At 48.6% G+C, this 54,603-nt stretch carries 67 protein-coding genes and 5 pseudogenes (2 of these 72 running past the window's edge); 36 read left to right on the plus strand and 36 right to left on the minus strand.

Annotation, left to right across the window (positions count from 1 at the left end; genetic code table 11):
• Window positions 1-663: the 3' portion of a glucuronide uptake porin UidC gene (gene uidC / locus KXD89_RS10515; RefSeq protein ID WP_001227023.1), read on the plus strand. The gene continues 603 nt to the left of window position 1, outside the view; only the last 663 of its 1,266 coding nucleotides appear in the window; its start codon lies beyond the left edge, outside the window; it ends in the stop codon at window positions 661-663.
• 225 nt (window positions 664-888) lie between these two features.
• On the opposite strand, the gene KXD89_RS10520 is transcribed toward uidC, so the two are convergent.
• Complete coding sequence (locus tag KXD89_RS10520) at window positions 889-2,397, minus strand: YdgA family protein (RefSeq protein WP_001043339.1); 1,509 nt, start codon at window positions 2,395-2,397, stop codon at window positions 889-891.
• Window positions 2,398-2,497: 100 nt separating this feature from the next.
• Window positions 2,498-3,673 carry a mannose-6-phosphate isomerase gene (gene manA, locus KXD89_RS10525; RefSeq protein ID WP_001170664.1) on the minus strand — a complete coding sequence of 392 codons (1,176 nt, stop codon included), beginning with the start codon at window positions 3,671-3,673 and terminating at the stop codon, window positions 2,498-2,500.
• 198 nt (window positions 3,674-3,871) lie between these two features.
• Between manA and fumB the strand changes: the two genes are divergently transcribed.
• Window positions 3,872-5,518, plus strand: coding sequence for a class I fumarate hydratase (gene fumB, locus KXD89_RS10530; RefSeq protein WP_000066639.1), 1,647 nt, complete (start codon window positions 3,872-3,874; stop codon window positions 5,516-5,518).
• Window positions 5,519-5,660: 142 nt separating this feature from the next.
• Complete coding sequence (gene fumC / locus KXD89_RS10535) at window positions 5,661-7,064, plus strand: class II fumarate hydratase (RefSeq protein ID WP_001099085.1); 1,404 nt, start codon at window positions 5,661-5,663, stop codon at window positions 7,062-7,064.
• Here fumC and tus read toward each other — a convergent pair.
• The 3 genes from tus to rstA all read right to left on the minus strand — a co-directional run bounded on the left by tus (window position 7,061) and on the right by rstA (window position 10,090).
• A complete protein-coding gene (tus, locus tag KXD89_RS10540; RefSeq protein WP_000135181.1) occupies window positions 7,061-7,990 on the minus strand; it encodes a DNA replication terminus site-binding protein in 930 nt (309 codons plus the stop codon). The two genes, fumC and tus, sit on opposite strands and share 4 nt — an antisense overlap.
• Window positions 7,991-8,065: 75 nt before the next feature.
• Entirely contained in the window at window positions 8,066-9,367 is a 1,302-nt protein-coding gene (gene rstB / locus KXD89_RS10545) for a two-component system sensor histidine kinase RstB (protein WP_000732512.1), read from the minus strand.
• Window positions 9,368-9,370: 3 nt separating this feature from the next.
• The gene (gene rstA / locus KXD89_RS10550; RefSeq protein WP_001092508.1) at window positions 9,371-10,090 is read right to left on the minus strand and encodes a two-component system response regulator RstA; all 720 of its coding nucleotides are present in this window, start codon (window positions 10,088-10,090) and stop codon (window positions 9,371-9,373) included.
• 128 nt (window positions 10,091-10,218) lie between these two features.
• On the opposite strand from rstA, the gene KXD89_RS10555 reads away from it, so the two are divergent.
• Window positions 10,219-10,554 carry a GlpM family protein gene (locus KXD89_RS10555; RefSeq protein ID WP_000524868.1) on the plus strand — a complete coding sequence of 112 codons (336 nt, stop codon included), beginning with the start codon at window positions 10,219-10,221 and terminating at the stop codon, window positions 10,552-10,554.
• Here the strand turns inward: KXD89_RS10555 and folM are convergent.
• The 3 genes from folM to ydgH all read right to left on the minus strand — a co-directional run bounded on the left by folM (window position 10,551) and on the right by ydgH (window position 13,822).
• On the minus strand, window positions 10,551-11,273 hold the full coding sequence (gene folM / locus KXD89_RS10560) for a dihydromonapterin reductase (protein ID WP_000520804.1): 723 nt from the start codon (window positions 11,271-11,273) through the stop codon (window positions 10,551-10,553). The genes KXD89_RS10555 and folM overlap by 4 nt on opposite strands.
• Window positions 11,274-11,309: 36 nt before the next feature.
• Window positions 11,310-12,692 carry an amino acid permease gene (locus tag KXD89_RS10565; protein WP_000412379.1) on the minus strand — a complete coding sequence of 461 codons (1,383 nt, stop codon included), beginning with the start codon at window positions 12,690-12,692 and terminating at the stop codon, window positions 11,310-11,312.
• Window positions 12,693-12,877: 185 nt separating this feature from the next.
• Complete coding sequence (ydgH, locus tag KXD89_RS10570; RefSeq protein ID WP_000769303.1) at window positions 12,878-13,822, minus strand: DUF1471 family protein YdgH; 945 nt, start codon at window positions 13,820-13,822, stop codon at window positions 12,878-12,880.
• Between the two features lie 523 nt (window positions 13,823-14,345).
• On the opposite strand from ydgH, the gene pntA reads away from it, so the two are divergent.
• Together pntA and pntB are read left to right on the plus strand one after the other, a co-directional pair.
• Complete coding sequence (gene pntA, locus KXD89_RS10575) at window positions 14,346-15,878, plus strand: Re/Si-specific NAD(P)(+) transhydrogenase subunit alpha (protein WP_001300486.1); 1,533 nt, start codon at window positions 14,346-14,348, stop codon at window positions 15,876-15,878.
• Between the two features lie 10 nt (window positions 15,879-15,888).
• A complete protein-coding gene (pntB, locus tag KXD89_RS10580; RefSeq protein WP_000014036.1) occupies window positions 15,889-17,277 on the plus strand; it encodes a Re/Si-specific NAD(P)(+) transhydrogenase subunit beta in 1,389 nt (462 codons plus the stop codon).
• Window positions 17,278-17,301: 24 nt separating this feature from the next.
• Here the strand turns inward: pntB and tqsA are convergent, their stop codons facing one another.
• Window positions 17,302-18,336 carry an AI-2 transporter TqsA gene (tqsA, locus tag KXD89_RS10585; protein ID WP_001118241.1) on the minus strand — a complete coding sequence of 345 codons (1,035 nt, stop codon included), beginning with the start codon at window positions 18,334-18,336 and terminating at the stop codon, window positions 17,302-17,304.
• A gap of 411 nt (window positions 18,337-18,747) precedes the next feature.
• On the opposite strand from tqsA, the gene mdtJ reads away from it, so the two are divergent.
• Window positions 18,748-19,113: a multidrug/spermidine efflux SMR transporter subunit MdtJ gene (mdtJ, locus tag KXD89_RS10595; RefSeq protein WP_000276149.1), complete on the plus strand. Its 366-nt coding sequence runs from the start codon at window positions 18,748-18,750 to the stop codon at window positions 19,111-19,113.
• Window positions 19,100-19,429, plus strand: a complete 330-nt coding sequence (gene mdtI / locus KXD89_RS10600; RefSeq protein ID WP_000046661.1) for a multidrug/spermidine efflux SMR transporter subunit MdtI — start codon at window positions 19,100-19,102, stop codon at window positions 19,427-19,429. Before mdtJ ends, mdtI begins: the two co-directional genes overlap by 14 nt.
• A gap of 38 nt (window positions 19,430-19,467) precedes the next feature.
• Here mdtI and KXD89_RS10605 read toward each other — a convergent pair whose 3' ends face one another.
• The 3 genes from KXD89_RS10605 to asr form a co-directional block, all read right to left on the minus strand.
• A complete protein-coding gene (locus tag KXD89_RS10605; protein WP_001260865.1) occupies window positions 19,468-20,289 on the minus strand; it encodes a serine protease in 822 nt (273 codons plus the stop codon).
• A gap of 99 nt (window positions 20,290-20,388) precedes the next feature.
• A complete protein-coding gene (locus KXD89_RS10610; RefSeq protein WP_000233093.1) occupies window positions 20,389-20,472 on the minus strand; it encodes a stationary phase-induced protein in 84 nt (27 codons plus the stop codon).
• Window positions 20,473-20,564: 92 nt separating this feature from the next.
• Window positions 20,565-20,873 (minus strand): acid resistance repetitive basic protein Asr, encoded by a 309-nt coding sequence (gene asr, locus KXD89_RS10615; protein ID WP_001340364.1) that lies wholly within the window; start codon window positions 20,871-20,873, stop codon window positions 20,565-20,567.
• Between the two features lie 303 nt (window positions 20,874-21,176).
• On the opposite strand from asr, the gene KXD89_RS22560 reads away from it, so the two are divergent.
• Window positions 21,177-21,248 (plus strand): hypothetical protein, encoded by a 72-nt coding sequence (locus KXD89_RS22560; protein WP_211114082.1) that lies wholly within the window; start codon window positions 21,177-21,179, stop codon window positions 21,246-21,248.
• 48 nt (window positions 21,249-21,296) lie between these two features.
• Here KXD89_RS22560 and KXD89_RS10625 read toward each other — a convergent pair whose 3' ends face one another.
• Window positions 21,297-22,550 (minus strand): MFS transporter, encoded by a 1,254-nt coding sequence (locus KXD89_RS10625; RefSeq protein WP_000091840.1) that lies wholly within the window; start codon window positions 22,548-22,550, stop codon window positions 21,297-21,299.
• A gap of 106 nt (window positions 22,551-22,656) precedes the next feature.
• On the opposite strand from KXD89_RS10625, the gene KXD89_RS10630 reads away from it, so the two are divergent.
• From KXD89_RS10630 to bioD, 3 genes are all read left to right on the plus strand, one after another.
• Window positions 22,657-23,550 carry a LysR family transcriptional regulator gene (locus tag KXD89_RS10630; protein WP_001019525.1) on the plus strand — a complete coding sequence of 298 codons (894 nt, stop codon included), beginning with the start codon at window positions 22,657-22,659 and terminating at the stop codon, window positions 23,548-23,550.
• Window positions 23,551-23,684: 134 nt separating this feature from the next.
• Window positions 23,685-24,905: a sugar metabolism global transcriptional regulator Mlc gene (mlc, locus tag KXD89_RS10635; protein ID WP_000225262.1), complete on the plus strand. Its 1,221-nt coding sequence runs from the start codon at window positions 23,685-23,687 to the stop codon at window positions 24,903-24,905.
• 124 nt (window positions 24,906-25,029) lie between these two features.
• Window positions 25,030-25,725 carry a dethiobiotin synthase gene (bioD, locus tag KXD89_RS10640; RefSeq protein WP_000919231.1) on the plus strand — a complete coding sequence of 232 codons (696 nt, stop codon included), beginning with the start codon at window positions 25,030-25,032 and terminating at the stop codon, window positions 25,723-25,725.
• Here the strand turns inward: bioD and clcB are convergent.
• The 7 genes from clcB to KXD89_RS10675 form a co-directional block, all read right to left on the minus strand.
• A complete protein-coding gene (gene clcB, locus KXD89_RS10645) occupies window positions 25,678-26,970 on the minus strand; it encodes a voltage-gated ClC-type chloride channel ClcB (protein WP_071592181.1) in 1,293 nt (430 codons plus the stop codon). The two genes, bioD and clcB, sit on opposite strands and share 48 nt — an antisense overlap.
• Window positions 26,971-27,128: 158 nt before the next feature.
• Window positions 27,129-27,743 carry a Tat proofreading chaperone DmsD gene (gene dmsD / locus KXD89_RS10650; protein WP_000148710.1) on the minus strand — a complete coding sequence of 205 codons (615 nt, stop codon included), beginning with the start codon at window positions 27,741-27,743 and terminating at the stop codon, window positions 27,129-27,131.
• Between the two features lie 42 nt (window positions 27,744-27,785).
• A complete protein-coding gene (ynfH, locus tag KXD89_RS10655) occupies window positions 27,786-28,640 on the minus strand; it encodes a selenate reductase membrane anchor subunit YnfH (protein ID WP_000526503.1) in 855 nt (284 codons plus the stop codon).
• Between the two features lies 1 nt (window position 28,641).
• Entirely contained in the window at window positions 28,642-29,259 is a 618-nt protein-coding gene (gene ynfG / locus KXD89_RS10660) for a DMSO reductase like molybdoenzyme iron-sulfur subunit YnfG (protein ID WP_000213028.1), read from the minus strand.
• Between the two features lie 10 nt (window positions 29,260-29,269).
• Entirely contained in the window at window positions 29,270-31,693 is a 2,424-nt protein-coding gene (gene ynfF, locus KXD89_RS10665; RefSeq protein WP_001340362.1) for a selenate/tellurate reductase subunit YnfF, read from the minus strand.
• A gap of 60 nt (window positions 31,694-31,753) precedes the next feature.
• Window positions 31,754-34,180 carry a selenate/tellurate reductase subunit YnfE gene (ynfE, locus tag KXD89_RS10670; protein ID WP_000041675.1) on the minus strand — a complete coding sequence of 809 codons (2,427 nt, stop codon included), beginning with the start codon at window positions 34,178-34,180 and terminating at the stop codon, window positions 31,754-31,756.
• 198 nt (window positions 34,181-34,378) lie between these two features.
• Window positions 34,379-34,684, minus strand: coding sequence for a DUF1161 domain-containing protein (locus KXD89_RS10675; protein ID WP_001300836.1), 306 nt, complete (start codon window positions 34,682-34,684; stop codon window positions 34,379-34,381).
• Window positions 34,685-34,791: 107 nt separating this feature from the next.
• Here KXD89_RS10675 and KXD89_RS10680 point away from each other — a divergent pair, with 107 nt between their 5' ends.
• Window positions 34,792-35,502: a YnfC family lipoprotein gene (locus KXD89_RS10680; RefSeq protein ID WP_001321287.1), complete on the plus strand. Its 711-nt coding sequence runs from the start codon at window positions 34,792-34,794 to the stop codon at window positions 35,500-35,502.
• 2 nt (window positions 35,503-35,504) lie between these two features.
• Here the strand turns inward: KXD89_RS10680 and speG are convergent, their stop codons facing one another.
• Together speG and KXD89_RS10690 are read right to left on the minus strand one after the other, a co-directional pair.
• Window positions 35,505-36,065: a spermidine N1-acetyltransferase gene (gene speG / locus KXD89_RS10685; protein WP_001138581.1), complete on the minus strand. Its 561-nt coding sequence runs from the start codon at window positions 36,063-36,065 to the stop codon at window positions 35,505-35,507.
• Window positions 36,066-36,099: 34 nt separating this feature from the next.
• Window positions 36,100-36,441, minus strand: a complete 342-nt coding sequence (locus KXD89_RS10690) for a DUF1283 family protein (RefSeq protein ID WP_000705211.1) — start codon at window positions 36,439-36,441, stop codon at window positions 36,100-36,102.
• Window positions 36,442-36,575: 134 nt separating this feature from the next.
• Here KXD89_RS10690 and KXD89_RS10695 point away from each other — a divergent pair, with 134 nt between their 5' ends.
• From KXD89_RS10695 to KXD89_RS10705, 3 genes are all read left to right on the plus strand, one after another.
• A complete protein-coding gene (locus tag KXD89_RS10695) occupies window positions 36,576-36,902 on the plus strand; it encodes a YnfA family protein (protein ID WP_000598292.1) in 327 nt (108 codons plus the stop codon).
• A 205-nt stretch (window positions 36,903-37,107) separates the two neighbouring features.
• Window positions 37,108-38,322, plus strand: coding sequence for a starvation-sensing protein RspA (gene rspA / locus KXD89_RS10700; protein WP_001295394.1), 1,215 nt, complete (start codon window positions 37,108-37,110; stop codon window positions 38,320-38,322).
• An 11-nt stretch (window positions 38,323-38,333) separates the two neighbouring features.
• Window positions 38,334-39,353: a Zn-dependent oxidoreductase gene (locus KXD89_RS10705; protein WP_000836066.1), complete on the plus strand. Its 1,020-nt coding sequence runs from the start codon at window positions 38,334-38,336 to the stop codon at window positions 39,351-39,353.
• A 187-nt stretch (window positions 39,354-39,540) separates the two neighbouring features.
• Here the strand turns inward: KXD89_RS10705 and KXD89_RS10710 are convergent.
• From KXD89_RS10710 to dicA, 9 genes and pseudogenes are all read right to left on the minus strand, one after another.
• Window positions 39,541-40,704: pseudogene (locus tag KXD89_RS10710) on the minus strand (tyrosine-type recombinase/integrase); the annotation flags it as partial.
• A 7-nt stretch (window positions 40,705-40,711) separates the two neighbouring features.
• Window positions 40,712-41,407, minus strand: a pseudogene (locus tag KXD89_RS10715) (IS3-like element IS2 family transposase); the annotation flags it as partial.
• A pseudogene (locus tag KXD89_RS10720) lies at window positions 41,404-42,171 on the minus strand (exonuclease); the annotation flags it as partial. The pseudogenes KXD89_RS10720 and KXD89_RS10715, both read right to left, overlap by 4 nt.
• Window positions 42,172-42,263: 92 nt before the next feature.
• Entirely contained in the window at window positions 42,264-42,455 is a 192-nt protein-coding gene (ydfD, locus tag KXD89_RS10725) for a lysis protein YdfD (RefSeq protein WP_001083297.1), read from the minus strand.
• Window positions 42,452-42,640, minus strand: a complete 189-nt coding sequence (gene dicB / locus KXD89_RS10730; RefSeq protein WP_000854559.1) for a cell division inhibition protein DicB — start codon at window positions 42,638-42,640, stop codon at window positions 42,452-42,454. Before dicB ends, ydfD begins: the two co-directional genes overlap by 4 nt.
• Before the next feature lie 567 nt (window positions 42,641-43,207).
• A complete protein-coding gene (ydfC, locus tag KXD89_RS10735; RefSeq protein WP_001171942.1) occupies window positions 43,208-43,426 on the minus strand; it encodes a protein YdfC in 219 nt (72 codons plus the stop codon).
• A 29-nt stretch (window positions 43,427-43,455) separates the two neighbouring features.
• Window positions 43,456-43,584 (minus strand): protein YdfB, encoded by a 129-nt coding sequence (gene ydfB, locus KXD89_RS22305; protein ID WP_000344964.1) that lies wholly within the window; start codon window positions 43,582-43,584, stop codon window positions 43,456-43,458.
• Between the two features lies 1 nt (window position 43,585).
• Window positions 43,586-43,741: a DUF1391 family protein gene (locus tag KXD89_RS10740; RefSeq protein ID WP_000379575.1), complete on the minus strand. Its 156-nt coding sequence runs from the start codon at window positions 43,739-43,741 to the stop codon at window positions 43,586-43,588.
• 166 nt (window positions 43,742-43,907) lie between these two features.
• A complete protein-coding gene (gene dicA, locus KXD89_RS10745; RefSeq protein ID WP_000448564.1) occupies window positions 43,908-44,315 on the minus strand; it encodes a DNA-binding transcriptional dual regulator DicA in 408 nt (135 codons plus the stop codon).
• Window positions 44,316-44,398: 83 nt separating this feature from the next.
• Here dicA and dicC point away from each other — a divergent pair, with 83 nt between their 5' ends.
• The 3 genes and pseudogenes from dicC (at window position 44,399) to KXD89_RS10760 (ending at window position 45,075) form a co-directional block, all read left to right on the plus strand.
• Window positions 44,399-44,629 (plus strand): dicB transcriptional regulator DicC, encoded by a 231-nt coding sequence (gene dicC / locus KXD89_RS10750; protein ID WP_000920568.1) that lies wholly within the window; start codon window positions 44,399-44,401, stop codon window positions 44,627-44,629.
• Window positions 44,613-44,891: pseudogene (locus tag KXD89_RS10755) on the plus strand (protein YdfX); the annotation flags it as partial. The gene dicC and the pseudogene KXD89_RS10755, both read left to right, overlap by 17 nt.
• A gap of 34 nt (window positions 44,892-44,925) precedes the next feature.
• Window positions 44,926-45,075, plus strand: a complete 150-nt coding sequence (locus KXD89_RS10760) for a protein YdfW (protein WP_011443592.1) — start codon at window positions 44,926-44,928, stop codon at window positions 45,073-45,075.
• 436 nt (window positions 45,076-45,511) lie between these two features.
• On the opposite strand, the gene KXD89_RS10765 is transcribed toward KXD89_RS10760, so the two are convergent.
• Window positions 45,512-45,844 carry a FlxA-like family protein gene (locus tag KXD89_RS10765; protein ID WP_001301033.1) on the minus strand — a complete coding sequence of 111 codons (333 nt, stop codon included), beginning with the start codon at window positions 45,842-45,844 and terminating at the stop codon, window positions 45,512-45,514.
• A gap of 202 nt (window positions 45,845-46,046) precedes the next feature.
• The gene (ydfV, locus tag KXD89_RS10770) at window positions 46,047-46,352 is read right to left on the minus strand and encodes a protein YdfV (protein ID WP_001326990.1); all 306 of its coding nucleotides are present in this window, start codon (window positions 46,350-46,352) and stop codon (window positions 46,047-46,049) included.
• Window positions 46,353-46,376: 24 nt separating this feature from the next.
• On the opposite strand from ydfV, the gene relB reads away from it, so the two are divergent.
• The 7 genes from relB (at window position 46,377) to KXD89_RS10805 (ending at window position 49,760) form a co-directional block, all read left to right on the plus strand.
• Window positions 46,377-46,616 (plus strand): type II toxin-antitoxin system antitoxin RelB, encoded by a 240-nt coding sequence (gene relB, locus KXD89_RS10775; RefSeq protein ID WP_000534858.1) that lies wholly within the window; start codon window positions 46,377-46,379, stop codon window positions 46,614-46,616.
• Window positions 46,616-46,903 (plus strand): type II toxin-antitoxin system mRNA interferase RelE, encoded by a 288-nt coding sequence (relE, locus tag KXD89_RS10780; protein ID WP_000323025.1) that lies wholly within the window; start codon window positions 46,616-46,618, stop codon window positions 46,901-46,903. The genes relB and relE overlap by 1 nt, the downstream gene beginning before the upstream one ends.
• A gap of 71 nt (window positions 46,904-46,974) precedes the next feature.
• Entirely contained in the window at window positions 46,975-47,130 is a 156-nt protein-coding gene (gene hokD, locus KXD89_RS10785; protein ID WP_000813254.1) for a type I toxin-antitoxin system toxin HokD, read from the plus strand.
• 216 nt (window positions 47,131-47,346) lie between these two features.
• Window positions 47,347-47,598: a protein Rem gene (gene rem, locus KXD89_RS10790; protein WP_000980994.1), complete on the plus strand. Its 252-nt coding sequence runs from the start codon at window positions 47,347-47,349 to the stop codon at window positions 47,596-47,598.
• Between the two features lie 66 nt (window positions 47,599-47,664).
• The gene (locus tag KXD89_RS10795) at window positions 47,665-47,943 is read left to right on the plus strand and encodes a hypothetical protein (RefSeq protein WP_012304870.1); all 279 of its coding nucleotides are present in this window, start codon (window positions 47,665-47,667) and stop codon (window positions 47,941-47,943) included.
• Between the two features lies 1 nt (window position 47,944).
• Window positions 47,945-48,994 carry a DUF968 domain-containing protein gene (locus KXD89_RS10800; RefSeq protein WP_001265198.1) on the plus strand — a complete coding sequence of 350 codons (1,050 nt, stop codon included), beginning with the start codon at window positions 47,945-47,947 and terminating at the stop codon, window positions 48,992-48,994.
• Window positions 48,995-49,007: 13 nt separating this feature from the next.
• Window positions 49,008-49,760, plus strand: a complete 753-nt coding sequence (locus tag KXD89_RS10805) for an antitermination protein (protein ID WP_001047135.1) — start codon at window positions 49,008-49,010, stop codon at window positions 49,758-49,760.
• Between the two features lie 277 nt (window positions 49,761-50,037).
• On the opposite strand, the gene KXD89_RS10810 is transcribed toward KXD89_RS10805, so the two are convergent.
• Window positions 50,038-50,127 (minus strand): hypothetical protein, encoded by a 90-nt coding sequence (locus tag KXD89_RS10810; protein ID WP_120795389.1) that lies wholly within the window; start codon window positions 50,125-50,127, stop codon window positions 50,038-50,040.
• 54 nt (window positions 50,128-50,181) lie between these two features.
• The gene (cspF, locus tag KXD89_RS10815) at window positions 50,182-50,394 is read right to left on the minus strand and encodes a cold shock-like protein CspF (RefSeq protein ID WP_000087756.1); all 213 of its coding nucleotides are present in this window, start codon (window positions 50,392-50,394) and stop codon (window positions 50,182-50,184) included.
• A gap of 300 nt (window positions 50,395-50,694) precedes the next feature.
• Between cspF and cspB the strand changes: the two genes are divergently transcribed.
• Entirely contained in the window at window positions 50,695-50,910 is a 216-nt protein-coding gene (gene cspB, locus KXD89_RS10820; RefSeq protein WP_000066484.1) for a cold shock-like protein CspB, read from the plus strand.
• Window positions 50,911-51,273: 363 nt separating this feature from the next.
• Here the strand turns inward: cspB and ynfU are convergent, their stop codons facing one another.
• Window positions 51,274-51,444: a putative zinc-binding protein YnfU gene (ynfU, locus tag KXD89_RS10825; RefSeq protein ID WP_211180497.1), complete on the minus strand. Its 171-nt coding sequence runs from the start codon at window positions 51,442-51,444 to the stop codon at window positions 51,274-51,276.
• Window positions 51,445-51,663: 219 nt separating this feature from the next.
• Between ynfU and essD the strand changes: the two genes are divergently transcribed.
• The 9 genes and pseudogenes from essD to KXD89_RS10870 all read left to right on the plus strand — a co-directional run.
• The gene (essD, locus tag KXD89_RS10830; protein WP_000839590.1) at window positions 51,664-51,879 is read left to right on the plus strand and encodes a phage lysis protein EssD; all 216 of its coding nucleotides are present in this window, start codon (window positions 51,664-51,666) and stop codon (window positions 51,877-51,879) included.
• A 4-nt stretch (window positions 51,880-51,883) separates the two neighbouring features.
• Complete coding sequence (locus tag KXD89_RS10835; protein WP_000189916.1) at window positions 51,884-52,195, plus strand: YdfR family protein; 312 nt, start codon at window positions 51,884-51,886, stop codon at window positions 52,193-52,195.
• Window positions 52,192-52,725 (plus strand): lysozyme, encoded by a 534-nt coding sequence (locus tag KXD89_RS10840; protein WP_001092971.1) that lies wholly within the window; start codon window positions 52,192-52,194, stop codon window positions 52,723-52,725. Before KXD89_RS10835 ends, KXD89_RS10840 begins: the two co-directional genes overlap by 4 nt.
• Window positions 52,722-53,219, plus strand: a complete 498-nt coding sequence (locus KXD89_RS10845; RefSeq protein ID WP_001071769.1) for a DUF2514 domain-containing protein — start codon at window positions 52,722-52,724, stop codon at window positions 53,217-53,219. Before KXD89_RS10840 ends, KXD89_RS10845 begins: the two co-directional genes overlap by 4 nt.
• A gap of 362 nt (window positions 53,220-53,581) precedes the next feature.
• Window positions 53,582-53,794, plus strand: a complete 213-nt coding sequence (gene cspI / locus KXD89_RS10850; protein ID WP_000066495.1) for a cold shock protein CspI — start codon at window positions 53,582-53,584, stop codon at window positions 53,792-53,794.
• Between the two features lie 10 nt (window positions 53,795-53,804).
• Window positions 53,805-53,993 (plus strand): cold-shock protein, encoded by a 189-nt coding sequence (locus tag KXD89_RS10855; protein ID WP_071524604.1) that lies wholly within the window; start codon window positions 53,805-53,807, stop codon window positions 53,991-53,993.
• Between the two features lie 2 nt (window positions 53,994-53,995).
• Window positions 53,996-54,061 (plus strand): small protein YnfR, encoded by a 66-nt coding sequence (gene ynfR / locus KXD89_RS10860; RefSeq protein ID WP_120795388.1) that lies wholly within the window; start codon window positions 53,996-53,998, stop codon window positions 54,059-54,061.
• 4 nt (window positions 54,062-54,065) lie between these two features.
• Window positions 54,066-54,295, plus strand: a pseudogene (gene ynfN / locus KXD89_RS22565) (protein YnfN).
• Window positions 54,296-54,466: 171 nt separating this feature from the next.
• Window positions 54,467-54,603 carry the 5' portion of a GnsA/GnsB family addiction module toxin gene (locus tag KXD89_RS10870; RefSeq protein WP_001019606.1) on the plus strand. The gene runs 37 nt beyond the window's last position, so the window shows 137 of its 174 coding nt (coding positions 1-137); its start codon is at window positions 54,467-54,469; the stop codon falls past the right edge of the window.

Genomic DNA, 54,603 nt, shown 5'->3' on the forward strand with positions numbered 1-54,603 from the left:
GATAAACATCGCGCACGTTCTTTTTTAGCCGCCAGTTGGCATGATGATACCAGTCGCTATTCTCTGGGGGCATCGGTACAGAAAGATGTTTCCAATCAGATACAAAGTATTCTCGAGAAAAGCATACCGCTCGACCCGAATTATACGTTGAAAGGGGAGTTGCTCGGCTTTTACGCGCAGCTCGAAGGTTTAAGTCGTAATACCAGCCAGCCCAATGAAACGGCGTTGGTTAGTGGACAATTGACCTGGAATGCGCCGTGGGGAAGTGTATTTGGCAGTGGTGGTTATTTGCGCCATGCAATGAATGGTGCCGTGGTGGATACCGACATTGGCTATCCCTTTTCATTAAGTCTTGATCGTAACCGTGAAGGAATGCAGTCCTGGCAATTGGGCGTCAACTATCGTTTAACGCCGCAATTTACGCTGACATTTGCACCGATTGTGACTCGCGGCTATGAATCCAGTAAACGAGATGTGCGGATTGAAGGCACGGGTATCTTAGGTGGTATGAACTATCGGGTCAGCGAAGGGCCGTTACAAGGGATGAATTTCTTTCTTGCTGCCGATAAAGGGCGGGAAAAGCGCGATGGCAGTACGCTGGGCGATCGCCTGAATTACTGGGATGTGAAAATGAGTATTCAGTATGACTTTATGCTGAAGTAAAAAATAACGCCGGAGAGAAAAATCTCCGGCGTTTCAGATTGTTGACAAAGTGCGCGTTTTTTATGCCGGATGCGGCGTAAACGCCTTATCCAGCCTACAAAAACTCATAAATTCAAAGTGTTGCAGGAAAAGGTAGGCCTGATAAGCGTAGCGCATCAGGCAATCTCTGGTTTGTTTTCAGATGAAAACGCCGGAGTGAAAATTCTCCGGCGTTTTGGCCGTGAATTACTGCTGCGGAATTGCCGGTACAGCCGGAACGTTAAGAGCTGGCATCGCAAACATGCCAACAAAATCTTCTAACGACATTTTCTGCCCATTTAACGTTATCTGACCGTTAGCATATTGCAGGCTGGTGGTGATGGTATTGTCCTGCAAGGTGGTCAGACGGAACATCTGCCCCATTGCTGATGCACCTTCAACTTGCTGTTTCGCCAGTTTTTTCGCTTGATCTTCCTGATAACCTTCCAGCTTCGCTACCTGAGTCATAAACTCAGTTGCCATATCCACCGGAATGGTCAGTTTCGCATCCAGAGATTTAACCGAACGATCTACTTCCTGCGCCAGCGTTTGCGGCGCTTCTTTAGTCGTTGCCGGATCTTTCAGGAACAGCGACAGATTCAGGGCACTTTCACCCTGACTGTTTTTCCAGCTTAGCGGCGCGATAGTAATCACCGGATCGCCTTTCAGCATCAGCGGCAGGGCGCTAAAGAAGGCTTCCGTCACTTTCTCCTGATAAAGTTCGGGGTTGTTGGCAATTTCTGGCTGTGCCAGCAGCGCCTGAGTTTGCGCGTTATATTGCTGGCTAAACTGATGCCAGGCTTCACCATCAATCTGGCCGACTTTTAAAGTCAGCTTGCCGCTGCCCAGATCCTGATTCTGTACCTTCAGGCTGTTTAGCGAGTAATCCAGTTGGCTATTGATCGTTTTACCGTCATTGACCAGATCCGATTTACCGCTGATCTCCATGCCTTCCAGCAGTGCCAGTTCTTTGCCTTCCACTGAAATGGTCATTTTTTCCAGTGACAGTTTTTGATTTCCTACACGCTCACCAAAACTTGCCAGCGTGCTGGAACCGTCGGTTTTCAGATTATTAAAGGTCAACTGCACTTTCTGGTTGTATTCGTTAACTGCGTCTATCCGACCACTTTGCGCCTCCCCGGAAAGGGAGATGGCTTTGCCGTCTCTGTCAGCATTTAACTGGAACTCGCCGCCGCTAAAGGCGACTTTTTCATCCTTTTGCTCGTAATTCAGTGGCTTGAGCGAAATATCGGAACTGGAATCACCGCTGTAACCAATGCGCGAGTTAATCTCAAAAGGCGTTTCACCTTTTGCCATATCAAACAGTGGTTTGCTTACTTCGTTATTAACCAGCGTGGTTTGAATTGATGCCATCGACGGGATCAGGTTCAGTTTTTTAAGCTGGGCAAGCGGGAAGGGACCATGATCAACCGATTCGTTGAAGATGACGCTCTGACCGCTTTTAATCCACGGATTTTCTTTCCCGGCAATGGGTTTCACCAACAGTTGCAACTGGCTGCTGAATACGCCGCGATGATAGTTTTGATAACTCACTTCCAGGTTGGATTCAGGAGCTGTCAGTTTGAGTTGCGCGTTCGCCTGCGCGACCATGTCTTCGAGATGGGTTTCAATCTTCTTGCCTGTATACCATGCGCCGCCTGTCCAGACTACGCCTAGCGCAACAATGACGCCTACCGCTACCAGCGATTTATTCATAATGATTATCCATAAAATGAAATCAGGCGGACTGGCCGCCTGAAGGTGTTATAAGCCTTTAATAAGCTTAGCAAGAGATGTTAATTTTTTCAGTAAGCTCTTACAGCTTGTTGTAAACACGCGCTAAACGGCCGTGGCCTTTGACAGTCACCGGTGATTCGTTGGCGGCAATAAACGCTGATTCACCCGGTTTAAGCTGTAACTGCTGAGAACCTTTCCACAACGTTGCATCGCCTTCGACGCAGAACAAAATGGCGGCACTCTGCTGGCTAATGGTGGTTTCTTTATCACTAAGGTCATGCAGCGAGAAGGCAAAATCATCCACTGGAATCGGGAAGTCCAGTTCTGCACCTTGTTTCACCGGCTGGGTCAACAACTGGTTAGCCGGTTTGGCTTCGAATTTCACATTGGCAACCAGTTCCGGAATATCAATGTATTTAGGCGTCAGACCCGCACGCAGCACGTTATCGGAGTTTGCCATCACTTCCAGCGCCACGCCTTGCAGGTAAGCGTGCGGTGTTTCAGCGAACAGGAACATCGCTTCGCCAGGGTTCAATTTCACCACATTCAGCAATAGCGGGGAGAACAGACCGCTGTCTTCCGGGTAAAATTCAGAAATTAAACGAATCGTTTGCCACGGTTCACCCTGCTGGCTATCGAGGGCCGATTTTAAAATCGCCAGCGCGCGGGATTTTTCTTCACCCTGCATATTCAACAGGCTGGCGAACAGTTCGCTTAAACGTTCGGCATCAGGCTGTTGTAAAAAGTGAGCAATCGCCGGATGTGCACCTGCGACCGGCTGGAGTAGGGAGACAATCTCGGAAAATTCACGAAACGCGTTCATCGCAAGGAAAGGCGTCAGCGCAAAAACCAGCTCCGGCTTGTGGTTAGGATCTTTATAGTTACGCTCGGCGGCATCCATCGGGATACCTGCGGCATTTTCTTTGGCAAAACCGATTTCAGAATTGTGTTTGTTTGGATGAACCTGAATGGAGAGTGGCTGTGCTGCGCATAATACTTTGAACAGGAAAGGCAGTTCGCCAAAGCGTTTGGCAACGGCCTCTCCGAGCAGAGTCGATTTATCACTCTCAATCACATCACGCAGTGAAACGATATCTCCGGCGGCATTCTGCACTCGTGAACTGCTTTTCGGATGTGCGCCCATCCACAGCTCGGCCATCGGCTGGCTGGACGGATTTTCCATACCATAAAGTTCAGTCAACGCCGTTTTGCTGCCCCAGGCATAGTTTTGCACTGAGTTAATGAGTTTTTGCATGATCAATCCCTGTTTTAATGTGGAAATTAATCCCACTATTAAAGCAAGAATCCTACGGGAAGTAACCTGGAGCCGCAAAAAGTCGTACTAGTCTCAGTTTTTGTTAAAAAAGTGTGTAGGATATTGTTACTCGCTTTTAACAGGGCAACGGAACACCCGCCCAGAGCATAACCAAACCAGGCAGTAAGTGAGAGAACAATGTCAAACAAACCCTTTCATTATCAGGCTCCTTTTCCACTCAAAAAAGATGATACTGAGTATTACCTGCTAACCAGCGAACACGTTAGCGTATCTGAATTTGAAGGGCAGGAGATTTTGAAAGTCGCACCCGAAGCGTTAACTCTGTTGGCGCGCCAGGCGTTTCATGATGCGTCGTTCATGCTGCGTCCGGCGCACCAACAACAGGTGGCCGACATTCTGCGTGACCCGGAGGCCAGCGAAAATGATAAATATGTGGCGCTGCAATTCCTGCGTAACTCCGACATCGCGGCGAAAGGCGTTCTGCCAACCTGTCAGGATACCGGCACCGCGATTATTGTTGGTAAAAAAGGGCAGCGTGTATGGACCGGTGGTGGTGATGAAGCGGCGCTGGCGCGCGGTGTCTATAACACTTATATCGAAGATAATCTGCGCTACTCGCAAAACGCGCCGCTGGATATGTATAAAGAAGTGAATACCGGCACCAATCTGCCAGCGCAGATCGATCTTTATGCCGTTGATGGCGACGAATACAAATTCCTCTGTATCGCCAAAGGTGGTGGTTCGGCAAACAAGACGTATCTCTATCAGGAAACCAAAGCGTTACTGACGCCGGGGAAACTGAAAAATTACCTGGTTGAGAAGATGCGCACGCTGGGTACGGCGGCCTGTCCTCCGTATCATATTGCGTTCGTTATTGGTGGAACTTCTGCAGAAACGAACCTTAAAACGGTGAAACTGGCTTCCGCGAAATACTATGATGAACTGCCAACGGAAGGGAATGAGCACGGTCAGGCGTTCCGCGATGTGGAACTGGAAAAAGAATTGCTGATCGAAGCGCAAAATCTTGGTCTGGGTGCGCAGTTTGGTGGTAAATACTTCGCTCACGACATCCGCGTGATTCGCCTGCCACGTCACGGCGCATCCTGCCCGGTCGGTATGGGCGTCTCCTGCTCTGCTGACCGTAATATCAAAGCGAAGATCAACCGTCAGGGGATCTGGATCGAAAAACTGGAACATAATCCAGGCAAATATATCCCGGAAGAGCTGCGCAAAGCGGGAGAAGGCGAAGCGGTGCGCGTTGACCTTAACCGTCCGATGAAAGAGATCCTCGCACAGTTGTCGCAGTATCCCGTTTCTACACGCTTATCGCTTAACGGCACGATTATCGTCGGTCGTGATATTGCTCACGCCAAACTGAAAGAGCGGATGGATAACGGTGAAGGGCTGCCGCAGTACATCAAAGATCATCCGATTTACTACGCGGGTCCGGCCAAAACGCCGGAAGGTTATGCCTCCGGTTCTCTTGGCCCAACGACCGCCGGACGGATGGATTCTTATGTCGATCAACTGCAAGCGCAGGGCGGAAGTATGATCATGCTGGCGAAAGGCAACCGCAGCCAGCAGGTGACGGATGCCTGTAAAAAACACGGCGGCTTCTACCTTGGCAGTATCGGTGGTCCGGCCGCTGTATTGGCGCAGGGAAGTATTAAGAGCCTGGAATGTGTTGAATATCCGGAACTGGGAATGGAAGCCATCTGGAAAATTGAAGTGGAAGATTTCCCGGCGTTTATCCTTGTGGATGATAAAGGAAATGACTTCTTCCAGCAGATACAACTCACACAATGCACCCGCTGTGTGAAATAAACAGAGCCGCCCTTCGGGGCGGTTTTTTTACATGGCACGAAAGACCAAACATTTGTTATCAAATGGTAAATAATAAGTGAGCTAAAAGTTGCTTAACGAAAGCAAAACAGAAAGAAAAAATTAATCAGGTGAGGAGCAGGTCATGAATACAGTACGCAGCGAAAAAGATTCGATGGGGGCGATTGATGTCCCGGCAGATAAGCTGTGGGGCGCACAAACTCAACGCTCGCTGGAGCATTTCCGCATTTCGACGGAGAAAATGCCCACCTCACTGATTCATGCGCTGGCGCTAACCAAGCGTGCAGCGGCAAAAGTTAATGAAGATTTAGGCTTGTTGTCTGAAGAGAAAGCGAGCGCCATTCGTCAGGCGGCGGATGAAGTACTGGCAGGACAGCATGACGACGAATTCCCGCTGGCTATCTGGCAGACCGGCTCCGGCACGCAAAGTAACATGAACATGAACGAAGTGCTGGCTAACCGGGCCAGTGAATTACTCGGCGGTGTGCGCGGGATGGAACGTAAAGTTCACCCTAACGACGACGTGAACAAAAGCCAAAGTTCCAACGATGTCTTTCCGACGGCGATGCACGTTGCGGCGCTGCTGGCGCTGCGCAAGCAACTCATTCCTCAGCTTAAAACCCTGACACAGACACTGAATGAGAAATCCCGTGCTTTTGCCGATATCGTCAAAATTGGTCGTACTCACTTGCAGGATGCCACGCCGTTAACGCTGGGGCAGGAGATTTCCGGCTGGGTAGCGATGCTCGAGCATAATCTCAAACATATCGAATACAGCCTGCCTCACGTAGCGGAACTGGCTCTTGGCGGTACAGCGGTGGGTACTGGACTAAATACCCATCCGGAGTATGCGCGTCGCGTAGCAGATGAACTGGCAGTCATTACCTGTGCACCGTTTGTTACCGCGCCGAACAAATTTGAAGCGCTGGCGACCTGTGATGCCCTGGTTCAGGCGCACGGCGCGTTGAAAGGGTTGGCTGCGTCACTGATGAAAATCGCCAATGATGTCCGCTGGCTGGCCTCTGGCCCGCGCTGCGGAATTGGTGAAATCTCAATCCCGGAAAATGAGCCGGGCAGCTCAATCATGCCGGGGAAAGTGAACCCAACACAGTGTGAGGCATTAACCATGCTCTGCTGTCAGGTGATGGGGAACGACGTGGCGATCAACATGGGGGGCGCTTCCGGTAACTTTGAACTGAACGTCTTCCGTCCAATGGTGATCCACAATTTCCTGCAATCGGTGCGCTTGCTGGCAGATGGCATGGAAAGTTTTAACAAACACTGCGCAGTGGGTATTGAACCGAATCGTGAGCGAATCAATCAATTACTCAATGAATCGCTGATGCTGGTGACTGCGCTTAACACCCACATTGGTTATGACAAAGCCGCCGAGATCGCCAAAAAAGCGCATAAAGAAGGGCTGACCTTAAAAGCTGCGGCCCTTGCGCTGGGGTATCTTAGCGAAGCCGAGTTTGACAGCTGGGTACGGCCAGAACAGATGGTCGGCAGTATGAAAGCCGGGCGTTAATCTGCAACATACAGGTGCAGCCGTGGAATGATCAAACGAAGCGGCTGCGCCTGAGGTTTATAACGGTGCTGCACATTGTCGGCATCGTAATTTAACAACTCACCAACGTCCGGCACGCCCGCGCCATTATCCCGATTAATCAGTGCAATCAGTGGTGTAGGGCAGGCGTGTTGGACTTGTTTTTGATCTCCTTTGTACCAGACGCGGGCAATCGGCTGCACCTTCACCGGACGTTTGATTTTTAACTTCGCGTTCTGTGGCAGGGCAGCGATATCCTGATACTCTCGCTCCAGTTTTCTTTGCCACTCCTCGCGCGTCCACGGTGCGACACTGCGTGGTGATTTCAGGCTTTTTTCCAGCTGTGCCAGGACTTCATCACGATGTAAATTCTTAATGATATGTTTATTAGCCCAACCAAAGCGTAAAGTGGCGGGGTCGTGCAGAACGGTGAGCGTGCGGTAAGCATTAAGGGTGATCAGCCCCGGCAAATGACGATGCACCCATTCAAAACGTGCCGCGGTGGGGAGTTCTGATTCAACCGTGACGATATGCTCGAACGTGGTCTTGAGTTTATTGATGTGCTGAATATGACTGACCAACGCTGCTTGCGAAAGGTTATCGACCTGGTAACACAACACGCCAGGCAGACGGACAGCGGCCTTGCTGCTGCGATTTTCGGACTGTTGTTGAATAAATAAATGGCGGAAATGACGCAACGCCAGCGACTGCGCGTCGTTGCCGAGATGTTGTTTTACCTCAATACGATTAAGCGGATTATGCTCATCCTCTTTTTTTACCTCCGGCAAAGAGAACACGCGGGCAACCAATAGCTTGTGTTGCTCAAGATGAGCGGCAAATATAGCCAGCTCTTGTTCCATCTGGCGAAAGGTAGTGTTGAGTCGGTCTACGAGATCGTAACGCGCCATAATATTAACCACTTTAGTTACAACATACTTATTTTATAGCACAGTCGTGGTGACTTGACCATCGTGCGCGTAGTGTCAGGCAGAGGTAAATTGCGGGATGTTATGCCATAACGGCCAGCTAAACGAGAAGCGGGCACCACCCAGTTCGCTGGTGTCACAATTAACCGTACCGCCCATTGCCAGTGCTATAGAGTGGACAATTGCCAGCCCCAGCCCGCAGCCGCCGGTTGAGCGATCCCGGCTGGGATCGAGGCGAACAAAAGGTTCAAAGATATGTTCGCGGTTTTCTGGGGCAATCCCTGGGCCATCATCCTCAACAATTAATGTCGCTCTATTCCCCGACAGTAGCAGGCTGGTTTCAACCGTTGAATGGCAGTACCGCAGGGCGTTATTGAGCAAATTATCCAGCACGCGCTCCATTAAGCGCATATCCAACGCCGCATAATGGCCTTGCACGAGCGTTTTTATCCGTACCGTTTTATCGGGCGTTACTGCCTGAATATCTGCCAGATGCGTTGACAGCCACAACGGCAGGTCTGGTTCGCTAAGATGAAGCTCGTTTTGTGGGCGATCGAGTCGGGCATAAGTCAGCAGCTCTTCAATTAAAGCTTCAAGTTGACTGATATCACGATTCAACGCCTGGGATTCGGCGGCGCTCAGGTTATCGCTCATCTCCAGTCGATAACGCAGGCGCACTAACGGTGTTCGCAGTTCGTGAGCGATACCGTCAATAAGCTGTTTTTTGCTGGCAATTAAGGCGTTGATATTGTCCGCCATCTGGTTAAATGCGACGCCAAGTCGTTCAAAGCTCGAACCCTCATCAAAGTGGATACGTTCATTGAGATGCCCATCGCCAAATCGTTGCGCCGCTGCTTCCAGTTTTAACATATCCTGCCAGTGCGGACGCATCCAGATAAACACCGGAAAGGCGAGGGAAATAGCAATAAAAGCGATCAGGGCGATATCCAGCAATCGCATCTGATGGAGATAATAAAGATAAGGAACAGGACCAACTGCCAGCACGTAGTGGCTGCGCGGGATACGCTGCAAAAACGTGTACTGATCGTCCAGGGCGACAATTTCGCCGCCACGCAGTCGGTGCATGGAAATATCATCAAGATGGTATTTACTCAGTGGCTCGACACGCAGATCGAAAGAGAGATTTAAATCCATCTCTTTCAGAGTTTTACCCCAGTCGTGTGGGGGGATCTCACGCAATTCGCTGCGCATCAGATACAGCGAACTGTTCATCAAATCATCCAGCGACTGTTTGCCCGCGCGTTCGGCGGTAAATTTGTACACCAGCCCAACCAGCAGAGACATCACAAGGAAGCAGACAAACAATAACAGGTAAAACTGGATAAACAGTTTTTTCATCGCTTATTCCCATGCATGAGGCGCAAAAAGATAGCCTTTGTTACGCACAGTTTTAATGCGATAAGGTTCTGCGGCGTTATCGAGCAGTTTTTTTCTTAACCGCGAAATAGCCACGTCCACGCTACGATCCAGTCCGTCATAACTGACGCCGCGTAAATTTTTCAGCAATGCATCGCGGTCCATGATTTGCCCGGCATGGGTAGCTAATTCCCACAATAATTCGAAATCAGCTGTCGAGAGCGAGATTTCAGTGTTAGCCAGGGTGACTACGCGGTTGATGGGATCGATGGTCAACGTGCCGAAATGCAGGGCTTTGTAGGGAGTCAGAGACGTTTCCTGAAGACCTTTGGTCAGTGTGGCTTGCTCATTCTGACGCAAATGCAAACGTAAACGCGCTAGCAAAACAGCAGGGGGCGTCGTTTTGAGAATATAGTCGCAGGCACCCATTTCCAGTGCCAGGATGTGGTTCATATCGCTATCGAGAGAGGTTAGAAGAACAATCGGTCCAGACCACTTTGCGCGTAAATCACGACAAATGGTCATGCCGTCCTTGCCTGGTAGCATGATGTCGAGTAACACCAAATCCGGATTTTCTCGCAAAATGGTTTCTTCGGCCTGGTCGCCGCGCGGCTCTACGGTAACCTGCATATCATGTTTTGCCAGGTACGCGGCAATCAGTGAACCGACTTCCGCATCATCTTCCACAAATACGATAGTGTTCATAACATTCACGGTAGATATAAAAACGTCACAATACACCGCGCTGTTTTTACTTACTATCAATCGTTTCTAAACAAGTTTTCATCAGGTATTCTACTGATGACTTGTTATGGAAGTGTTAAGGTAAAAAGATGGGGCTGGTAATCAAAGCCGCGCTCGGTGCGCTGGTAGTGCTGTTGATTGGTGTTTTAGCAAAAACGAAAAATTATTATATCGCCGGGCTGATTCCACTTTTCCCGACCTTTGCGCTTATCGCGCATTATATTGTTGCCAGCGAACGCGGCATTGAAGCCTTACGCGCAACCATCATTTTTAGTATGTGGTCGATTATTCCCTATTTTGTTTACCTGGTGTCGCTGTGGTATTTCACCGGAATGATGCGCTTGCCCGCCGCTTTTGTTGGTTCTGTTGCGTGTTGGGGGATAAGCGCATGGGTGTTGATTATATGCTGGATAAAGCTGCATTAACGCAGATGACGACCGCCATCAAGTGGGAAACTGCGTCCGGTGACAAAGCAACTGGTAAGTAAGTAATCGACCAGGTCGATCACTTCTTTCTCGCCAGGCGCGGTTTTCATCAGTGATTTATTCAGCGCCTGTTGTCGATATTCGGCATCATCATGTTCATTAAACAGGATCAGCGATGGCGCAATAGAATTCACTTTCACTTCCGGTGCCAGCTTGCGGGCAAACGAGCGGGTCATATTATCCAGTGCCGCTTTGCTTGCAGCATACGCAATATGTTTGTCGCTACCGCGCTCCACCACATAATCGGTAAAGTGAATGATATCGCTGGCGGCGTGTCCGTGCCCACGCAGTAATCTTTCCAGCGCATGGTTGAGCAGGTATGGGGTATTAACGTGGATCTGCATCATGCAAGCCAGTACGTCGGCCAGTGGCGCACCCGGTTTTTCCGCCATCCACGCACTGGCGTTATGCAAAATAGCACGCAGACCATGGGTGCTTTTTAGTACTTCATCGGCAAACGCCATCACACCGTCGTTGGTCGAAAAATCAGCCTGAATACACTGCGCACCTGCATTAATCAGTCCATCAATGGCTGGATAGTGTGTCCGATAGCTGACAATCACCGGTTGCTTTTGATTAATGAAATGCCATGCGAGGGCGAGGCCGATGCGACGACCTCCGCCAGTAATTAATATTGGCAAGGGCTGGGTTTTACCCATCGTTATCTCCTTTGCTATCCAACGATGGGATGAACGTTATCCCACCAGCATCCAGGTCGCCGGAACTGAGGCAATTAACAGCATGCCAATCAGCACCATTTCCTGACGGTTCAGTACATTATCATGGGTATGCGTTTTGCGCGCGTACAGGAAAACCAGCAGCCCCGGTGCATACAGAACAACGGATAACAGCAAGTGCATTGGACCAGAGGCGTACAATAACCATAAGCCATAAATGCAGGCACCGACACCTACCGCTTTATGCAGTGGACGGGTTGCGATTTTCAGCAAGAACGCGCCGACCAGGAAATAGGGCACCAGAATCATTTCTGAGGCGATGGTCAGCAACGTGTTGTAATCGGAACCGGTCAGCCAGATGAGTACCAGACAAATTTGCACGCAGATGTTGGTCAACCACAGTGAGGCGGATGGCGCAGCTTGTGCGTTCTGGCGCGCAAAAATGCGCGGGAATGCTTTATGAGTGGCGGCCAGGAACGGTACTTCTGCTGCCATGATGGTCCAGCTTAAGTACGCGCCGCAAACGGAAACGATCAAACCGGCAGCGATGATGATTTCGCCCCATGGTCCCATCATTTCCACCATCAGACCGGCCATTGACGGGTTACGAATTTCAGCCAGTTCAGGACGTGCCACCACACCCAGCGAAAGCAGCGTTACCAGCAAGTAAACGCCCAGAGCGGAGAGAACCGCCAGCAGTGTCGCTTTGCCAACATCACGTTTATTACGCGCACGCGCAGAAACAACCACGGCACCTTCCACACCAATGAAAACCCACAGGGTGATCAGCATGGTGTTTTTCACCTGTTCCCAAACGGGTACGCCAAGTGCAAGTCCGGTGAAGTCGAGCTTGAAGGTATCCAGTTTGAACATCATCATCGCCAGCACAACAAACAGACCCAGCGGCAACAATTTTGCCAGTGTCGCCACCAGGTTAATGCTGGCAGCGGTTTGCACCCCGCGCAGGATCAAAAAGTGAACAATCCACAATAAAGCCGATGCACCGACTATCGATTGCCAGGTATTACCATCGCCAAACAGGCGCAATTCCGGCGTGTCCGTAAAAAAGCTTAACGCGGAAAAAACGATCACCAGATAGGAGACGTTGGCGATGACTGCGCACAGCCAGTATCCCCATGCGGAACAAAAGCCGATTAGCTCGCCAAACCCTTCGCGGGCATAGGTAAAGATACCGCCGTCAAGTTCGGGACGAATGCGCGTGAGGATCAGCATGGCAAAGGCCAGCAATAAAATGCCAGCGCCAGTAATACCCCAGCCGATGAGCAGTGCTGCCGGGCTGGCAACTGCCGCCATATTTTGCGGCAGACTGAAAACACCCGCGCCCAGCATTGAGCTTAATACCAGCGCGGTGAGTGCGCTCAGTCCCAGTTTCTTTTCCATCGATATCCAGTGATTAAAACGTGATAAGAAGAATAAATATTAGGGCAAAACGCATAAAAATGGAGTTTGCCACTGAAGCGCGGGATTTTACGAAGAGATGTGTCTGCATGCAATGGTCGCGGGGAAATTTGTGACTAAAAATGCGAAAGGCGGCATCAAGCCGCCTTATAGGAGTAACTGAATAGTTATTTATACAGATCTGCGCTGACGGTCAGGTTATTACCACGTTCCTGCCACTGGCGGGTGATGTGGTAATACTTAGCACCTTTCTTCGCGGCACGTTTCGCAACCTGATAGGAGACTTCGGTCATGTTGCCGTAGTTGCCAGAGAATTTGATGCTGTCGAACGGGACCATCATCGCTGCGGTCGCTTTGTTCAGTTCTTCGACTTTAGTGCCATCCGGGAGCGTGACGGTGTAACGCCCGCCTTTTGATGACTGGGTTTCAAAGAAGCGACCGACTTCAGAACTTGGTGATGCGGTAGTCGCAACACCCGGGATCTCAACTTTCTTCGCGGCTTCGCCACCGGCAGCCAGAGCTGCACGTCCTGCTTCGGAATCTGCCGGGATCACATCCGGGCTCTGGACGATACGTTTCTTAGCATCTTTTTTATAGATGAATGCAGTAATACGCTGGTTGCCGCCCTGGTTGGCATCGATTTGACGAACGATGTAGAAAGAGTAGGCACCTTTCGCTTTTGCCGCTTTGGTGATGGCATCATTGACTTCTGGCTGGCTACGATAGAAGCCCTGGACGGTGACCGTGTCAAACGGTTCAATCAGAACAGCCTGATCTTTCGGCAGTTCGACAACACCGTTAATTACGCGATTACTTGTTTCTTCTGCTTTTTCAGCATCGGCTTTATAGAGGTCAGCGACCACACGCCAGTTACCGCTGTTACCAAAATCAGAAGTGTCGACAACATAAAAAGAGGCGGCACCTTCTTTATCTGCGCGACGAGAAACGGCTTTCACCGCTTCGCCAATAGCATTAAAACGACCGGTAACCACTACACGGTCAAAAGGTTTAACCGCTGCCGCTTGCTCCGGTGTCAGTTCTGTTGCTGCGTTAACGGAGAATGCCATAGCAGAAAGCAGTGCCGACGCCAGGAGGGTGTTCTTAAGCTTCATAAAAATAATCCTTCGCCTTGCGCAAACCAGGTACTGGTATTGTTATTAACGAGAAACGTGGCTGATTATTGCATTTAAACGGTGTAACTGTCTGCGTCATTTTTCATATCACATTCCTTAAGCCAATTTTAATCCTGCTCAAATGACCGTCTATGCTTAAAAAACAGCCGTATCAGCATCATTACTACTGAAGCAACTGAATTGTATAAGTTAATTTAATGTTAAGTAGTGATTCGTGCCGGGGCGATGTCTCGTTTTACCCGACCGTCGAAGACAATTATCAGTCTTTATCCGGCGTTCTAAGGTGTTTATCCCACTATCACGGCTGAATCGTTAATATTTTGCGAGTTCACGCCGAAATACTGATTTTTGGCGCTAGATCACAGGCATAATTTTCAGTACGTTATAGGGCGTTTGTTACTAATTTATTTTAACGGAGTAACATTTAGCTCGTACATGAGCAGCTTGTGTGGCTCCTGACACAGGCAAACCATCATCAATAAAACCGATGGAAGGGAATATCATGCGAATTGGCATACCAAGAGAACGGTTAACCAATGAAACCCGTGTTGCAGCAACGCCAAAAACAGTGGAACAGCTGCTGAAACTGGGTTTTACCGTCGCGGTAGAGAGCGGCGCGGGTCAACTGGCAAGTTTTGACGATAAAGCGTTTGTGCAAGCGGGCGCTGAAATTGTAGAAGGGAATAGCGTCTGGCAGTCAGAGATCATTCTGAAGGTCAATGCGCCGTTAGATGATGAAATTGCGTTACTGAATCCTGGGACAACGCTGGTGAGTTTTATCTGGCCTGCGCAGAATCCGGAATTAATGCAAAAACTTGCGGAACGTAACGTGACCGTGATGGCGATGGACTCTGTGCCGCGTATCTCACGCGCACAATCGCTGGACGCACTAAGCTCGATGGCGAACATCGCCGGTTATCGCGCCATTGTTGAAGCGGCACATGAATTTGGGCGCTTCTTTACCGGGCAAATTACTGCGGCCGGGAAAGTGCCACCGGCAAAAGTGATGGTGATTGGTGCGGGTGTTGCAGGTCTGGCCGCCATTGGCGCAGCAAACAGTCTCGGCGCGATTGTGCGTGCATTCGACACCCGCCCGGAAGTGAAAGAACAAGTTCAAAGTATGGGCGCGGAATTCCTCGAGCTGGATTTTAAAGAGGAAGCTGGCAGCGGCGATGGCTATGCCAAAGTGATGTCGGACGCGTTCATCAAAGCGGAAATGGAACTCTTTGCCGCCCAGGCAAAAGAGGTCGATATCATTGTCACCACCGCGCTTATTCCAGGCAAACCAGCGCCGAAGCTAATTACCCGTGAAATGGTTGACTCCATGAAGGCGGGCAGTGTGATTGTCGACCTGGCAGCCCAAAACGGCGGCAACTGTGAATACACCGTGCCGGGTGAAATCTTCACTACGGAAAATGGTGTCAAAGTGATTGGTTATACCGATCTTCCGGGCCGTCTGCCGACGCAATCCTCACAGCTTTACGGCACAAACCTCGTTAATCTGCTGAAACTGTTGTGCAAAGAGAAAGACGGCAATATCACTGTTGATTTTGATGATGTGGTGATTCGCGGCGTGACCGTGATCCGTGCGGGCGAAATTACCTGGCCGGCACCGCCGATTCAGGTATCAGCTCAGCCGCAGGCGGCACAAAAAGCGGCACCGGAAGTGAAAACTGAGGAAAAATGTACCTGCTCACCGTGGCGTAAATACGCGTTGATGGCGCTGGCAATCATTCTTTTTGGCTGGATGGCAAGCGTTGCGCCGAAAGAATTCCTTGGGCACTTCACCGTTTTCGCGCTGGCCTGCGTTGTCGGTTATTACGTGGTGTGGAATGTATCGCACGCGCTGCATACACCGTTGATGTCGGTCACCAACGCGATTTCAGGGATTATTGTTGTCGGAGCACTGTTGCAGATTGGCCAGGGCGGCTGGGTTAGCTTCCTTAGTTTTATCGCGGTGCTTATAGCCAGCATTAATATTTTCGGTGGCTTCACCGTGACTCAGCGCATGCTGAAAATGTTCCGCAAAAATTAAGGGGTAACATATGTCTGGAGGATTAGTTACAGCTGCATACATTGTTGCCGCGATCCTGTTTATCTTCAGTCTGGCCGGTCTTTCGAAACATGAAACGTCTCGCCAGGGTAACAACTTCGGTATCGCCGGGATGGCGATTGCGTTAATCGCAACCATTTTTGGACCGGATACGGGTAATGTTGGCTGGATCTTGCTGGCGATGGTCATTGGTGGGGCAATTGGTATCCGTCTGGCGAAGAAAGTTGAAATGACCGAAATGCCAGAACTGGTGGCGATCCTGCATAGCTTCGTGGGTCTGGCGGCAGTGCTGGTTGGCTTTAACAGCTATCTGCATCATGACGCGGGAATGGCACCGATTCTGGTCAATATTCACCTGACGGAAGTGTTCCTCGGTATCTTCATCGGGGCGGTAACGTTCACGGGTTCGGTGGTGGCGTTCGGCAAACTGTGTGGCAAGATTTCGTCTAAACCATTGATGCTGCCAAACCGTCACAAAATGAACCTGGCGGCTCTGGTCGTTTCCTTCCTGCTGCTGATTGTATTTGTTCGCACGGACAGCGTCGGCCTGCAAGTGCTGGCATTGCTGATAATGACCGCAATTGCGCTGGTATTCGGCTGGCATTTAGTCGCCTCCATCGGTGGTGCAGATATGCCAGTGGTGGTGTCGATGCTGAACTCGTACTCCGGCTGGGCGGCTGCGGCTGCGGGCTTTATGCTCAGCAACGACCTGCTGATTGTGACCGGTGCGCTGGTCGGTTCTTCGGGGGCTATCCTTTCTTACATTATGTGTAAGGCGATGAACCGTTCCTTTATCAGCGTTATTGCGGGTGGTTTCGGCACCGACGGCTCTTCTACTGGCGATGATCAGGAAGTGGGTGAGCACCGCGAAATCACCGCAGAAGAGACAGCGGAACTGCTGAAAAACTCCCATTCAGTGATCATTACTCCGGGGTACGGCATGGCAGTCGCGCAGGCGCAATATCCTGTCGCTGAAATTACTGAGAAATTGCGCGCTCGTGGTATTAATGTGCGTTTCGGTATCCACCCGGTCGCGGGGCGTTTGCCTGGACATATGAACGTATTGCTGGCTGAAGCAAAAGTACCGTATGACATCGTGCTGGAAATGGACGAGATCAATGATGACTTTGCTGATACCGATACCGTACTGGTGATTGGTGCTAACGATACGGTTAACCCGGCGGCGCAGGATGATCCGAAGAGTCCGATTGCTGGTATGCCTGTGCTGGAAGTGTGGAAAGCGCAGAACGTGATTGTCTTTAAACGTTCGATGAACACTGGCTATGCTGGTGTGCAAAACCCGCTGTTCTTCAAGGAAAACACCCACATGCTGTTTGGTGACGCCAAAGCCAGCGTGGATGCAATCCTGAAAGCTCTGTAACCCTGACGGCCTCTGCTGAGGCCGTCACTCTTTATTGAGATCGCTTAACAGAACGGCGATGCTTTGACCTCCCGCTGTTTGTTCAAGCGCAATTTTGACAATAATTGTCAACGGCACGGAAAGCAGCATACCCACCGGTCCTAACAACCATCCCCAAAAAATCAACGACAAAAATACCACCAATGTGGAAAGCCCCAGCCCACGCCCCATGATACGCGGCTCCAGAATATTGCCGAAGACCAGATTAATCAGCAGATATCCCGCCAGCACCAGCAACGCTTCGTAGAAGCCATTAAACACCAGTACCTGAGCGATAGGGGGGATTGCCGCGAGGACTGAACCAATATTCGGGATGTAATTAAGCGCAAAGGCCAGCAATCCCCAGACAAAAGCGAAGCGAACATCGAGTGCGGCGAGCATCGCCCAGGCGACCAGGCCGGTGATGATGCTGATGGCTGTTTTCAGCACCAGATAATGAGAAACACTGTCAATCGCACGTTGAATCGCCGCCATCCCTTCAACCGGACGCGCCATCATTTGCTGAAATTTTCCGGGCAATTGTGGCACTTCGAGCAGCATAAACAGCACCGTCAGCAGCAATAAAAATATTGATGACATGGCATTAGATAACTGCGTCAATAAGTTGGTGAGCAACGTCATCGCCGCGTTCGGATCAATATAATGCGCCAGCTGGTCAACTGAGACGTCAATCCCTACGCGTTGCAACAACGGTTCAAGCGCTTGCAGCGGCGTCATAATAGAGTTGCGATATTGCGGTAACGTCCGCGTCAACTCGTTGAGCGCGGAACCCAGATAAGCTAATAGCAACACCATCGCCATCACGATGATGGTCATCAAAATCGACACCGCCAGTACACGCGGCACACGCCAGCGGACCATGTGTTGCACCAGCGGGTTAAGAATAACAGCAATAAATAATGCGAGAATAAACGGCACGATGATCTCGGCGGCAAAACGGATACCGCAGAGAATAATGACCAGCATTCCCAACATAATGACGATTTTTAGGCCATTGAGCGTGATGATCGGCTTTGCCATGCTTGTCCCCGTTTTTTCTTCCTTTGCTAATAATAATGTCTTTTTCGCTCCGTCATCATAACGAAAATCAAACCGCTCAGGTAAAGAAGTGAAAATATTTTGAGTTAATTCTTAAGCTATGATACAAATCAGGCGTGTTCAACTACCGAGGACAATTATCATCCGCGATGACGAGAAGCAACACTGCGGATAATTGTAATATTATGGACAATTTGTTCAGGACGTTATTTTCTACATTTACCCATCTTCGTACCTCATCCACTATCTTGCTCGTAGGTGAGCAGCACTGGCGCAACGCGCTTTAGTCCTTTCTTCTGCCAAAGCTTGCGCTATGCGCGGGGCTTGACCACTTTACTTTGGTTTCGCTGAATTAAGCGAAAATTAAAATAATTCTCTTGCAGGAGAAGGACAATGTATATTTATTGGATTTTATTAGGTCTGGCTATTGCTACAGAAATTACCGGTACGCTGTCAATGAAATGGGCGAGCGTCAGTGAGGGAAATGGCGGCTTTATTTTAATGCTGGTGATGATTTCTCTGTCGTATATATTTCTCTCTTTCGCCGTTAAAAAAATCGCCTTAGGCGTAGCTTATGCGCTGTGGGAAGGTATCGGTATTTTATTTATTACCTTGTTTAGCGTTTTGTTATTCGACGAAAGTTTATCGCTGATGAAAATTGCCGGGTTAACCACCCTGGTCGCCGGGATTGTGTTGATAAAATCAGGTACCCGTAAAGCGCGTAAACCTGAACTGGAGGTGAACCATGGCGCAGTTTGAATGGGTTCACGCCGCCTGGCTGGCATTGGCAATCGTGCTGGAAATCGTTGCTAACGTCTTTTTGAAATTTTCTGACGGCTTTCGTCGCAAAATATTTGGCTTGCTCTCCCTGGCGGCGGTGCTGGCTGCCTTTAGTGCGCTTTCTCAAGCCGTTAAAGGGATCGACTTGTCTGTCGCTTATGCATTGTGGGGCGGGTTTGGTATTGCCGCCACGTTAGCCGCAGGTTGGATCTTGTTTGGTCAACGGTTAAATCGTAAAGGCTGGATTGGCCTGGTCTTGCTGTTGGCTGGAATGATCATGGTGAAACTTGCCTGATGAAGACGCTGCCCGCGCTGTCGGGCAGCGTTTGAACATTATTTTTGCGACAGTTGATCCAGCTTGTCGCGAAAACCGGTAACAGAAATGGCCCGGTTATCGGCGCGCCAGCGATCTTTCGCGGCAGGAGCCGAACTTTGCACCCCAATTAATTGCCAGCCGTCATCGGTATGCAACATCAGAGGCGAACCGCTGTCACCCGGCAAGGTATCGCACTGATGTGACATCACCGACGTTTGCGCCCAGCCAGTCACTTCACAGTTTTGATGACTGTACAACGTATCGAGATGATCTTCAGGGTAGCCTGCCTGAGTCACTTTACGACCTGCCGCTTTTAATGCGGCGGTAAGCGCGGCTTTATCTCCCTCAAATAACGGCAACGGCGTAATGCCAGAAGGGGGATTACGTAGCACAATCAATCCGAAGTCCCACGGCGCGGCTGCGGGAGGTACAATCCAACCATCCCCATCTGCTTTTAACCGCTTTCCCAGTGTCGGATCAACGCGGCCTTCTATGTCGTGGATCTCATAGCGCCAAAGACCTTTATTTGACACAAAACGCAGCGCCACTGCTTTATCGGCTTTACCCTTTGGAGGTGTCAATAAACAGTGTCCTGCCGTTAATGCCAGATTGGGTGCAATCAGCGTCGCCGTACATAAATTGCCGCTGGCCGTTTCCAGTTGCCCAACCGCATCCCACGGTGATTGGGTCGTGTCATTCACTGGCACACGATCATCATGACCAAAAAACAGGGTGCTGACCTCATCGTTTGCCGATCTGGCAACGTCTGGTTTATCTGCAAACACAAAAGCAGACGTCAAACTAATTGCACCCAACACTACAGCAATGGTTGTACGCATATCACACTCTGGTGGGTAATTATGATTATTAAAAGCAAACCCTCATAAATACTATAGACGGGACGGGATGAAAGTGGGAGTAAAATCAGATAACTACAATCAGGAAAGATAAAAACGGGCGGTAATCAGTGCGCATAAAATAAGGATGATCAGAATGAACTCAAAGCGATAACGGCCCACCATACTACCCTCCGCTAAAGGCGGTGCTAAACGTTACCCGCTTAGCACCGTAATTTTCAGGCGCGAGGGGGCGCGCCAGCATTACTGTTGAAAACTTACGCTGCGGGTTGTGCAGCAGGTTTTGCCGGTTGCTGATGGCTGTGTTTCTTGGCGTGTTTCTTCGCTGCCTGCGCTTTTTGTTCAGGGGCTTTCTGTTCAGCTTTCGTATTTTTATGATGCTTTTTAGCCGCCTGCGCTTTCTGGGCAGGTGCTGCTTTATGCTGTTTTTTATGATGTGTAGTTTTCGCCGGCGCTGCTTTGGTGGTCGTCGCAGTCGGAGCAGGTGTGGTCGTAGTCTCTGCAGCAAAGGCGGCAGAAGACAGACCCATAGCAGCGGCAACAACCAGAGCTAATACTTTTTTCATTGTCATACCCTCAATTTGTTTTTTCATTTAACCCCACTGCGGGGCCGTTGAAATAACTATATCCCTGGGAATGGCAGACTTCCGTGAGTGGTTGGTTTCAGCGTGTAACGATATGTACAAACGCTGAATAAATTACAGCGTTGATAATAACGTATTGTGACTTAAGGGAAATTTAGCTACCAATAATAGTAGTCTTGATCGGGTTAACTATTTTACTACTTACAAAGCAGTAGAATAACTGCGCATCAGTAATAAATGACACACAGCAAAATGAATCCGTTTATTTGGGTACTTATAATCCTGATGACGCTAGACGCGCTGCGGGAATTGGCTGGCGCTTCGTCTATTTTAGGATGGCTATTAACGTTGGTTTGAGCTGGCAATAAGTCCGGACGGGTATTTACCGCAGTCCGGACTTATTTTTCAGGCGTGCAGACGACGATGCAAACGCGTCCCGACCAGCAGAGCAATGACCAGCATCAGAGCAATAAATGCGCCGACGCCGTTCCAGCCATAGTTATGCCAGAAAACACCACCCAGCGTCCCGGCAATACTCGACCCCAGATAGTAACTGAACAGATACAGCGAGGAGGCCTGGCCTTTAGCGCGTTTTGCGCGGGGGCCGATCCAGCTGCTGGCTACTGAGTGGGCTGCGAAGAATCCTGCTGAGAAGAGTAACATTCCGGCAAAGATCAGCCACAGCGAGCTGAATAAGGTCATCAGTAAACCAAACAGCATAACCCCCGTCGAAAACAACATCACTGGACCACGCCCATAGCGGGTGGTCATGGTTCCGGCTTTGGGTGAGCTCCATGTACCGGTCAAATAAGCCAGCGATAATAAGCCAACCACGGCCTGACTGACATGCCAGGGGGAGAGCATCAACCGATAGCCGATGTAATTAAACAGCGTGACGAACGACCCCATCAGCAAAAAGCCTTCTGCGAACAATAACGGTAATCCCCGGTCACGCCAGTGCAGACGAAAGTTGATAAACAACGTCTTAGGGCGCAGCGAAGTCGGGCGAAAATGGCGTGATTCAGGGAGGATTTTCCAGAACATCAACGCCGAGGCCAGCGCGAAACAACCGATTGCCGCCAGAGCAATTCGCCAGTTGAAAAAGTCCGTGAAGACACCGCTAATTAAGCGTCCGCTCATGCCGCCAATTGAGTTGCCGCTGATATACAACCCCATTGAAAAGGCCACGAAACTGGGATGGATTTCCTCGCTAAGATAAGTCATGCCAACAGCTGCCACGCCACTTAACGAAAGCCCAATCAAGGCGCGCATAATCAAAATGCCGTGCCAGCTGGTCATCATTGTCGAAAGTAACGTACAAATGGAGGCCAACAGTAGCGCCGTGACCATCACTGGTTTGCGACCAATGGCATCGGATAGCGGGCCAGTAAACAGCAAACCAATAGCCAACATCGCCGTGGAAATGGACAGTGAAATACTACTGTTCGCGGGGGTTAAGCCAAACTCCTGCGAAAGCACCGGAAGGATAGGCTGCACACAATAGAGAAGTGCAAATGTTGCCAGTCCGGCAGAGAACAGCGCCAGGGTGACGCGCATAAATTGCGGCGTACCGCGTTTAATAAATTGATTTGGCTGAGAAATGCTTTGCTTGTCAGTGTCGCTTGCCGGAGCGCCATCAACAGTTGTAGTACGGCTCACTTGAAATCCTTGCTAAATATGCCTGTAGATCAGGCTTATACATAGGGTAGGAAAATCGAATTGTTCTGTCTAATATATTAATAATCTCAAATAAGATGTTTTAAATATGAATATTGAACTTCGTCATCTGCGTTACTTTGTTGCTGTTGCGGAAGAGCTGCATTTCGGGCGCGCCGCTGCCCGCCTGAATATTTCGCAACCGCCGCTAAGTCAGCAGATTCAGGCGCTGGAGCAACAAATTGGTGCCCGACTGCTGGCACGAACCAATCGCAGTGTATTGCTGACGGCAGCAGGAAAACAGTTTCTTGCAGATAGTCGGCAAATCCTGTCTATGGTGGATGACGCTGCCGCTCGCGCTGAAAGGCTGCATCAGGGTGAAGCGGGGGAGTTGCGCATTGGTTTTACTTCGTCGGCTCCTTTTATTCGGGCGGTGTCCGATACGTTATCGCTGTTTCGCCGTGATTATCCTGATGTCCATTTACAAACCCGCGAAATGAACACTCGCGAGCAAATCGCTCCGCTCATTGAAGGAACGCTGGATATGGGATTGCTGCGTAACACAGCGTTACCGGAGTCGCTTGAACACGCAGTCATCGTCCATGAACCGCTTATGGCGATGATCCCGCACGATCATCCCCTGGCAAATAACCCGAATGTAACGCTGGCTGAACTGGCGAAAGAACCCTTTGTCTTTTTTGATCCGCACGTCGGGACAGGGCTGTATGACGATATTCTCGGGCTGATGCGACGTTACCATTTGACGCCCGTCATCACTCAGGAGGTGGGCGAGGCAATGACCATCATCGGTCTGGTTTCCGCCGGTCTGGGTGTTTCAATTTTGCCTGCGTCATTTAAACGTGTTCAGCTCAACGAAATGCGCTGGGTGCCGATTGCTGAAGAGGATGCGGTTTCTGAAATGTGGTTGGTCTGGCCGAAACATCATGAACAAAGTCCGGCTGCGCGTAACTTTCGTATTCATCTGCTGAATGCTCTCAGGTGAGGGAAATTTCAGCGAAAAAGCCCGAAAAATGTGCTGTTAATCACATGCCTAAGTAAAAATTTGACGACACGTATTGAAGTGCTTCACCATAGCCTACAGATTATTTCGGAGCGCGAAAATATAGGGAGTATGCGGTGGTTGCTGAAAACCAGCCTGGGCACATTGATCAAATAAAGCAGACCAACGCGGGCGCGGTTTATCGCCTGATTGATCAGCTTGGTCCAGTCTCGCGTATCGATCTTTCCCGTCTGGCGCAACTGGCTCCTGCCAGTATCACTAAAATTGTCCGTGAGATGCTCGAAGCACACCTGGTGCAAGAGCTGGAAATCAAAGAAGCGGGGAACCGTGGCCGTCCGGCGGTGGGGCTGGTGGTTGAAACTGAAGCCTGGCACTATCTTTCTCTGCGCATTAGTCGCGGGGAGATTTTCCTTGCTCTGCGCGATCTGAGCAGCAAACTGGTGGTGGAAGAGTCGCAGGAACTGGCGTTAAAAGATGACTTGCCATTGCTGGATCGTATTATTTCCCATATCGATCAGTTTTTTATCCGCCACCAGAAAAAACTTGAGCGTCTAACTTCGATTGCCATAACCTTGCCGGGAATTATTGATACGGAAAATGGTATTGTACATCGCATGCCGTTCTACGAGGATGTAAAAGAGATGCCGCTCGGCGAGGCGCTGGAGCAGCATACCGGCGTTCCGGTTTATATTCAGCATGATATCAGCGCATGGACGATGGCAGAGGCCTTGTTTGGTGCCTCACGCGGGGCGCGCGATGTGATTCAGGTGGTTATCGATCACAACGTGGGGGCGGGCGTCATTACCGATGGTCATCTGCTACACGCAGGCAGCAGTAGTCTCGTGGAAATAGGCCACACACAGGTCGACCCGTATGGGAAACGCTGTTATTGCGGGAATCACGGCTGCCTCGAAACCATCGCCAGCGTGGACAGTATTCTTGAGCTGGCACAGCTGCGTCTTAATCAATCCATGAGCTCGATGTTACATGGACAACCGTTAACCGTGGACTCATTGTGTCAGGCGGCATTGCGCGGCGATCTACTGGCAAAAGACATCATTACCGGGGTGGGCGCGCATGTCGGGCGCATTCTTGCCATCATGGTGAATTTATTTAACCCACAAAAAATACTGATTGGCTCACCGTTAAGTAAAGCGGCAGATATCCTCTTCCCGGTCATCTCAGACAGCATCCGTCAGCAGGCCCTTCCTGCGTATAGTCAGCACATCAGCGTTGAGAGTACTCAGTTTTCTAACCAGGGCACGATGGCAGGCGCTGCACTGGTAAAAGACGCGATGTATAACGGTTCTTTGTTGATTCGTCTGTTGCAGGGTTAACATTTTTTAACTGTTCTACCAAAATTTGCGCTATCTCAATTTGGGCCAGGAAAGCATAACTTAGACTTTCAAGGTTAATTATTTTCCTGGTTTATATTTGTGAAGCATAACGGTGGAGTTAGTGATGCTGAAGCGTTTCTTTATTACCGGTACAGACACTTCTGTAGGGAAAACGGTGGTTTCCCGCGCATTGCTACAAGCGTTAGCCTCCCAGGGAAAAACGGTTGCGGGATATAAACCCGTAGCGAAGGGGAGCAAAGAGACACCCGAAGGGCTGCGTAATAAAGATGCCCTGGTGTTGCAGAGTGTTTCAACCATCGAACTGCCTTATGAAGCAGTTAATCCTATCGCGTTAAGCGAAGAAGAAAGTAGCGTGGCGCACAGTTGCCCAATCAATTACACCCTCATTTCAAACGGCCTGGCAAACCTGACCGAAAAAGTCGATCATGTCGTGGTAGAAGGGACTGGCGGCTGGCGCAGTCTGATGAATGATTTGCGTCCACTCTCTGAATGGGTAGTGCAGGAACAACTGCCGGTGTTGATGGTTGTCGGTATTCAGGAAGGTTGCATTAACCATGCACTGCTAACAGCTCAGGCGATCGCCAACGACGGGCTGCCGCTCATTGGCTGGGTGGCTAACCGAATCAACCCAGGACTGGCGCATTATGCGGAAATCATTGATGTGCTGGGTAAAAAACTTCCGGCACCGCTCATTGGTGAACTGCCTTATCTGCCGCGCGCCGAACAGCGTGAACTGGGGCAATACATCCGCTTAGCTATGCTGCGCAGTGTGCTGGCGGTAGATAGAGTCACGGTGTAACGTCCGCGAAATTACCGACGCAATTACGCAGGCAATCAATAAACCGGGGAGTAGCTGATACTCCCCGGTCATTTCACATATCATCAACGTCGACATAATCGGCGCGTGCGTGGTCGCCGCCAACAGTGTCGCCATCCCGGTCAATCCGAGTAAAAGTGTAATTTCTTCGCCATCAGGGAACCATAATCCCAGGCTACGACCATACAACATGCCAATGGCAAGACCGATAAATAGCGTCGGTGTAAAGACCCCACCGGGTGCGCCGGAACCGCTACTCGCCAGCACGGCACACAGTTTACAAAGGAAGATCCCGGCAATGATCATTAACAGTGGTGGGGCGGTTAAAAAGGATTGTACGGTGCTATAGCCGTTGCCCCACACTGCAGGTGTGAACAGGGAAAGCAGACCCACGATCAACCCGCCTAGTGCCAGTTGCCAGGGCGGCGCAAGTTTGAGACTCACAAATCCACGATGACAGGCGTTCATTAACGTTAACAACAGTGGTCCGCACAGACCTGCCAGCACACCTGTACTGATAATCAGCGCATAGTCACGAGCCTGAACCGTCACTGAGAGTTGTACGTTGTAGAGTAACGCGTCGCTATGATTAATCAGATTGCTAACCAGCAATGCCACGACGGCGGAAATAATCACCGGGCCGAGAGAGGCCAACATCATAGTGCCAAACAGCACTTCGGCTATAAATAAACTGCCAGCAAGCGGGGCACGATAGGCCGCAGCCATTCCCGCCGCGGCCCCACAGGCGATCCATAATTTCCACTCCTGGCGTGGCGTAAAACGTTGGGCAAAACAGGAGGCGGCAAGGGCAGCTAAAAGAATCATCGCACCTTCGCGACCAATTGCACTGCCGCTGGTTACTACCAGCAGAGAGGCAAGCGATTTAACCAGGCTTGCTGCGTAATCGAACTGTCCATCGGTTTGCAACGCTTCCATATAATCGGTCGGCGCATGAGGGCGTTGTTGGGTAAATTTCTGCCAGCCCATCAGCAACAAACCCGCCGCCAGTCCGCCGAGCGCCGGAGTTAGCAACCGTCGCCAGGGGGAAAGGTTTGTCGCTGCATTGACCAGACTGCCGGAGTCATTATTGAGGAACAACCACTCCAGTAGCAGCATCGCATGACGAAACCCGGCAACGGCAAAGGCCGCGAGAATACCGACGACTGTTGCGATAAGCAGACGGTGGAACATAGTGCGCAGATCCGGATAGATGTGTAGATGATGCATGAGCAGAAATGGGCAATGAAACACGGGCGACTATTTTGCGGCAAAAGAGGCCAGCCGCAAAAGCAGTGCGTGCTTTAAGAGATAAAAAAACGTGACACTGTAACCTATTATTGCCGGATTGCGCGTAATCGTCACCATCCGGCAATATTACGGTGATCCTATCGAAACAGCGGTTTAACCGCGACAGGAATTAACAGTTGTGATTGCCATTGCGCCAGCGTTAAGCGAGCCAGTTCACCCAGTGCACGGTAGAAAGGGTGTTCTGCTTTTTCGATAAAAACATCAAGAAAACGTGTTGACCACGGAAAAAGGTGCCATGCCAGCAATTCTTCGCATTCTGTCTGGCGACCATTCTCCGCCAACCACGCAGCCATCAACAGCAGTGAACCAAAATGATCTTCCGGTTCGTTTTGCTTCATTTCAAACTGAATGCCTTTCTCGCGCATCCACTGACGAAGTGCCAATGTTGAATCGCCAAACAGCACAGATTCGCGATCCAGCCAGACCGACCCCCACGGCGGAGACGGCAGTGCCCACGGGCCGACAAACAAACGCTGCCAGGCCTGGGCGTGAGTCTCTTCACACTGTGTCTGAAAAGCCGTCACCAGCGGCGCTAATGACGCTTCTGGTAGAGGCCACTGAGTTTCCCAGCCGTCACTGGTGAGTACCGCAACCAGAGGTGCGGCTTCCGCACTCTCTGGAGCGTAATAAAACAGCGCGCCCAACACGCGCGCCGCGACAGAAAAATTATCTTGCTGTGAAAAATGGGTCATTCCTAACATCCTGAAATGTGCGGGTTGCCCCGCACCAATTTGTTAACCTGCAATAGCCATTCCTACTGTCATGTGCAGGCCATAAAAGAGCACACGCCCGATCATCTCACCGCCAAGTATGAGGATTAGCCCCAGAATAAGTCCGGCAACGTGAGGTTCACGGCGACGAATGAGCGGGCAAAGCCAGCATCCAAGACCTGCGCATAACAATACCACACGCCAGACCTGTAAGGAGGCGTAATCTGGTACCAGTGCGCTGGCTTGTTGCACGGATGAGTGAATAGACGCCAGAGACAAACCTTGCAGCACAATCACCCCGGCACAAGCGATCAGCGCCAGAACGCTAATGATGGCAAATGGTGTGGTATTAAATGTAACGCGAGCTGCCCGCAGAATTGCGGCAGCAAGTATTGGACCGCTCAACAATACCGTCAGGAAGAAAGCCAGCGTAGTGTAACCGTTATGCCAGGTTGGCACGGTGTCGATTTGATACACGCAGGTCATCATCCAGACGAAAATGACGCCGAGCGCCATGCTGAAAAGTAACCAGAGTTTCCCCAACGCTTGCGGCATTTTACCGATGACTGCCACCAGCCACCATAATCCGCCAACGGCAAAAAATATGGAACCGGCAGCAATCTCGTTACTCAGACCAGAAGCTCCGATTCGATTCAGGGAGTTAAACGCCCGCAGTGGCGATCCCAGGTGCATGACAGAGGCAATAAACCCGACGCCCATCAACAGCCAGAGGAAAAACATGCCACGGACAATACGCTGACGGTCTGCGTCATTTTTGGCGGCGAACCAGCCAATTCCGCTAACAATCAGCGCGCCTACTACGCATTGACCCAATACGGTAAAGATAACCAGTGGCCACTCATGCCATCCATTTCCCATTTTACACTTCCTCCGGATTAGCCAGATAACCAGTGGTATCGCCGGTCGGGCGGCTGTTGGCGTTAGGTTTGATAACGATATTGGGTTTTGTGAAATGCGCGCGCGGCAGTGGCGCGACGGCAGCAAGAGTGCCGTGCTTCTGGCGCAGCTCTTCAATTGGACCGAACTCAAGTGCACGCAGCGGGCAGGATTCGACACATATGGGTTGTTTCCCCTCGGCGACGCGCGAATAACAACCATCGCACTTCGTCATGTGCCCTTTTTCAGCATTGTACTGTGGCGCGCCGTACGGACAAGCCATGTGGCAGTAGCGGCAGCCGATACAAACATCTTCATCAACCACCACAAAGCCATCTTCACGCTTATGCATTGCGCCGCTGGGGCAGACTTTTGTACATGCGGGGTCATCGCAATGGTTACAGGAGATGGAGAGATAATAAGCGAACACGTTCTGGTGCCAGACGCCATTATCTTCCTGCCAGTCGCCGCCAGCGTATTCATAAATACGGCGGAAACTGACTTCCGGGCCAAGATCTTTAAAATCTTTGCACGCCAGTTCGCAGGTTTTACAGCCAGTACAGCGGCTGGAATCGATAAAAAATCCATATTGTGTGGTCATGGGCTACTCCTTAAACCTTTTCGATCTGGACAAGATTGCTGTGCGACGGGTTTCCCTTTGCCAGCGGTGAAGGGCGGTGAGAGGTCAGAATATTGATACTGCCGCCGTGATCGACCCGGTCACCAAACATATCCGCTTTAAGCCACGCACCTTGCCCGATGGCGGTAACGCCAGGCAGAATACGCGGAGTCACTTTTGCGGCAATCAGCATTTCTCCATTATTGTTAAATACCCGCACGGTATCGCCATGACGGATACCGCGTGCCTGAGCATCAATGGGGTTGATCCACACCTCTTGTGGGCAGGCCTGCTGTAACACATCAATATTGCCGTAGCTGGAGTGGGTACGCGCTTTGTAATGGAAGCCCGTTAACTGCAGTGGATAGGTTTTCCGCAGGGGATCGTCCCAGCCATCAAAACCTGGGGTATACGCAGGAAGGGGATGAATAATTTCATCTTTTTTCAATTCCCAGGTATCTGCAATCTTCGCCAGTCGTTCAGAATAAATTTCGATTTTCCCCGAAGGTGTTTTCAACGGGTTTGCCTGTGGATCTTCACGGAATGCGCGGAAAGCGACGTAGTGTTCTTCCGGGCATTTTTTCTTAAAGATCCCGGTCGTTTTCATCTCCTCGTAGTCGGGCATCTCAGGGTTACGTTCCTTCGTTTTCGCATGGAGATATTTGATCCATTCATGCTGACTGCGACCTTCAGTAAAGGTTTGATAAACGTCTGGTCCTAAGCGTTTGGCGACTTCACTCAGCATCCAGTAGATGGGTTTGCGTTCAAATTTTGCTGAGGTTGCGGGTTGGGCGAGGATCACATAGCCCATATTCCCTGCAGATTCATGAGAGATAAGGTCTTCTTGCTCTGTTGGCATCAGGTCGGGCAACAGGATATCGCAATACTTAGCCGAGGCCGTCATGAAGTGGTCAATGCCAACAATCATCTCGCACTTGCTGTCATCCTGAAGCACCTCATGGGTGTGATTGATGTCGCCATGTTGATTGATCAATGTGTTACTGGCGTAGCACCATAAAAACTTGATGGGGACATCCAGTTTTTCTTTTCCACGAACACCATCACGGGTCGCGGTCATTTCCGTACCATGGTCGATGGCATCTGTCCATGTAAAGACGGAAATCTGCGTTTTAACAGGATTCTCGAGCATCGGGAACCATTCTACCCCCAGATCCCAGCTACCTTCGCGTACGCCTGAGTTGCCGCCGTTTATGCCGACGTTGCCGGTGAGAACGGAAAGCATGGCAATAGCGCGGGATGTTTGCTCGCCGTTGGAATGTCGTTGTGGCCCCCAACCCTGACAAATATAAGCAGGTTTTGCTGAACCGATCTCTCGTGCCAACTGGATAATTTTTTCTGCCGGGATGCTGGTGATTTTTGCTGCCCATTCCGGCGTTTTAGCTATGCCGTCAGGCCCTTCGCCCAGAATATAGGCTTTATAATGCGCGTTACGTGGTGCGTTGGCGGGCAGCGTTTTTTCATCGTAACCAACACAATATTTGTCGAGAAATGGCTGATCGACCATGTTTTCAGTAATCAGTACCCAGGCAATCGCACAGGCCAGTGCGCCATCGGTGCCAGGGCGAATGGGCAGCCATTCATCTTCACGCCCGGCAGCAGTGTCGTTATAACGTGGATCGATGACGATCATGCGTGCGTTTGAACGTTCGCGGGCTTGCTCGACGTAGTAAGTGACACCACCGCCGCTCATCCGCGTTTCTGCCGGGTTATTTCCGAACATAACGACCAGTTTCGTATTGGCGATATCATCCGGGCTGTTGCCATCATTGGCACCGAACATATAACTCATTGCGGCACTGATCTGTGCGGTACTGTAGCTGCCATAGCGACTGAGAAAACCACCGCAAGAGTTCATCAGACGGTACGGGACGTTTGAGTTGGTGATGTTTCCGCCATCTACGCCTGTTCCGTACAGGACATGTACAGCCTCATTGCCGTAATCTTTCAGGATCCGCCGAAGATTATCACTGATGGTATCCAGGGCTTCGTCCCAACTTATCCGTTCAAATTTACCTTCACCGCGCTTGCCGACGCGCTTCATGGGATATTTCAACCTATCAGGATGATTCATCCGTCGGCGGATAGAGCGCCCGCGTAAACACGCTCGAACCTGATGATTACCGTAGACGTCGTCACCTGTCGTATCAGACTCCACCCAGTACACGGTGTCATCTTTCACATGCAAACGTAACAGACAGCGGCTCCCGCAGTTAACGGTGCAGGAACTCCAGACCGCTTTCTCTTCTACCGGAGCCTCTGCCGCCCGGACCATTTGGGAAAATGGCAGAGTGAAAGCACTGCTTGCCAGCGCAAGACTGCCAAGTGCGGAGGTTTTCATCAGACTTCTACGGCTGATTTCAGCCTTCATGAGCGCCTCTGTGGTATGGATTTTCATCATTACTCACTTATTGCTTTTCAAACAAAATGTCATGCCAGAATTTATGGTTGTCGTGGGTTATATTTTTTCGATCTCGACCAGATTAGTGTGCTGCGGGTTTCCCTTCGCCAGTGGTGAAGGGCGCAGAGTGGTTAGCGTATTCACACAGCCGCCATGGTCGATTTTATCGCCAGACATATTGGCCTCGTGCCAGGCTCCCTGGCCCATAGCGCTAACTCCAGGGAGAATACGTGGTGTTACTTTGGCTGGTAGCCGAACTTCGCCACGATGGTTAAACACCCGCACCATATCGCCGTTGGCAATCCCACGTTTCTGCGCATCTATAGGGTTGATCCACACCTCCTGACGGCAGGCAGCCTTCAGGAGATCAATATTGCCGTAGGTCGAGTGAGTACGGGATTTGTAATGGAAACCAAACAGTTGCAGTGGGAAGGTTCTACGTTCAGGGGAGTTCCAGCCTTCAAAGGTTGAGGCATAAACTGGCAATGGGCTTATCACTTCATCTTTTTCCAGTTCCCAGGTACGGGCAATTTCCGCCAGCCTGCTGGAATAAATTTCAATCTTACCGGAAGGCGTTTTAAGTGGATTTGCCTCGGGGTCGTCACGAAATGCTTTGTAGGCGACAAAATGGCCATTGGGATCTTTACGCTTATAGATACCCATTTTTTTCAGTTCGTCGTAAGACGGTAACGCCGGATCTTTGGCAAGCATTTTGGCGTACAGATGTTGTAACCATTGTTCCTGCGTGCGACCTTCTGTGAACTTTTGATAGACGTCAGGTCCAAGACGTTTCGCGACTTCACTCAGGATCCAGTAAATCGGTTTGCGTTCGAATTTTTCGCTGGTGACAGGCTGGAGGAAAATGAGATATCCCATGTTACCGGCGTAGTCGTTAGGAATAATATCTTCCTGCTCAACGGTCATCAGGTCTGGCAGCAGAATGTCGGCATATTTTGCCGATGAGGTCATAAAGTTTTCGATGACCACAATCATTTCGCATTTCGATTCGTCCTGCAGAATTTCATGCGTTTTGTTGATGTCAGAATGCTGATTAACGAGGGTATTTCCCGCGTAGTTCCAGATGAACTTAATGGGCACATCCAGTTTATCTTTGCCGCGGACGCCGTCGCGGATTGCCGTCATTTGCGGACCATGATCGATAGCATCTGTCCAGCTGAAGCAGGAGATTGACGTTTTGACCGGATTATCCAGCACCGGCAGGCGTTCTATGGTAATGGTATAGGTCGATTCACGCGCGCCACTATTTCCGCCGCTGATGCCGACATTGCCCGTCAAAATAGGTAACATAGCAATAGCGCGTGCAGTCAGTTCGCCGTTTGCCTGGCGTTGTGGCCCCCAGCCCTGGCAGATATAAGCGGGTTTTGCTGTGCCAATTTCACGCGCCAGTTTGATGATACGGTCCTCCGGGATACCGGTAATTTGCGAAGCCCACTGCGGCGTTTTCGCTGTTTTATCGTCACCTTCACCAAGAATATAGGCTTTATAGTGACCATTTTTGGGTGCATCTGCGGGTAAGGTTTTTTCGTCATAGCCGACGCAGTATTTATCGAGAAAAGGTTGATCAACGAGATTTTCGTTAATCAATACCCAGGCAATACCCGCAACCAGCGCGGCATCGGTGCCCGGGCGAATAGGGAGCCATTCGTCTTCACGACCGGCAGCCGTATCGGTATATCGCGGATCGATAACAATCATTTTGGCGTTCGATTTCTCGCGCGCTTTTTCAAGAAGATAAGTGATGCCACCACCGCTCATGCGGGTTTCTGCCGGGTTGTTACCAAACATCACGACCAGCTTGCTGTTTTCAATATCCGTGGTGCTGTTGCCATCATTACTGCCGTAGGTGTAGGGCATGGCACAGGAAATTTGCGCAGTGCTGTAGGAGCCATACTGGTTGAGTGAACCGCCGTAGCAGTTCATCAGGCGTTTGACCGCCGAGGCTGATGGCGAAGAGCGGGTCATATTGCCGCCAACGATCCCCGAAGAGTACTGAATATATACAGCCTCATTGCCATATTGTTCGACGGTTTTCTTCAGGCTACTGGCGATAGTATCCAGGGCTTCATCCCAGCTAATCCGTTCGAATTTGCCTTCGCCGCGTTTGCCCACGCGTTTCATTGGGTAATTCAAGCGATCGGGATGATTAATACGCCGGCGGATGGAGCGACCGCGCAAACAGGCGCGTACCTGATGGTTGCCGTACTCATCGCTGCCGGTATTGTCAGTTTCCACCCAGGTCACTTCATTATCTTTAACATGTAGACGAAGTGCACAGCGGCTACCACAGTTGACGGAACAGGCACCCCAGACCACTTTTTCGCGGGCCTGTTGTACCGCTGCTGCTGCATTGCGCAGGGTAAACGGCAAAGAAAAACCGCCTGCAGCCAGCGCCAGAGAACCTATCGCGGTAGATTTAACGAGTGTTCTGCGGCTGATGCCCACCATTCGTTCATTTTTGGACATAACTCACTCCCTGTTCTTTATCGTTATATAAAAGTTTATATATTGAATATTTAGCGCGCTAACAATAGAGGGAGTCTACCCATTTTGGGTTAAGAATTATTAATCCATATCAATAGAAGGGTATGAGTAATAAGGTGGGATTATGTTGTATGTTCAAATCGCCGGATTTGTCATATCCGGCGTTCAGTCGATAATGTGTTACTGCGGTTCGGCAGGCGCGCCATCCTGGCTAGACTGCGCGGGAGCAGAGACGTTACCGCTGGTGGTGCGGGTATAGAGAATTTTATGCGTATCATTAGCGCAATGGCCGACGACCTGGGAATCAGGCTGATCAACCTGGTCATTGGGTACAATACTTAACGTGAAGCTGCTTTCGGGTACGCCATTATTGATAATGCGCTGTGATATATCGCTCTGTATGCGCTCACAGGATCCCGGCGCGGCGAGTACCGCGGGTGAGGCGAGGGCGAGCAGAAGCGCGGCACAGCAGGTTGAGAGTTTCATCATAAGCTCCTTACGCGAAGATAACTTCTTTAAGCATAGCATTTAACGTGTAAAGTACTGTATTTGCTACTATGATTGAGAATCATCTCTACTCTCTGGTGACTGTTGTGAAATACAAATTACTACCATGCTTACTCGCGATATTCCTCACAGGATGTGACCGCACAGAGGTAACACTTTCATTTACCCCTGAGATGGCCAGTTTCTCTAATGAATTCGATTTTGATCCGCTGCGTGGTCCGGTAAAAGATTTCACTCAGACATTAATGGATGAGCAAGGTGAAGTGACGAAACGTGTTTCTGGGACTTTGTCGGAAGAAGGCTGTTTTGATTCACTCGAATTACTGGATCTGGAAAATAATACCGTGGTCGCTCTGGTACTGGACGCCAATTATTACCGTGATGCCGAGACGCTGGAGAAGAGAGTACGTTTACAGGGAAAATGCCAGCTAGCAGAATTACCTTCTGCCGGGGTGAGTTGGGAAACCGATGATAATGGCTTCGTGATTAAAGCCAGCAGCAAACAAATGCAGATGGAATATCGCTATGATGATCAGGGTTATCCGCTGGGTAAAACCACGAAAAGTAACGACAAAACATTATCTGTCAGCGCCACGCCATCAACGGATCCGATCAAAAAATTAGATTACACAGCGGTTACTTTACTGAATAATCAACGGGTTGGTAATGTAAAACAGAGCTGTGAATATGACAGTCACGCTAATCCGGTGGACTGTCAGCTAATCATTGTTGATGAAGGAGTAAAACCCGCCGTCGAACGGGTTTACACCATCAAAAATACGATCGATTATTATTAATGCTATTGTGCGGTCGGCTTCAGGAGAGTCTGACCCGGTGTTTTGTGCTCTGCCAGATACTGATGCTGGAATATACACATGCGAATGGCATTACGATATTGACCATTAATAAAGAACTCGTGCATCAATTCACCTTCAACCGAAAAGCCAAGCTTGCGGTAAATGTGAATCGCTTTTTCATTCTCTTTATCAACGATCAGATACAGCTTATAGAGATTGAGAACGGTAAAGCCATAGTCCATTGCTAATTTGGCGGCACGGGTTGCCAGACCTTTCCCCTGATACTCCGGGGAGATAATTATCTGAAATTCTGCGCGGCGATGAACATGGTTAATTTCCACCAGCTCCACCAGACCGGCTTTTTCGCCGTCACATTCCACCACAAAGCGCCGTTCGCTCTGATCGTGAATATGCTTATCATACAGATCAGAGAGTTCAACAAAGGCTTCGTAGGGTTCCTCAAACCAGTAACGCATCACACTGGCGTTATTGTCGAGTTGATGTACATAGCGTAAATCTTCACGCTCCAGCGGGCGTAGCTTAACACTGTGGGCGCTTGGCATAACGTGTCCTTACATTCCTTAAATCAATAACAGGTTAGGGGGTAATAACGCGGCCAGTTCGACGGTCCAGGCAGCGCAAAGTATTGGGCTCCCAGTAGGCATTGATGTTGGCGCTTTGCTCACATTTATCGCGGTTATCAAAAGCGGCGTCGGCTTTATCCCACTCTTTTTCAGTGCGTTTATTCACTTTCTGGCGCAGATTGCGCGTGTCATTCCATTGCTCTTTTTCCATAGCGGCGTGCTGGCGGCTTTGTGCACTGTCGCCAGACTCAATCACCAGTTTGTTAGTTTCGGCATGAACAGTTGTGCTCAATGCCAGTGCGCAAGGCAGCAGAATAGCGAGCAGGCCGATTCGTTTGCTGAGAGTGATTTTCATAATTCATTCCCTGTATGAATGATTAAAGGTGATTCTACACCATCCACTGCGGACGCAAAACGTACCAGGAGGGTGTTTATATTGATGATATTATGTCGCCCTATAACTATACATGATGTCAATAAGAGACAAAGATGATTAAAACAACGTTACTATTTTTTGCTACTGCGCTGTGTGAAATTATTGGATGCTTTCTGCCCTGGTTGTGGTTAAAACGAAACGCCAGTATCTGGCTGTTGCTTCCGGCGGGGATTTCACTGGCGCTGTTTGTCTGGTTGTTAACGTTGCATCCAGCGGCGAGTGGGCGTGTTTACGCGGCTTATGGTGGCGTTTATGTCTGCACGGCGTTGATGTGGCTGCGCGTTGTGGATGGCGTGAAACTGACTCTTTATGACTGGACGGGTGCGTTGATTGCGCTTTGCGGCATGTTGATCATTGTTGCGGGCTGGGGGCGCACGTAGGAACATAAATCCATTTTATCAATAAGATAAGAGGAAGTGTCAGCTGACAAAAGGTATTCTATTTCATCTTTTGTCAACCATTCACAGCGCAAATATACGCCTTTTTTTGTGATCACTCCGGCTTTTTTCGATCTTTATACTTGTATGGTAGTAGCTCAGTTGCGTAGATTTCATGCATCACGACAAGCGATGCAAGGAATCGAACATGAAGATCGTAAAGGCTGAAGTTTTTGTTACCTGTCCGGGGCGTAATTTCGTCACATTAAAAATCACCACTGAGGACGGTATTACGGGCCTTGGGGATGCCACCCTCAATGGACGTGAGCTTTCCGTGGCCTCTTATTTGCAGGATCACCTTTGTCCGCAGCTTATTGGTCGCGATGCGCACCGTATCGAAGATATCTGGCAGTTTTTCTATAAAGGTGCTTACTGGCGTCGCGGTCCGGTTACGATGTCGGCCATTTCAGCGGTTGATATGGCGCTGTGGGATATTAAAGCCAAAGCTGCCAACATGCCGCTTTACCAGTTACTCGGCGGCGCGTCTCGTGAAGGGGTGATGGTTTATTGCCATACCACCGGTCACAGTATTGATGAAGCTCTGGATGATTATGCCCGTCATCAAGAGCTTGGATTCAAAGCCATCCGCGTGCAGTGCGGAATCCCTGGTATGAAAACCACCTACGGCATGTCGAAAGGTAAAGGTCTGGCTTATGAACCCGCAACCAAAGGACAGTGGCCGGAAGAGCAGCTGTGGTCGACGGAGAAATACCTCGATTTCATGCCGAAATTGTTTGACGCGGTACGTAACAAGTTTGGTTTTAATGAACATTTGCTGCATGACATGCACCATCGCTTAACGCCTATTGAAGCGGCGCGCTTTGGTAAAAGCATTGAAGATTATCGCATGTTCTGGATGGAAGACCCGACGCCTGCGGAAAACCAGGAATGCTTCCGTCTCATTCGCCAACATACCGTCACACCCATCGCAGTGGGTGAAGTCTTCAACAGCATCTGGGACTGCAAACAACTGATTGAAGAGCAACTCATCGATTATATCCGCACCACGCTGACCCATGCAGGCGGAATTACCGGTATGCGCCGGATTGCCGATTTTGCTTCGCTGTATCAGGTACGTACTGGCTCACACGGTCCTTCCGATTTGTCACCAGTCTGCATGGCTGCGGCGCTGCACTTTGATCTGTGGGTCCCCAATTTCGGTGTCCAGGAATACATGGGTTATTCCGAACAAATGCTCGAAGTCTTCCCGCACAACTGGACTTTCGATAACGGCTATATGCATCCGGGAGACAAACCGGGTCTTGGTATCGAATTCGATGAAAAGCTGGCGGCGAAATATCCCTATGAACCTGCTTATCTACCAGTCGCACGTCTGGAAGATGGCACGCTGTGGAACTGGTAAGGAGTAAGATAATGAAAAGCATATTAATTGAAAAACCGAATCAACTGGCGATTGTCGAACGTGAAATACCCACCCCGTCAGCGGGTGAAGTACGAGTAAAAGTGAAACTTGCCGGAATTTGTGGTTCAGATAGCCATATTTATCGTGGGCATAATCCTTTTGCGAAATATCCGCGCGTCATTGGTCATGAATTCTTTGGCGTCATTGATGCAGTGGGTGAAGGCGTGGAAAGCGCCAGAGTCGGTGAACGTGTTGCTGTCGATCCGGTGGTCAGCTGTGGGCATTGCTATCCGTGCTCTATAGGTAAACCGAACGTTTGTACGACACTGGCTGTATTAGGTGTGCACGCTGACGGTGGTTTCAGTGAATATGCCGTGGTTCCGGCAAAAAATGCGTGGAAAATTCCTGAAGCAGTGGCCGATCAATATGCGGTAATGATCGAACCTTTTACCATTGCGGCTAACGTAACCGGACATGGTCAACCGACTGAAAATGATACCGTTCTGGTTTATGGTGCCGGTCCAATCGGCCTGACGATCGTTCAGGTATTAAAAGGCGTCTATAACGTTAAAAATGTGATTGTTGCCGATCGCATTGATGAACGACTGGAAAAAGCGAAAGAGAGCGGGGCTGACTGGGCGATTAATAACAGCCAGACACCGCTTGGCGAGATTTTCACTGAAAAAGGCATCAAGCCGACATTAATTATCGATGCGGCTTGTCATCCTTCTATCCTGAAAGAGGCCGTAACGCTGGCTTCTCCAGCGGCACGTATTGTATTGATGGGGTTCTCCAGTGAACCGTCTGAAGTGATTCAGCAAGGAATTACCGGAAAAGAACTCTCTATTTTCTCTTCACGCTTAAATGCAAATAAATTCCCGATCGTTATCGACTGGTTAAGTAAAGGGTTAATTAAACCAGAAAAATTAATTACCCATACGTTTGATTTCCAGCATGTTGCTGATGCCATTAGTTTATTTGAACAGGATCAAAAACATTGCTGCAAAGTCTTACTCACTTTTTCTGAATAATACCAATAACGGCGAGTAAGTAGTACGCATCTTACCTCTTTTTTAGAGATAACCATTATGACAATAGAAAAACACGAAAGAAGCACTAAGGATTTGGTGAAAGCAGCAGTATCGGGATGGCTGGGCACTGCGCTTGAATTTATGGATTTCAAGAGTCATGCGTGTTAACTATTTGATAAATATTAAATTAATTTTTCATTGCTTCGTTATGGGGCATGGTTGGGGCAAACTCGCTTAACTGTGTATTTAACAAAGCTACCTGTGCATTATTGTTTTCAGACATCCATTTTCCGTATACCTGAAATACCATTTGCGCATCTGCATGGCCCATCTGGTTTGCTATAAATGCCGGGTTAGCACCAGCTGTCAGCGACCAGCAGGCATAAGTATGTCTCGACTGATATGATTTTCGATGGCGGAGTCCGGCACGTTTTATCGCTGCGTCCCACATCTGCCTTATTGAGTCAACGGTAAAATGGTCACCATAATTTTTTACTCTCGCTGACACTTCAGGTTGAAAAACAAAGGTGCATTTTTGTTTTTCTGTTCTGCCATACTCTCTGAGGTGAACATCAATGATATGCTCTTTGCTCAGTCTCGTTAATGTCATCTGACTCCGGAGAGCGTCGATTGCTGGCTTAATAAGATGAATGACCCGATTGGTTCCCGCCTGTGTTTTTGGTACCGTGAAACGGTCTTTTGCTAAATTTCTCCTGATCATCATTGTTCCATTTTTCAGATCTATGTCCTCCCATCCAAGTGCACACAGCTCACCAGGGCGAACTCCAGTATAAACAGAAACACACCATAAATTTTTTGCTTGCTGATTTCTGCACGCATCGATAAGACGGATAAATTCTTCCCGCGAAAGAGGATCCGGAATGGTTCTTGATTCCTTTAATGGCGAGATCCCCTTAAACGGATTATCTGCCAGGTAACCGTTATCAACACCAAACTGGAACACGGCGTTAAGATTTGTCATGTAATTATTTACAGTTACAGCCGATCTCCCTGGTTGTGTAACAATATAGTTACTTTTGGGGATCTGGTATCCAGTCAGTAACTCTTTACGAACCTCCAGTAATTTTTCTTTATTAATCGATGAGGCAAGATTTTTTTCACCGATTATGCTCAGGATATTTTTGATGACGGCACGGTATGTGTTGAGTGATGTTTTGGCGACTTCAGTTTCTTTCAGTGCCAGAAATTTTTCAGCCAGTTCTTTTATGGTTAAATCTTGTCGGGCCTCACCAAATTTTTCCAGATTGCGTGAGGAGGGAAACTGTTTTGCATAGTCGAAAACACCAGTTTTTATTGCGTAACAAACAGAGGAGCGTAGTTCACCTGTGGATTTGCCCCTATATTTCCAGACATCTGTTATCACTTAACCCATTACAAGCCCGCTGCCGCAGATATTCCCGTGGCGAGCGATAACCCAGCGCACTATGCGGATGCCATTCGTTATAATGCTCGAACGCCTCTGCAAGGTTCTTTGCTGCCGTTAACCCGTCTGGTTTGGGCATGATACTGATGTAGTCACGCTTTATCGTTTTCACGAAGCTCTCTGCTATTCCGTTACTCTCCGGACTCCGCACCGCCGTGTTCTTCGGTTCAAGTCCCAACATCCGGGCGAACTGGCGTGTTTCATTAGCCCGGTAGCATGAACCATTATCCGTCAGCCACTCCACTGGAGACGACGGAAGATCGTTGCCGAAGCGGCGTTCCACCGCTCCCAGCATGACGTCCTGTACTGTTTCACTGTTGAAGCCGCCGGTAGTGACCGCCCAGTGCAGTGCCTCACGATCACAGCAGTCCAGCGCGAACGTGACACGCAGTCTCTCTCCGTTATCACAGCAGAACTCGAACCCGTCAGAGCACCATCGCTGATTGCTTTCTTTCACGGCCACTCTGCCTGTATGTGCCCGTTTCGATGGCGGTACAGCAGGTTTTCGCTCAAGCAACAGCGCATTCTGGCGCATGATCCGGTAAACACGTTTGGCATTGATCGCAGGCATACCATCAAGTTCTGCCTGTCTGCGAAGCAGCGCCCATAGGCCAGTTCGTCATCCAGTGTTTTCCATGTCTGCTTGTATTCGCGATGAATGGCAGCAATGACCGGGCTGATTTTTCCTGTTGAATTTTCAGTGTACTGTTGATTGGCTCTGGCGCGGGCGAGATCAACAACAGACGTGTATTTTCCGGTTTCCTTGCGTTCACCTTCGCGACGTTTTTTCCAGATGCGCATCTCTGCCTGAATTTCGGGCCATTTAGCACCAGGAATACATTTATGCTTAACCCACCCAATGGCGTGCAACTTAAGCTCCGGATACATGGCGTTAACTTCTGGCATTTTCATCAACGCTTCAACGATATGTCCGTCGAATGTTGCCATGTCTTCCTGCAACAATTCCTGTGCGCTAATAACCATATCAACGGTGATGTTTTCACATGTGTCGAACTTAACCATGACAGCGTTCTGTACTTCAGGGGCCAGCTTGTCAAAAGTGACGTTCATCGGATCGGATTCAGTCTCAACCGGGACAAAAGAAGCAGACTCCTCATCCCAGCGGTTTTCCTGCATATATTCAGCATCCCATGAATCGAGGGCAGGGCGGGGTATGCCAGGTTTATCCTCGCAGACAATAAATTTATAAGCGCAGTCCTGAGCAGCCGGATAATGTTCCAGGAATTGCCAGTGAAATTTTGCTCGAGCACGGCGTTCGTCGCCAGCTTCAATGGCTGTGGCTACAGCCACAGCGCCTTCTTCCCTTGTTGCCAGTTCGTCAGGAATAGCGGCGCAAATAAAGACTTTACTCATTTGTTTTAACCTCATGACAGATTTAAGGATGAACAAATCCCTGCCATTGCTGGCATATAAGAATGAAACCGGATATTTATTACGGAACTGTTTTAAAGACCTGCCGGGATTTCGATATTATCCTGGTGAATAACTTTATCGACCGGGTAACAGTTACCGGGAATTTTCTGTTCGGTTGCTGCAGTCATACACTCCTGCATTGTCCTGTGAACACTGACTGCAATATCAACTGGCTCTCCGGAAACAAGAAAAACTGTCAGAACAAGCACAAATGCTGAATTCATTGTGCACATCCTTTTGGCATCAGACGTAAACGAGCCAGCATTGAAACAATGCATATTTTATTTAATAGCTCCCGTTCTTGTTTTCTCTTGTTAATGGCATCTTCAGTAAATACTGGGTTACTGATAGTGACACCAATTTCAAAACAACCTTCAGACGTATTAACGTTTGGTAATAACGTTTTCATTATCGCGTCCTCAACAATGAATTTTGTGATGCAGTGCCTGGTGCCTCCAGGTGACGTTAACCAGTTAACAATTAACGCCGGATACAGAGAATCCACCCATAACACTGTTTTTGGTTTTAACTGTTCCGCGTGCGCTCAGCCGCATTCACCACATCACAAAATTCACTTTAAAAAGGGCGGCAGAGCAGTCACGGAGTAAAACTGATACCGCCAAACGTCACCAGAAAATTGATAACAGAGGGCGTTGCAGCGGGGTTGTCACTTAAGCGTATGGTCAACCTGACAACCCGGTGTCCTCAACGGGGAAGGAATAACCCCGCCATACTTACCGCCGCGCCATTTCGCGGGTTGCCACAACCGGAAGCGCACGGTCGACGAAAATTTAACGACAGGCTATCTATGAACCAGCTACCTCGCCATGCGCTTTCGCGTTATGGTCTGACTTTTCAGGGAAATATCCTTTCAGTAAACTGTCAGTTCCGGATGCGCACCCGTGTCCGGCGCACGCACTCCACCTCACCCGTGGAGAACTCCTTAATTACTAACCTTAGCTTTGTTGATTAGCTACTAACGCGGGTATGTAATCATTCTGGCAATGCTTAATGCCGCTGCTTTTTCCAGATTGGTGATATCCTGCTCCAGAGCGGACAGATTTTCAGCCTGCTTAGCCCTGGCTTCATTAGCCCATTTCAGATCCTGCGCTGCATTAATTTTCTGGCGCATCCACTCATAAAGTTCATCATCGGTATAGTCTGGCGCGATGATGACGGGTTCTCGTTTCTGCATACTGATTCCTCGCGGTGCTGTTTCGCTTATCAGCCGTTAGATTTTGCCGAACTGGAAAGCGCCTGTTTAAACTCACTGAAGCTGAGAGCTTCTTCGCCTTCGGCAAGGCCTTCGAAGTATTCTTCGTAAGCCTTTTCCATGATTGTGTCGAAATCCATATCACTCACCTGAGTTTCTTTCCAGCCAGCGACGGGCACCATTTTCGGTTTTAAACGTTTTGCTTTTGGTATACGTCATTGCGGTGAACGTGCCGTCCTGGTTTGGAAACACGCCGTACACCAGAGATTCGTTGTTGCCAAGATCGATAGTATCCATGCTGACCTCATTTCCCCTTAACGCTGGGGTAGCGGAACTGTTTGCTGAGAACACCGTGCGGTGTGTTGATGCAAACAAGATTAGCCATGACTAACATATCGGTCAAGTGATTTTGTATGCTATAGCTAACATAATTGATGTGGTAAAAGATAACTCATTGATGATGTTATCTTTTATTTGTCCGCTGACGGGCTTTTAGTAATTCTTCAAAGAGTTTATTGAAGTTTTTTACTCGAGCTCGCATTTCGGCGAGCTGGGTATCCTGTTCTGATTCTGGCAGTGCATTAAACAGCTCAAGGAGCTCTAGTTCTTTGGGGGATAAGGCAACTGGCTTCTCAACAGGTGGTGTTGGTTGCTTGTCTTCATCGCCAAATAGAATCCATGTTGGTGAGCATTGCAATACTTTACTGAGGGCAAAAAGGTTCTTCCCTGTAGGTTCACTATCACCCCGTTCCCATTGTGATACAGACACATGGGAGATTTTCAGGGCTTTAGCAAGAGACCTTTGGGTGTGTTTGAGGTTTTTCCGACGATACCTGATGCGTTCGCCGATAGTTAAATTTTTTGTTTCCATAGTTAGCTAATGCTAAATCGTATTGACTATGTTTTTGTTAACATCTATCTTGTTAGTTATGACTAACAATAAAGGTGTTTTAAATGCTTAAAACTGACGCTCTTTTGTATTTCGGTTCAAAAACAAAACTTGCACAAGCAGCAGGTATTCGTTTGGCTTCGCTTTATAGCTGGAAAGGGGATTTAGTTCCCGAAGGTCGCGCGATGCGTCTACAGGAGGCATCTGGCGGGGAGCTTCAGTATGATCCCAAAGTTTATGATGAATATCGTAAGACGAAGCGGGCGGGGCGGTTGAACAATGAAAATCACTCCTGAACAGGCTCGTGAGGCTCTGGATGCCTGGATATGTCGACCAGGAATGACACAGGAGCAGGCGACGATATTAATCACTGAAGCATTCTGGGCTTTGAAAGAGCGCCCGAACATCGATGTTCAGCGTGTCACATATGAAGGTGGCGCGATTGATCAGCGAGCGCTTGGCGTTAATCGAGTGAAGATATTTGAACGCTGGAAGGCTATCGACACCAGGGATAAGCGTGAAAAGTTCACGGCGCTAGTGCCTGCAATTATGGAGGCTACCACTGGATGATGAAAAGAGTGTCCATGAACGAGTGGATAATGCCCGTATTGATTTACGCTCAAAATACTATGTTAAACCTAAAGCTGACCATCCCTGGCTTACGCGCCGAACGCAAAGTCATCAGCAAGTTAAGCCCCCGAAGTTACCTAAAAAGAAGCCTGATCCCGATAAAAAAGATTGAAACCAAGATCGATTCGGTTGAGTGCATATCCATTCATAGGGTAGATTCTTAAGTCGCGTTTCTGGTGTTCATTTTCGGGTGGTTTGTTACTTGTTTTACCGGGGATATGCCAGAAACGCGCTGAGTCAGTCTGGGCGGTGCGCGTAATGAGGCGTTATGGTAAATAGCCTATGCTAATGTCCGCTAAGAGCAAGAAGCGGAAGTTGGCAGTTTTGTGGACTGTCCCCACAAAAGTGACTACAGAAATAGTTGCAATTCATAATTGATCATGGGTTGTCAGTTAAACTCGTGGCGATTTAAATAGACTAATTGGGAGTGCGTCCATTACTTATATCTTGTAATGTTAACTATCAGAAATGATACAAAGATAATATGTCTTTAAAGAAAAGGCTGATGGCGAAAAGTGGCCCGATGAGGGCCACAATACGGCTGTCACTTAGACGTAAATATCAATGGTGCCAGCGGTATTTGTATCGTCTTTTTTCTCTTCTTTTTTATCAGGCTGAACTGTCGCGTCTTCATTCTTTTTCTCTGCCTGCTGCCTTAACAACTGCTCCAGTTGAGCCCAGAGGCTTTCAATTTGCTTCTGTACCAATGCAGCCATTTCTTTTTTCTGCTGTGTCGTCATCCCCTCTTCCGATGAGATTTTCCCAAGCTTTTCAGTCAGCACCTGAATTTGTCTTGTGATTTTGGCTATTTCTGATGTTCCTTCCGGGGCGGAGTTGTTTGAAATAACGGTTGAGGTATTTCCCTGAATTGTGACAGACATAGATTTCTCCTTTTAAAAAAGCACTATCGGCATGCACAAAAAAATCTTTAATCGTATTTCTTGTGTCATTAATTGTTTGATGTTCAGATTGTTTTCCTCGCGGGCTGGCGCGCCTCAGAAAGTAAAGCTTGTTGACAGGGGTAAACGTTCGGCAATAATTTTCTGCCGCATGCGGGTGTTGCATAAAACGTGTTACGTTCCTTTATCGACAGGTCAGGTCACCGCTCACCCGCCGACGAGAAAGCAACACTGACATGCTAAAGCAAAAAATAGATGAATAAGTTGAGTTGTGCATATGTAGCCTGACCGTCACAAAGTATATGGTGTCTGTACCAGTAAGATGATGGCCGGACTCTTTAAAAACGAGCTGACCTGCACAATACAGGATGGACTTAGCAATGGCTGCTCCTGGCACAAAGCGGACAGTGATCACCGTTCTTACGACTACTTTCTGACTTCCTTCGTGACTTGCCCTAAGCATGTTGTAGTGCGATACTTGTAATGACATTTGTAATTACAAGAGGTGTAAGACATGGGTAGCATTAACCTGCGTATTGACGATGAACTTAAAGCGCGTTCTTACGCCGCGCTTGAAAAAATGGGTGTAACTCCTTCTGAAGCGCTTCGTCTCATGCTCGAGTATATCGCTGACAATGAACGCTTGCCGTTCAAACAGACACTCCTGAGTGATGAAGATGCTGAACTTGTGGAGATAGTGAAAGAACGGCTTCGTAATCCTAAGCCAGTACGTGTGACGCTGGATGAACTCTGATGGCGTATTTTCTGGATTTTGACGAGCGGGCACTAAAGGAATGGCGAAAGCTGGGCTCGACGGTACGTGAACAGTTGAAAAAGAAGCTGGTTGAAGTACTTGAGTCACCCCGGATTGAAGCAAACAAGCTCCGTGGTATGCCTGATTGTTACAAGATTAAGCTCCGGTCTTCAGGCTATCGCCTTGTATACCAGGTTATAGACGAGAAAGTTGTCGTTTTCGTGATTTCTGTTGGGAAAAGAGAACGCTCGGAAGTATATAGCGAGGCGGTCAAACGCATTCTCTGAACCAAAGCATGACATCTCTGTTTCGCACCGAAGGTGACACTTCTGCTTTGCGTTGACAGGAGAAGCAGGCTATGAAGCAGCAAAAGGCGATGTTAATCGCCCTGATCGTCATCTGTTTAACCGTCATAGTGACGGCACTGGTAACGAGGAAAGACCTCTGCGAGGTACGAATCCGAACCGGCCAGACGGAGGTCGCTGTCTTCACAGCTTACGAACCTGAGGAGTAAGAGACCCGGCGGGGGAGAAATCCCTCGCCACCTCTGATGTGGCAGGCATCCTCAACGCACCCGCACTTAACCCGCTTCGGCGGGTTTTTGTTTTTATTTTCAACGCGTTTGAAGTTCTGGACGGTGCCGGAATAGAATCAAAAATACTTAAGTAGCGCGCAGGGATAAGAGGGATGGTCCCTTAAAGGGGAGAGCTAATTATCCGGAAGGATTCTGATGATGAACATCGAAGAACTGCGTAAAATTTTTTGTGAAGATGGCCTCTATGCTGTGTGCGTTGAAAATGGAAATCTTGTTAGTCATTACCGCATTATGTGTTTGCGAAAGAATGGGGCTGCGTTAATTAATTTTGTGGATGCTCGGGTCACGGACGGATTTATCTTGCGCGAAGGTGAGTTTGTCACTTCATTACAGGCATTGAAAGAGATCGGAATAAAAGCTGGCTTTTCTGCTTTTTCAGGAGAATAAACTCATCTACAATCTTGCGCGGGGCTGAACTCCCGCTGAGTAACACCGTGCCACCGGAGAAAACCGATGGCACGCAACGCAAAATATTACAATTCTGATAATTCGCCCGTTCTTGCCTGCACGCACGGGCGGTATTCTCACGCATTCAAGTCTGAATGGTTCCAGCACCCTCCATGCACTGCAGAACAGGCCGAATGGCTGATTCATTCTTACCGCAGGCGCGGGTTCGAGGTTAAGAAAGCTCTCAGTCTCGACTATCGGCACTGGATAATCTCTGTCAGGCTGCCTTATTCCGAACGCCCACCACGTGCGTCCCGCACTTTCCAGCAACGGATCTGGAGGTAACGTGCGGGTATTACTTAGACCTGTTCTGGTGCCTGAGCTTGGGCTGGTGGTCCTTAAGCCGGGCCGTGAATCCATACAGATATTTCATAATCCTCGAGTGCTGGTGGAACCGGAACCAAAAAGCATGCGTAATCTGCCATCCGGAGTCGTTCCTGCCGTTCGCCAGCCGCTGGCGGAAGACAAAACATTGCTGCCGTTTTTTAGTAACGAACGGGTGATTCGTGCTGCTGGCGGCGTTGGCGCATTGTCCGACTGGCTATTACGTCATGTTACATCCTGCCAGTGGCCTAATGGCGATTACCATCACACTGAAACAGTCATTCACCGTTATGGTACCGGCGCAATGGTGTTGTGCTGGCACTGCGACAACCAACTGCGTGACCAGACATCGGAATCACTGGAGCTGCTTGCTCAACAAAATCTGACAGCATGGGTGATTGACGTCATCCGTCACGCAATAAGCGGTACGCAGGAGCGGGAATTATCTTTGGCTGAATTATCCTGGTGGGCGGTCTGCAATCAGGTGGTGGATGCACTACCTGAGGCTGTATCGCGTCGTTCGCTGGGATTACCAGCGGAAAAAATCTGCTCGGTGTACCGCGAAAGCGACATCGTACCGGGAGAGCAGACCGCCACCAGCATATTGAAACAACGCACAAAAAATCTTGCACCGTTGCCTTACGCCCACCAGCAACAAAAATCACCACAGGAAAAGACGGTGGTAAGCATCACCGTTGATCCAGAGTCTCCGGAATCTTTCATGAAGCTGCCTAAACGTCGCCGCTGGGTTAAGGAGAAATACACACGTTGGGTTAAGACACAGCCGTGTGCTTGCTGCGGTATGCCAGCCGACGATCCGCATCATCTGATTGGTCACGGGCAGGGCGGAATGGGAACAAAAGCACATGATCTCTTTGTGTTGCCTTTGTGCAGAAAGCATCACAACGAGCTGCATACGGATACAGTGGCATTTGAAGATAAGTATGGCTCCCAACTGGAGCTGATATTTCGTTTTATCGATCGCGCGCTGGCAATTGGCGTACTGGCGTAAGTGGAGAACGAGCATGAACCTTGAAGCCTTACCAAAATATTACTCCCCAAAATCTCCAAAATTGAGCGATGACGCTCCAGCGACAGGCACCGGTTGTTTAACAATTACGGATGTAATGGCAGCGCAGGGGATGGTGCAGTCGAAAGCACCACTTGGGTTGGCCTTATTTCTGGCAAAAGTTGGTGTTCAGGACCCTCAGTTTGCGATTGAAGGCCTGCTAAATTACGCGATGGCACTGGATAACCCGACATTGAACAAATTGAGTGAAGAAATCCGGTTACAGATTATTCCTTACCTCGTGAGTTTTGCCTTTGCTGATTACTCCAGGTCTGCGGCAAGTAAGGCTCGCTGTGAGCATTGTTCAGGTACGGGATTTTATAATGTATTGCGCGAAGTGGTGAAACACTACAGACGCGGGGAATCTGTAATCAAGGAAGAATGGGTGAAGGAACTATGTCAGCATTGCCATGGTAAGGGCGAAGCCAGCACAGCGTGCAGAGGGTGTAAGGGTAAAGGGATTGTTCTGGATGAAAAAAGAACCCGGTTTCATGGCGTACCGGTATATAAGATTTGTGGGCGTTGTAATGGAAACCGGTTTAGTCGTTTACCGACCACGCTGGCACGACGTCATGTCCAGAAGCTGGTACCAGACCTGACCGATTATCAGTGGTATAAGGGGTATGCGGACGTCATTGGTAAACTGGTAACAAAGTGCTGGCAGGAAGAAGCATACGCGGAAGCGCAATTGAGGAAGGTGACGAGATAAATGATTTTTGCTGAAGATGGCGACATGATGTTTGCATTTTTCAAAAAATATGGATAAAATTTTTTCAACGATGGGCTTTGTATACCCGACGTTAAGAAAAAGTAGAAAACCCGCTGATGAGCGGGTTTTGTGCTTTAAATGGGGCAATGGTAATGTTGAATCTCATCCCGGGACTCATGTCTGTTAACTTATTATTTAGCTGGTGACTTGGTTATTTGCCTGATGTTTAAAATGTTTTCTTCCAGTACAATGTCCCTAAACACAATGAGTCTGCTTATTATATTATTAGCAGAGCTATTACGGCCAAAGTACAGCATAAGCTTTTAAAGCCAATCAACCAGTCATCAAGACAGACGGGGTTATTCATAAAAACTCTCCATGTGTGATCCGATGGGGCCTGAAATTAAAGCTTTAATATAGCTCATGAAAGGTAAACATTGGCAGCTGAAGGGCCACGCAGACCATTTATCCGGCAAAATTCCACGCGTAATCCGGTGGTAATTTCTTCTGCATCGCGGAGATTGAGCGCTGAAACATGAAGCTGGACATCGATACGACCATCGGATGGGGTGATAAGACCCTTGCCGCTTTTGCCGTCAAAGGTTTTGACAATTCCTGTCATTTTACGGGACAAAAAAATTCCTTAATACTGATAACTTGGCGCACTATACACACGTTCCTGAAGAAAGCTATAGTTTTTTGATGGGGTTGAAGATGGCTGGATGTCTAAAATAAACATTGCTTCATATGTTCAACTATGCGTTAATGATTGCGTCGGTTTGAAGAACAGACGATATACGAAGTAGTTTACTAAAGCAGTTCTCATTTCAGGTGTTATTCACTTATTCCTTCTTTGAGTCTCTCCAATTAAGTACGAAGTCGTTTCTGTTATGCAAACCATTTATGCCGAAAGGCTCAAGTTAAGGAATGTAGAATGTCAAATAAAATGACTGGTTTAGTAAAATGGTTTAACGCTGATAAAGGTTTCGGCTTTATTTCTCCTGTTGATGGTAGTAAAGATGTGTTTGTGCATTTTTCTGCGATTCAGAATGATAATTATCGAACCTTATTTGAAGGTCAAAAGGTTACCTTCTCTATAGAGAGTGGTGCTAAAGGTCCTGCAGCAGCAAATGTCATCATTACTGATTAAAATTCATCGCTCGTCTGTATACGATAACGAAGAAGGCTGATGCCTGAGTAGAGATACGGACAGAGTAGTGAATATTGGATCTCTTTAATAAAAAGTAAGGAGGTCCAATACATGAAACAATGGCTAGCATATTTGGCAAAATCTTAATCAGGAAAAGTATGCTAACCATTGTGGTGAAGTGCAGGTTTGCTGCATGAATAGTTTTACAGCAGAAGCTAACTGCTGGCATGGCAAAACAAAGTGCGTAAGTGGATGACTCCCACAAAAAGCACCACAATCTCAAACCCGCTCAGGCGGGTTTTTTATTATCTGCTTTAAATATATTATTAAAATATAAAAAATACTTGTTACTAATAAAATCAATCAGGCTACAGCTTTAAGATTTGTCTGGAATACTTTGTTGCAATGAGGGCAGATCAAAAGGGCACCTTTTTGTACTCTTGAAAAACTGTGTTCTGACTCTTGGGTGCAGTTTGGGCAGGAACATTTAACGAGATAATTACGGCGTGATTTTGAGTTTTTACGTTCTGACATAGGCTTTTCCTGTATAAATGGCCGTATACAGTACACTAAATATGAAAACATTTCTCGTATTATTATTTTATATATGACTTTCTTTCAAAATAATTACCCACATTTTTAATGTGTATGTTTTTTTAGCGCCGTTGAGAACAACGTGTGCTGTCAAAACTACCCCGTAGACTCCGATCTTTTCAAACATATTGCACCATCCGTGTACATCGGGGTGAGGATATGAAATCAATGGATAAGTTAACAACAGGTGTTGCCTATGGCACATCGGCGGGTAATGCTGGTTTCTGGGCATTGCAGTTACTCGATAAAGTAACTCCGTCACAGTGGGCTGCAATCGGTGTGCTGGGTAGCCTGGTTTTTGGCCTGCTGACGTATCTGACAAATCTTTATTTCAAGATTAAAGAAGACAGGCGTAAGGCTGCGAGAGGAGAGTAATCCAATGACTCAAGACTATGAACTGGTTGTGAAAGGAGTCCGTAATTTTGAGAATAAAGTTACGGTAACTGTAGCCTTACAGGACAAAGAACGCTTTGACGGTGAAATTTTTGACCTGGATGTCGCCATGGACCGTGTTGAAGGAGCTGCGCTGGAGTTTTATGAGGCAGCAGCCAGAAGGAGCGTCCGGCAAGTCTTCCTGGAAGTAGCAGAAAAATTGTCAGAAAAAGTTGAGTCTTATCTGCAGCATCAGTACTCCTTTAAGATTGAAAATCCTGCCAATAAGCACGAGCGTCCTCATCATAAATATCTATGAACACAAAAATCAGATACGGCCTGTCGGCTGCCGTTCTGGCGCTGATTGGTGCTGGCGCATCTGCTCCTCAGATACTTGACCAGTTTCTGGACGAAAAAGAAGGTAACCACACAATGGCATACCGCGATGGTTCTGGCATATGGACCATCTGTCGGGGTGCCACAGTGGTGGATGGAAAAACCGTTTTTCCCAATATGAAACTGTCGAAGGAAAAATGCGACCAGGTCAACGCCATTGAGCGTGATAAGGCGCTGGCATGGGTGGAGCGCAATATTAAAGTACCACTGACCGAACCACAAAAAGCGGGTATCGCGTCATTTTGTCCCTATAACATTGGCCCCGGTAAGTGTTTCCCGTCGACGTTTTATAAGCGGCTGAATGCTGGTGATCGTAAAGGTGCATGCGAAGCGATTCGCTGGTGGATTAAGGATGGCGGACGCGATTGCCGCATTCGTTCAAATAACTGTTACGGTCAGGTTATTCGTCGTGACCAGGAGAGCGCATTAACCTGCTGGGGGATAGAACAGTGAATCAGATATTCATGGTGATTTTTCTCGTGTTGTCAGGATTTATCGTCGGAAATGTCTGGAGCGACCGAGGATGGCAAAAAAAATGGGCGGAACGTGATGCTGCCGCATTATCACAAGAGGTAAATGCTCAATTTGCTGCTCGAATAATTGAACAGGGGCGAACTATAGCCCGTGATGAGGCTGTTAAAGATGCGCAACAGAAATCTGCTGAAATTTCTGCCAGGGCTGCTTATCTGTCTGATAGTGTTAACCAGTTGCGTGCCGAAGCAAAAAAATATGCCATACGCCTTGACGCAGCGAAGCATACCGCAGATCTTGCCGCTGCCGTCAGAGGCAAAACAACCAAAACCGCCGAAGGAATGCTCACCAACATGCTCGGAGATATTGCAGCAGAAGCTCAGCTTTATGCTGAAATTGCTGACGAACGCTACATCGCAGGAGTGACTTGTCAACAGATCTATGAATCTTTAAGAGATAAAAAGCATCAAATGTAGGGTAATATTAAATCGGAACATTTACATCGCGGAATGTAAAATTTAAATAAAAAGGACTCTTCCATGAGCCAAAATTCCTGAAATCTTAAGGGTAAGATAAAAGGTCTTAATCAGAATGACACGTTTTATTAATAAATAAAGCTATTCTTTCATTGCTGTGTTTTTCTTTACAAAAGTAATCCTTGCTATGGGTGGTTAATCATGCGTTAATGGTGTTCTGGTTTGTTACAAATTTATCTGAAGCAGTCATTGTTATAATTTTATTATTTGTACCTCTTGAGATTTCCTTGTTGGTTTTTCTCTCTGATATTTTTTTTCGGACCATTCTGCCCAAGGGCTAATTTCTTCAAAAGGTAATAATTATGTCTAACAAAATGACTGGTTTAGTGAAATGGTTTAACCCTGAAAAAGGTTTTGGTTTCATCACGCCGAAAGATGGCAGCAAAGATGTGTTTGTCCATTTCTCAGCAATTCAGAGCAACGATTTCAAAACATTAACTGAGAATCAGGAAGTTGAATTTGGTATTGAGAACGGACCTAAAGGTCCTGCCGCTGTTCATGTAGTGGCGCTTTGAGGTAGACAATATTACAAACCATATTCACTTTAGATGCCCGTGTTGTCATGGTTCCCAGTATAGAACATCATCTTTTGATGTTTCTGACATGAATCCTTTCGGGGCAAAATGTATCTTTTGTAAATCAATGATGATTACATTTGATAATATTTCACAATACTTAAATGCCAGCCGTCTGTCGTTGGATTTAAAAAAGTGAAAATGAAGGCTCCTTCGGGAGCTTTTTTGCTTGGTGTCTATTCGATGGATACTCACATACTACGGTAACATCATGAAAAAAATCATAGTTTTTTTAACTCTGAACCAGCAGTGGTAGTGCCAGCGATGACTGGAGTTAACACCATCATGCGTGAATATCCAAATGGCGAAAAAACACACCTTACTGTAATGGCCGCAGGGTTTCCATCTCTGACCGGAGATCATAAAGTCATTTATGTAGCCGCGGATCGACATGTTACTTCAGAAGAAATTCTGGAAGCAGCAATAAGGCTCTTGAGTTGATTTGATGCTATTGCATTGATAATTCAGGAAAATTCTCTTTGTCTGTTTGTGTAAAATTTAGACTATCGTATGTTGATTATTGCGATGTTTCATCTTATCTTTTACACGTTTGCACCATATAATCGACTTACTGTGTAACTGGAAAGTCATAACAGACTAAAAGAGGAAATGATGAATATTGAAAACTTAAAAACAAAAGCAGAAGCAGATATTTCTGAATATATAACAAAAAAAATTATTGAACTTAAGAAAAAGACCGGGAAAGAAGTTACCAGTATTCAGTTTACCGCACGGGAAAAAATGACGGG

This window comes from Escherichia sp. TC-EC600-tetX4, assembly GCF_019356055.1.
Classification (GTDB): Bacteria; Pseudomonadota; Gammaproteobacteria; order Enterobacterales; family Enterobacteriaceae.

Excerpts from the sequence above, each read along its gene's own strand:
- KXD89_RS10520 (WP_001043339.1), bottom strand. The coding sequence starts at position 2,397 with ATGAATAAATCGCTGGTAGCGGTAGGCGTCATTGTTGCGCTAGGCGTA.
- manA (WP_001170664.1), bottom strand. The coding sequence starts at position 3,673 with ATGCAAAAACTCATTAACTCAGTGCAAAACTATGCCTGGGGCAGCAAA.
- fumB (WP_000066639.1), top strand. The coding sequence starts at position 3,872 with ATGTCAAACAAACCCTTTCATTATCAGGCTCCTTTTCCACTCAAAAAA.
- fumC (WP_001099085.1), top strand. The coding sequence starts at position 5,661 with ATGAATACAGTACGCAGCGAAAAAGATTCGATGGGGGCGATTGATGTC.
- tus (WP_000135181.1), bottom strand. The coding sequence starts at position 7,990 with ATGGCGCGTTACGATCTCGTAGACCGACTCAACACTACCTTTCGCCAG.
- rstB (WP_000732512.1), bottom strand. The coding sequence starts at position 9,367 with ATGAAAAAACTGTTTATCCAGTTTTACCTGTTATTGTTTGTCTGCTTC.
- rstA (WP_001092508.1), bottom strand. The coding sequence starts at position 10,090 with ATGAACACTATCGTATTTGTGGAAGATGATGCGGAAGTCGGTTCACTG.
- KXD89_RS10555 (WP_000524868.1), top strand. The coding sequence starts at position 10,219 with ATGGGGCTGGTAATCAAAGCCGCGCTCGGTGCGCTGGTAGTGCTGTTG.
- folM (WP_000520804.1), bottom strand. The coding sequence starts at position 11,273 with ATGGGTAAAACCCAGCCCTTGCCAATATTAATTACTGGCGGAGGTCGT.
- KXD89_RS10565 (WP_000412379.1), bottom strand. The coding sequence starts at position 12,692 with ATGGAAAAGAAACTGGGACTGAGCGCACTCACCGCGCTGGTATTAAGC.
- ydgH (WP_000769303.1), bottom strand. The coding sequence starts at position 13,822 with ATGAAGCTTAAGAACACCCTCCTGGCGTCGGCACTGCTTTCTGCTATG.
- pntA (WP_001300486.1), top strand. The coding sequence starts at position 14,346 with ATGCGAATTGGCATACCAAGAGAACGGTTAACCAATGAAACCCGTGTT.
- pntB (WP_000014036.1), top strand. The coding sequence starts at position 15,889 with ATGTCTGGAGGATTAGTTACAGCTGCATACATTGTTGCCGCGATCCTG.
- tqsA (WP_001118241.1), bottom strand. The coding sequence starts at position 18,336 with ATGGCAAAGCCGATCATCACGCTCAATGGCCTAAAAATCGTCATTATG.
- mdtJ (WP_000276149.1), top strand. The coding sequence starts at position 18,748 with ATGTATATTTATTGGATTTTATTAGGTCTGGCTATTGCTACAGAAATT.
- mdtI (WP_000046661.1), top strand. The coding sequence starts at position 19,100 with ATGGCGCAGTTTGAATGGGTTCACGCCGCCTGGCTGGCATTGGCAATC.
- KXD89_RS10605 (WP_001260865.1), bottom strand. The coding sequence starts at position 20,289 with ATGCGTACAACCATTGCTGTAGTGTTGGGTGCAATTAGTTTGACGTCT.
- KXD89_RS10610 (WP_000233093.1), bottom strand. The coding sequence starts at position 20,472 with ATGGTGGGCCGTTATCGCTTTGAGTTCATTCTGATCATCCTTATTTTA.
- asr (WP_001340364.1), bottom strand. The coding sequence starts at position 20,873 with ATGAAAAAAGTATTAGCTCTGGTTGTTGCCGCTGCTATGGGTCTGTCT.
- KXD89_RS10630 (WP_001019525.1), top strand. The coding sequence starts at position 22,657 with ATGAATATTGAACTTCGTCATCTGCGTTACTTTGTTGCTGTTGCGGAA.
- bioD (WP_000919231.1), top strand. The coding sequence starts at position 25,030 with ATGCTGAAGCGTTTCTTTATTACCGGTACAGACACTTCTGTAGGGAAA.
- clcB (WP_071592181.1), bottom strand. The coding sequence starts at position 26,970 with ATGCATCATCTACACATCTATCCGGATCTGCGCACTATGTTCCACCGT.
- dmsD (WP_000148710.1), bottom strand. The coding sequence starts at position 27,743 with ATGACCCATTTTTCACAGCAAGATAATTTTTCTGTCGCGGCGCGCGTG.
- ynfH (WP_000526503.1), bottom strand. The coding sequence starts at position 28,640 with ATGGGAAATGGATGGCATGAGTGGCCACTGGTTATCTTTACCGTATTG.
- ynfG (WP_000213028.1), bottom strand. The coding sequence starts at position 29,259 with ATGACCACACAATATGGATTTTTTATCGATTCCAGCCGCTGTACTGGC.
- ynfF (WP_001340362.1), bottom strand. The coding sequence starts at position 31,693 with ATGAAAATCCATACCACAGAGGCGCTCATGAAGGCTGAAATCAGCCGT.
- ynfE (WP_000041675.1), bottom strand. The coding sequence starts at position 34,180 with ATGTCCAAAAATGAACGAATGGTGGGCATCAGCCGCAGAACACTCGTT.
- KXD89_RS10675 (WP_001300836.1), bottom strand. The coding sequence starts at position 34,684 with ATGAAACTCTCAACCTGCTGTGCCGCGCTTCTGCTCGCCCTCGCCTCA.
- speG (WP_001138581.1), bottom strand. The coding sequence starts at position 36,065 with ATGCCAAGCGCCCACAGTGTTAAGCTACGCCCGCTGGAGCGTGAAGAT.
- KXD89_RS10690 (WP_000705211.1), bottom strand. The coding sequence starts at position 36,441 with ATGAAAATCACTCTCAGCAAACGAATCGGCCTGCTCGCTATTCTGCTG.
- KXD89_RS10695 (WP_000598292.1), top strand. The coding sequence starts at position 36,576 with ATGATTAAAACAACGTTACTATTTTTTGCTACTGCGCTGTGTGAAATT.
- rspA (WP_001295394.1), top strand. The coding sequence starts at position 37,108 with ATGAAGATCGTAAAGGCTGAAGTTTTTGTTACCTGTCCGGGGCGTAAT.
- KXD89_RS10705 (WP_000836066.1), top strand. The coding sequence starts at position 38,334 with ATGAAAAGCATATTAATTGAAAAACCGAATCAACTGGCGATTGTCGAA.
- ydfD (WP_001083297.1), bottom strand. The coding sequence starts at position 42,455 with ATGAATTCAGCATTTGTGCTTGTTCTGACAGTTTTTCTTGTTTCCGGA.
- dicB (WP_000854559.1), bottom strand. The coding sequence starts at position 42,640 with ATGAAAACGTTATTACCAAACGTTAATACGTCTGAAGGTTGTTTTGAA.
- ydfC (WP_001171942.1), bottom strand. The coding sequence starts at position 43,426 with ATGCAGAAACGAGAACCCGTCATCATCGCGCCAGACTATACCGATGAT.
- ydfB (WP_000344964.1), bottom strand. The coding sequence starts at position 43,584 with ATGGATTTCGACACAATCATGGAAAAGGCTTACGAAGAATACTTCGAA.
- KXD89_RS10740 (WP_000379575.1), bottom strand. The coding sequence starts at position 43,741 with ATGGATACTATCGATCTTGGCAACAACGAATCTCTGGTGTACGGCGTG.
- dicA (WP_000448564.1), bottom strand. The coding sequence starts at position 44,315 with ATGGAAACAAAAAATTTAACTATCGGCGAACGCATCAGGTATCGTCGG.
- dicC (WP_000920568.1), top strand. The coding sequence starts at position 44,399 with ATGCTTAAAACTGACGCTCTTTTGTATTTCGGTTCAAAAACAAAACTT.
- KXD89_RS10765 (WP_001301033.1), bottom strand. The coding sequence starts at position 45,844 with ATGTCTGTCACAATTCAGGGAAATACCTCAACCGTTATTTCAAACAAC.
- ydfV (WP_001326990.1), bottom strand. The coding sequence starts at position 46,352 with ATGTCATTACAAGTATCGCACTACAACATGCTTAGGGCAAGTCACGAA.
- relB (WP_000534858.1), top strand. The coding sequence starts at position 46,377 with ATGGGTAGCATTAACCTGCGTATTGACGATGAACTTAAAGCGCGTTCT.
- relE (WP_000323025.1), top strand. The coding sequence starts at position 46,616 with ATGGCGTATTTTCTGGATTTTGACGAGCGGGCACTAAAGGAATGGCGA.
- hokD (WP_000813254.1), top strand. The coding sequence starts at position 46,975 with ATGAAGCAGCAAAAGGCGATGTTAATCGCCCTGATCGTCATCTGTTTA.
- rem (WP_000980994.1), top strand. The coding sequence starts at position 47,347 with ATGATGAACATCGAAGAACTGCGTAAAATTTTTTGTGAAGATGGCCTC.
- KXD89_RS10795 (WP_012304870.1), top strand. The coding sequence starts at position 47,665 with ATGGCACGCAACGCAAAATATTACAATTCTGATAATTCGCCCGTTCTT.
- KXD89_RS10805 (WP_001047135.1), top strand. The coding sequence starts at position 49,008 with ATGAACCTTGAAGCCTTACCAAAATATTACTCCCCAAAATCTCCAAAA.
- KXD89_RS10810 (WP_120795389.1), bottom strand. The coding sequence starts at position 50,127 with ATGAATAACCCCGTCTGTCTTGATGACTGGTTGATTGGCTTTAAAAGC.
- cspB (WP_000066484.1), top strand. The coding sequence starts at position 50,695 with ATGTCAAATAAAATGACTGGTTTAGTAAAATGGTTTAACGCTGATAAA.
- ynfU (WP_211180497.1), bottom strand. The coding sequence starts at position 51,444 with ATGTCAGAACGTAAAAACTCAAAATCACGCCGTAATTATCTCGTTAAA.
- essD (WP_000839590.1), top strand. The coding sequence starts at position 51,664 with ATGAAATCAATGGATAAGTTAACAACAGGTGTTGCCTATGGCACATCG.
- KXD89_RS10835 (WP_000189916.1), top strand. The coding sequence starts at position 51,884 with ATGACTCAAGACTATGAACTGGTTGTGAAAGGAGTCCGTAATTTTGAG.
- KXD89_RS10840 (WP_001092971.1), top strand. The coding sequence starts at position 52,192 with ATGAACACAAAAATCAGATACGGCCTGTCGGCTGCCGTTCTGGCGCTG.
- cspI (WP_000066495.1), top strand. The coding sequence starts at position 53,582 with ATGTCTAACAAAATGACTGGTTTAGTGAAATGGTTTAACCCTGAAAAA.